Source organism: Ktedonobacterales bacterium (assembly GCA_036557285.1).
Lineage (GTDB): Bacteria > Chloroflexota > Ktedonobacteria > Ktedonobacterales > DATBGS01 > DATBHW01.
In genome coordinates this window covers 57,076-113,076 of record DATBHW010000021.1, presented here as the reverse complement: position 1 = coordinate 113,076, position 56,001 = coordinate 57,076, and the positions used below count along the sequence as shown (strand labels likewise).

The 56,001-nt window shown below is 57.2% G+C and carries 49 protein-coding genes (1 of these 49 only partly in view); 17 read left to right on the top strand and 32 right to left on the bottom strand.

Annotated elements, in window-relative coordinates; all coding sequences use genetic code 11:
* Positions 1-338: 338 nt before the first annotated feature.
* A complete protein-coding gene (locus tag VH599_07495; protein HEY7348151.1) occupies positions 339-1,433 on the bottom strand; it encodes a beta-eliminating lyase-related protein in 1,095 nt (364 codons plus the stop codon).
* A 414-nt stretch (positions 1,434-1,847) separates the two neighbouring features.
* Here VH599_07495 and VH599_07490 point away from each other — a divergent pair, with 414 nt between their 5' ends.
* Positions 1,848-3,308 (top strand): acyltransferase, encoded by a 1,461-nt coding sequence (locus VH599_07490; protein ID HEY7348150.1) that lies wholly within the window; start codon positions 1,848-1,850, stop codon positions 3,306-3,308.
* A 1-nt stretch (position 3,309) separates the two neighbouring features.
* On the opposite strand, the gene VH599_07485 is transcribed toward VH599_07490, so the two are convergent.
* Positions 3,310-4,107, bottom strand: coding sequence for an enoyl-CoA hydratase/isomerase family protein (locus VH599_07485; protein ID HEY7348149.1), 798 nt, complete (start codon positions 4,105-4,107; stop codon positions 3,310-3,312).
* Between the two features lie 37 nt (positions 4,108-4,144).
* Positions 4,145-5,479: a phenylacetate--CoA ligase gene (locus tag VH599_07480; protein HEY7348148.1), complete on the bottom strand. Its 1,335-nt coding sequence runs from the start codon at positions 5,477-5,479 to the stop codon at positions 4,145-4,147.
* A gap of 226 nt (positions 5,480-5,705) precedes the next feature.
* Here VH599_07480 and VH599_07475 point away from each other — a divergent pair, with 226 nt between their 5' ends.
* Together VH599_07475 and VH599_07470 are read left to right on the top strand one after the other, a co-directional pair.
* On the top strand, positions 5,706-8,789 hold the full coding sequence (locus tag VH599_07475; protein ID HEY7348147.1) for an aminotransferase class III-fold pyridoxal phosphate-dependent enzyme: 3,084 nt from the start codon (positions 5,706-5,708) through the stop codon (positions 8,787-8,789).
* 229 nt (positions 8,790-9,018) lie between these two features.
* On the top strand, positions 9,019-10,062 hold the full coding sequence (locus VH599_07470; GenBank protein ID HEY7348146.1) for a proline racemase family protein: 1,044 nt from the start codon (positions 9,019-9,021) through the stop codon (positions 10,060-10,062).
* Between the two features lie 27 nt (positions 10,063-10,089).
* Here VH599_07470 and VH599_07465 read toward each other — a convergent pair whose 3' ends face one another.
* From VH599_07465 to VH599_07435, 7 genes are all read right to left on the bottom strand, one after another.
* Positions 10,090-10,548, bottom strand: coding sequence for a peroxiredoxin (locus VH599_07465; GenBank protein ID HEY7348145.1), 459 nt, complete (start codon positions 10,546-10,548; stop codon positions 10,090-10,092).
* Positions 10,549-10,588: 40 nt separating this feature from the next.
* Positions 10,589-12,733, bottom strand: a complete 2,145-nt coding sequence (locus VH599_07460; GenBank protein HEY7348144.1) for an acetate--CoA ligase family protein — start codon at positions 12,731-12,733, stop codon at positions 10,589-10,591.
* A 10-nt stretch (positions 12,734-12,743) separates the two neighbouring features.
* Positions 12,744-14,555 carry a M3 family oligoendopeptidase gene (locus VH599_07455; protein ID HEY7348143.1) on the bottom strand — a complete coding sequence of 604 codons (1,812 nt, stop codon included), beginning with the start codon at positions 14,553-14,555 and terminating at the stop codon, positions 12,744-12,746.
* A 61-nt stretch (positions 14,556-14,616) separates the two neighbouring features.
* A complete protein-coding gene (locus VH599_07450) occupies positions 14,617-17,334 on the bottom strand; it encodes a pyridoxal-phosphate dependent enzyme (GenBank protein ID HEY7348142.1) in 2,718 nt (905 codons plus the stop codon).
* Between the two features lie 74 nt (positions 17,335-17,408).
* On the bottom strand, positions 17,409-17,615 hold the full coding sequence (locus VH599_07445; protein HEY7348141.1) for a hypothetical protein: 207 nt from the start codon (positions 17,613-17,615) through the stop codon (positions 17,409-17,411).
* A complete protein-coding gene (locus tag VH599_07440; protein ID HEY7348140.1) occupies positions 17,599-19,092 on the bottom strand; it encodes a hypothetical protein in 1,494 nt (497 codons plus the stop codon). The genes VH599_07445 and VH599_07440 overlap by 17 nt, the downstream gene beginning before the upstream one ends.
* Before the next feature lie 296 nt (positions 19,093-19,388).
* The gene (locus tag VH599_07435; GenBank protein ID HEY7348139.1) at positions 19,389-20,180 is read right to left on the bottom strand and encodes a hypothetical protein; all 792 of its coding nucleotides are present in this window, start codon (positions 20,178-20,180) and stop codon (positions 19,389-19,391) included.
* A 300-nt stretch (positions 20,181-20,480) separates the two neighbouring features.
* Between VH599_07435 and VH599_07430 the strand changes: the two genes are divergently transcribed.
* The 5 genes from VH599_07430 (at position 20,481) to VH599_07410 (ending at position 23,488) form a co-directional block, all read left to right on the top strand.
* Positions 20,481-21,137, top strand: a complete 657-nt coding sequence (locus VH599_07430; protein ID HEY7348138.1) for a hypothetical protein — start codon at positions 20,481-20,483, stop codon at positions 21,135-21,137.
* A 413-nt stretch (positions 21,138-21,550) separates the two neighbouring features.
* On the top strand, positions 21,551-21,793 hold the full coding sequence (locus VH599_07425; protein ID HEY7348137.1) for a hypothetical protein: 243 nt from the start codon (positions 21,551-21,553) through the stop codon (positions 21,791-21,793).
* Between the two features lie 45 nt (positions 21,794-21,838).
* Positions 21,839-22,198, top strand: a complete 360-nt coding sequence (locus VH599_07420) for a hypothetical protein (GenBank protein HEY7348136.1) — start codon at positions 21,839-21,841, stop codon at positions 22,196-22,198.
* A gap of 234 nt (positions 22,199-22,432) precedes the next feature.
* Positions 22,433-23,248 carry an ArdC family protein gene (locus tag VH599_07415; GenBank protein ID HEY7348135.1) on the top strand — a complete coding sequence of 272 codons (816 nt, stop codon included), beginning with the start codon at positions 22,433-22,435 and terminating at the stop codon, positions 23,246-23,248.
* A 15-nt stretch (positions 23,249-23,263) separates the two neighbouring features.
* Positions 23,264-23,488 (top strand): hypothetical protein, encoded by a 225-nt coding sequence (locus VH599_07410; GenBank protein ID HEY7348134.1) that lies wholly within the window; start codon positions 23,264-23,266, stop codon positions 23,486-23,488.
* Here VH599_07410 and VH599_07405 read toward each other — a convergent pair.
* Genes VH599_07405 through VH599_07390 form a run of 4 tightly spaced genes read right to left on the bottom strand, consistent with a single transcriptional unit; the run spans position 23,483 to position 24,639 of the window.
* Positions 23,483-23,689 (bottom strand): hypothetical protein, encoded by a 207-nt coding sequence (locus tag VH599_07405; GenBank protein ID HEY7348133.1) that lies wholly within the window; start codon positions 23,687-23,689, stop codon positions 23,483-23,485. The two genes, VH599_07410 and VH599_07405, sit on opposite strands and share 6 nt — an antisense overlap.
* Positions 23,690-23,693: 4 nt before the next feature.
* Positions 23,694-23,942 carry a hypothetical protein gene (locus VH599_07400; protein ID HEY7348132.1) on the bottom strand — a complete coding sequence of 83 codons (249 nt, stop codon included), beginning with the start codon at positions 23,940-23,942 and terminating at the stop codon, positions 23,694-23,696.
* A complete protein-coding gene (locus VH599_07395) occupies positions 23,942-24,172 on the bottom strand; it encodes a hypothetical protein (protein HEY7348131.1) in 231 nt (76 codons plus the stop codon). Before VH599_07395 ends, VH599_07400 begins: the two co-directional genes overlap by 1 nt.
* Positions 24,169-24,639: a hypothetical protein gene (locus VH599_07390; protein HEY7348130.1), complete on the bottom strand. Its 471-nt coding sequence runs from the start codon at positions 24,637-24,639 to the stop codon at positions 24,169-24,171. Before VH599_07390 ends, VH599_07395 begins: the two co-directional genes overlap by 4 nt.
* A 364-nt stretch (positions 24,640-25,003) precedes the next feature.
* Between VH599_07390 and VH599_07385 the strand changes: the two genes are divergently transcribed.
* Entirely contained in the window at positions 25,004-25,900 is an 897-nt protein-coding gene (locus VH599_07385; protein ID HEY7348129.1) for a hypothetical protein, read from the top strand.
* A 25-nt stretch (positions 25,901-25,925) separates the two neighbouring features.
* Here the strand turns inward: VH599_07385 and VH599_07380 are convergent, their stop codons facing one another.
* Entirely contained in the window at positions 25,926-26,516 is a 591-nt protein-coding gene (locus VH599_07380) for a recombinase family protein (GenBank protein ID HEY7348128.1), read from the bottom strand.
* 393 nt (positions 26,517-26,909) lie between these two features.
* The gene (locus VH599_07375; protein ID HEY7348127.1) at positions 26,910-27,530 is read right to left on the bottom strand and encodes a hypothetical protein; all 621 of its coding nucleotides are present in this window, start codon (positions 27,528-27,530) and stop codon (positions 26,910-26,912) included.
* A gap of 256 nt (positions 27,531-27,786) precedes the next feature.
* Here VH599_07375 and VH599_07370 point away from each other — a divergent pair, with 256 nt between their 5' ends.
* The gene (locus VH599_07370) at positions 27,787-29,391 is read left to right on the top strand and encodes a caspase family protein (GenBank protein ID HEY7348126.1); all 1,605 of its coding nucleotides are present in this window, start codon (positions 27,787-27,789) and stop codon (positions 29,389-29,391) included.
* Between the two features lie 36 nt (positions 29,392-29,427).
* Here VH599_07370 and VH599_07365 read toward each other — a convergent pair whose 3' ends face one another.
* The 4 genes from VH599_07365 to VH599_07350 are packed head-to-tail and all read right to left on the bottom strand — an operon-like array spanning position 29,428 to position 35,699.
* Positions 29,428-29,859 carry a M48 family metallopeptidase gene (locus VH599_07365; GenBank protein ID HEY7348125.1) on the bottom strand — a complete coding sequence of 144 codons (432 nt, stop codon included), beginning with the start codon at positions 29,857-29,859 and terminating at the stop codon, positions 29,428-29,430.
* Complete coding sequence (locus VH599_07360; protein ID HEY7348124.1) at positions 29,856-32,720, bottom strand: type I restriction endonuclease subunit R; 2,865 nt, start codon at positions 32,718-32,720, stop codon at positions 29,856-29,858. The genes VH599_07365 and VH599_07360 overlap by 4 nt, the downstream gene beginning before the upstream one ends.
* Positions 32,713-34,092: a restriction endonuclease subunit S gene (locus VH599_07355; protein ID HEY7348123.1), complete on the bottom strand. Its 1,380-nt coding sequence runs from the start codon at positions 34,090-34,092 to the stop codon at positions 32,713-32,715. Before VH599_07355 ends, VH599_07360 begins: the two co-directional genes overlap by 8 nt.
* A gap of 11 nt (positions 34,093-34,103) precedes the next feature.
* On the bottom strand, positions 34,104-35,699 hold the full coding sequence (locus VH599_07350; protein ID HEY7348122.1) for an N-6 DNA methylase: 1,596 nt from the start codon (positions 35,697-35,699) through the stop codon (positions 34,104-34,106).
* Positions 35,700-36,029: 330 nt separating this feature from the next.
* Here VH599_07350 and VH599_07345 point away from each other — a divergent pair, with 330 nt between their 5' ends.
* On the top strand, positions 36,030-36,287 hold the full coding sequence (locus tag VH599_07345) for a DUF2730 family protein (protein ID HEY7348121.1): 258 nt from the start codon (positions 36,030-36,032) through the stop codon (positions 36,285-36,287).
* Positions 36,288-36,431: 144 nt separating this feature from the next.
* Entirely contained in the window at positions 36,432-36,563 is a 132-nt protein-coding gene (locus VH599_07340; GenBank protein HEY7348120.1) for a hypothetical protein, read from the top strand.
* A 247-nt stretch (positions 36,564-36,810) separates the two neighbouring features.
* Here the strand turns inward: VH599_07340 and VH599_07335 are convergent, their stop codons facing one another.
* The 4 genes from VH599_07335 to VH599_07320 form a co-directional block, all read right to left on the bottom strand.
* Positions 36,811-37,038, bottom strand: a complete 228-nt coding sequence (locus tag VH599_07335) for a hypothetical protein (protein ID HEY7348119.1) — start codon at positions 37,036-37,038, stop codon at positions 36,811-36,813.
* 249 nt (positions 37,039-37,287) lie between these two features.
* The gene (locus tag VH599_07330; GenBank protein HEY7348118.1) at positions 37,288-37,527 is read right to left on the bottom strand and encodes a hypothetical protein; all 240 of its coding nucleotides are present in this window, start codon (positions 37,525-37,527) and stop codon (positions 37,288-37,290) included.
* A gap of 139 nt (positions 37,528-37,666) precedes the next feature.
* Positions 37,667-37,825 (bottom strand): hypothetical protein, encoded by a 159-nt coding sequence (locus VH599_07325; protein ID HEY7348117.1) that lies wholly within the window; start codon positions 37,823-37,825, stop codon positions 37,667-37,669.
* Positions 37,826-38,023: 198 nt separating this feature from the next.
* Positions 38,024-38,584 carry a hypothetical protein gene (locus VH599_07320; GenBank protein HEY7348116.1) on the bottom strand — a complete coding sequence of 187 codons (561 nt, stop codon included), beginning with the start codon at positions 38,582-38,584 and terminating at the stop codon, positions 38,024-38,026.
* 325 nt (positions 38,585-38,909) lie between these two features.
* On the opposite strand from VH599_07320, the gene VH599_07315 reads away from it, so the two are divergent.
* Complete coding sequence (locus VH599_07315) at positions 38,910-39,263, top strand: hypothetical protein (GenBank protein ID HEY7348115.1); 354 nt, start codon at positions 38,910-38,912, stop codon at positions 39,261-39,263.
* A 442-nt stretch (positions 39,264-39,705) separates the two neighbouring features.
* Here the strand turns inward: VH599_07315 and VH599_07310 are convergent, their stop codons facing one another.
* From VH599_07310 to VH599_07300, 3 genes are read right to left on the bottom strand one after another with little or no spacing between them, the layout of a single operon-like run.
* Positions 39,706-41,883 (bottom strand): hypothetical protein, encoded by a 2,178-nt coding sequence (locus VH599_07310; protein HEY7348114.1) that lies wholly within the window; start codon positions 41,881-41,883, stop codon positions 39,706-39,708.
* Entirely contained in the window at positions 41,880-42,458 is a 579-nt protein-coding gene (locus VH599_07305; protein HEY7348113.1) for a tetratricopeptide repeat protein, read from the bottom strand. The genes VH599_07310 and VH599_07305 overlap by 4 nt, the downstream gene beginning before the upstream one ends.
* Positions 42,459-42,509: 51 nt before the next feature.
* Entirely contained in the window at positions 42,510-43,745 is a 1,236-nt protein-coding gene (locus VH599_07300) for a cellulase family glycosylhydrolase (GenBank protein HEY7348112.1), read from the bottom strand.
* A 98-nt stretch (positions 43,746-43,843) separates the two neighbouring features.
* On the opposite strand from VH599_07300, the gene VH599_07295 reads away from it, so the two are divergent.
* The 4 genes from VH599_07295 to VH599_07280 all read left to right on the top strand — a co-directional run bounded on the left by VH599_07295 (position 43,844) and on the right by VH599_07280 (position 47,010).
* Positions 43,844-44,476, top strand: coding sequence for a hypothetical protein (locus tag VH599_07295; protein HEY7348111.1), 633 nt, complete (start codon positions 43,844-43,846; stop codon positions 44,474-44,476).
* Between the two features lie 97 nt (positions 44,477-44,573).
* Positions 44,574-45,566 (top strand): polyprenyl synthetase family protein, encoded by a 993-nt coding sequence (locus VH599_07290; protein ID HEY7348110.1) that lies wholly within the window; start codon positions 44,574-44,576, stop codon positions 45,564-45,566.
* A 63-nt stretch (positions 45,567-45,629) separates the two neighbouring features.
* On the top strand, positions 45,630-45,998 hold the full coding sequence (locus VH599_07285; protein HEY7348109.1) for a hypothetical protein: 369 nt from the start codon (positions 45,630-45,632) through the stop codon (positions 45,996-45,998).
* Between the two features lie 520 nt (positions 45,999-46,518).
* Positions 46,519-47,010 carry a hypothetical protein gene (locus VH599_07280; GenBank protein HEY7348108.1) on the top strand — a complete coding sequence of 164 codons (492 nt, stop codon included), beginning with the start codon at positions 46,519-46,521 and terminating at the stop codon, positions 47,008-47,010.
* A 62-nt stretch (positions 47,011-47,072) separates the two neighbouring features.
* Here VH599_07280 and VH599_07275 read toward each other — a convergent pair whose 3' ends face one another.
* The 5 genes from VH599_07275 to VH599_07255 form a co-directional block, all read right to left on the bottom strand.
* Positions 47,073-51,191, bottom strand: coding sequence for a hypothetical protein (locus VH599_07275; GenBank protein ID HEY7348107.1), 4,119 nt, complete (start codon positions 51,189-51,191; stop codon positions 47,073-47,075).
* A gap of 1,353 nt (positions 51,192-52,544) precedes the next feature.
* On the bottom strand, positions 52,545-53,981 hold the full coding sequence (locus VH599_07270; protein HEY7348106.1) for a type IV secretory system conjugative DNA transfer family protein: 1,437 nt from the start codon (positions 53,979-53,981) through the stop codon (positions 52,545-52,547).
* Entirely contained in the window at positions 53,975-54,379 is a 405-nt protein-coding gene (locus tag VH599_07265) for a hypothetical protein (GenBank protein HEY7348105.1), read from the bottom strand. Before VH599_07265 ends, VH599_07270 begins: the two co-directional genes overlap by 7 nt.
* Before the next feature lie 98 nt (positions 54,380-54,477).
* On the bottom strand, positions 54,478-55,077 hold the full coding sequence (locus VH599_07260; GenBank protein ID HEY7348104.1) for a hypothetical protein: 600 nt from the start codon (positions 55,075-55,077) through the stop codon (positions 54,478-54,480).
* A 914-nt stretch (positions 55,078-55,991) separates the two neighbouring features.
* Positions 55,992-56,001, bottom strand: partial view of a hypothetical protein gene (locus tag VH599_07255; protein ID HEY7348103.1) — the end only. It continues 353 nt past the right edge of the window; 10 of the gene's 363 nt are visible here — the last part of the coding sequence; the start codon falls outside the window, past its right edge; it ends in the stop codon at positions 55,992-55,994.

Here is a 56,001-nt window from a genome sequence, read left to right as displayed (position 1 = left end):
AACCAACATCGCCATCCCTTCTACTGGGGGCGTCGAAGGCGGCATCGACCCCACCGGCAACCGGGCGTAGCCTTGGTCCCGGTAATCTCATAGACTTGCCGGATGGACCACTTAGCCAGTGAGGGAATTGGTGGGCAAGGGATAGAGAAGCCTTCAGAGCGTAGCCTGGTGGGTGGGGAACTCTAGCCAGCCCTTACGTCAGCCTGCTGGCGCGCGGTGATTTGGAAAGCAAAGATCAGGATCAATTGCAGCCAAACTGAGCATACAGCAAGCAGAAGAAGAGACAAAGGAAGAGCGGTGGAGCGGGCAAAGTTTTGTCTCTTACTTCCTGCTAGCAGCTATGATCTGCTCGCGTGCGTGAAGAGGGCTTGAAAGAGTCCTCTCATTTCTTCACTACTCACATCCAAACTGGCATCCCCTACCGTGAATTCCAGTCTTTGATAAGAAGGGAACACTGTCGGCGCCAGGCCAGAAAACAGCCAGATACCGGTTTTCTCAGCCGTCTCTAGGGCCGCCGCAAGGAGCTTTTCCCGCTCGCCCCGTAAGAAGAGGTGCATCATGTTGGTGTGCGGGGGAGCTGGGACGATTTCAATCTGTGGCAAGGCTTCCAGGGTGTTCGCAATTTCCTGGGCTTTTGCGCAGTAGACAGCTATCCGTCCCAGTCGCTCACGGAGTCCTTGACGAGCCGAGAGGACATAGGGATACAAGCGAATCAGATTCCCGCCATGCCGCCGTTGCCAGATGCGCGCCTCAGCCATGATGTTCGCTGGTCCGGCCAGGACACATCCTGCCAGAGCGCCCAGATCCTTATAGAAGGAGACATATACGCTGTCGAACAGGGCAGCGATTTCGGCGTAGTCGCGCTGATAGAAGGGCCGGCATTGCCAGAGCCGAGCGCCATCCAGGTGCGTCGGTATGCCGCGCTCACGTGCCCAGGCAATCATAGCGGTCAACTCGTCCCAGGAGGGTAACTGGCCCCCAATTTCGCGCTGGGGGAGTTCCAGCAAGAGCGCCCCCAAGGGTTCGGCAACTCCTTGAAGATCATCCAGAGTCATGAGGCGGCTGGGGTTGCCCACCAAGACCTGCTGCAAGTGATGCAGGTTTTGGTAGGCTTGATGCTCATGCAGTTCGAGATGGCATGTTGGGTGAAAGGCTATCCGAGGGATACGGCGTTGGTCTGCCCAGAGGCGCAAGACAATCTGCTGGCACATCGTCCCACTGGGCATGAAGACCGCCGCTTCTTTCCCTAACAGGTGGGCGACTTCCTGTTCAAACTGGGTAACAATCTCCCCTTCGCCATAATGGTCCGCCTCTACATCAGGATCGATCATCTCGGCCAGCTCTTTGAGTACCTGATAGGGGCGCTTGGGGTAGTGGCCGACGAGGAAACGGGTGCATCTGCGCCTGATCCGCTCTCGGTCTGTCTGATCCATTGGATTACCTCCTTAGTGGGAACACCAGTCCTTCGTCTTATTAGCCCCGGACCTCCTGGGGTACCTGGTTGAAAGGGCCTCATCCATCAGTATACGCGATTGGACATCCCTGCTCCGATACGAATGCCACCAGCCTGGTCGGTTCAACGAAGCGCCATCGCGTCAAGGCATACAGAAGTGGCGGCGCTGGTGGGCAGCAGCGCCGCATCTATCTTCCTTCCAGTTCCCAAGTATATCAGGGGTATCTTTCCTGCGATATACCGATGTATCTTACGTCATTTTGACACGGTGAGAAATACCGTGAGCAAAGAGCGAATGTTGGCCTCCTAAGTGCAAGCTAGACTGATGAGTAAGAGGAAAGGAAAGATGTGCTGCCGCCACCGGCGTGAACCATGAAAGGAGCTTGCTCGTACTATGGACCATCTTGCGGCGTCCAACCTGACAGAAGCAGGAGCCAGCCGCGCCCCGATTGTTGAGACCCCTCATCTTAGCAGGACAGACAGTACCAGCAAGTCCACGACAAGCCTCAACCAGCGCAACGCACATGGGATAGGTTCCTGGCTGGCGGGGCAACTTGAAGAGAACAAGCCAAAAGGCGCTATTGCCTCACTCGATGGGGTGCGCGCTCTGGCCTGCCTGACGGTCATCGGCTATCATATCAGCTTGATGACCCACGACATGCGCCTCTGGTCAACTAACAACCCCCTGATCAATTCAGTCCTTCTCGCGGGGGGCGCTGGAGTCACGCTCTTCTTTGTGTTATCCGGCTTTCTGCTCTTTTTGCCCTATGCGAAGGCACTTGCTTCTGATCAGTCCTGGCCGAGTACGCGCCTGTTTTATATGCGCCGGGCGCTGCGCATTATCCCAGGTTATTATTTTTCTTTGTTCTTGCTGGTGCTGCTGGCAAAGCCTGAATATCTTGAGCCGCAACGCTGGAAGGAATTAATACTCTTTCCCTTGTTCTTGATGGATTCCACCAAGGCAACCTTTCAGCAACTTAATGGCCCATACTGGACGCTGGCTATTGAATGGCAGTTCTATCTCCTTTTGCCGCTGATTGTTCTAGGGATTCGCTTTGTGGCGCGGCGGATACGGTCTGAAAGACGTTGGTGGGTGGTTGTGGGGTGTTTGCTGGGGATGATCGGCTGGGGATTGCTCACGCGCGCTTTGGGCAGCTATTTTATGGCGCATCCGGCGGCAACCTTCCTGGTCCCGCGCAGCGTCCTCAACGTCGTGTTGTTCTTCACCTATGGCTTCAGCGGGAAGTATCTGGAGGATTTTGCCGTTGGCATGTTGGCTGGCCTCGCCTATACCTTTTTGTATACCCCTACGGTCAGGGTGAAATTGTGCCTGCACGCGCGTCGGGTTAGTCCCTGGTTCTGGGGTGCTGGTCTACTGCTGCTCTTGTTTATGGCGATGCAGCATTATAGCCTGGACTTCCACTATACCTGGCCGATTCTGCCCGCCCTTTTCCAGCTTCCTGGCTGGTTACATGAACTCGGTTTCTCGCTGGGGTTCGGTTTTTGCATCCTGACCATTCTATTTGGTCCGACCTGGCTTAGAAAGCCTTTCGAGTGGGGGCCGCTTCGCTGGATAGGGCTGATTTCCTATAGTCTGTATATCTGGCACCTACCGCTGCTCTTCACCTTCCTGCACCACGTCGGCCCCAGCTTGAGCAATCTGCCCCATCCACTAGCCTACAGCCTCTACTGGGTATGGGCAGCAGTAGTGGTAATCCCCTGCTCGTTTGCGCTTTACACGCTGATCGAGAAGCCGGGTATGCGGCTGGGCAGTAGACTCCGAGGCCAGTTCGCAGCCCAGCAAGGACAGGCGCGCATCACAAAGCGACTCGCCCCAACTGGGGAAAGGTTGTAAGCTAGTCTGAGGCTTGCTGCTGTTTTCTTTGGCTGCGCTGAAGCTGCGCCTCACGATAGGCTGCCATGACGGCGGCATGCTCAGGCGAGCGCAGGCAATCTTCCTGCGCGGCCAGAAACTCGCTCATGAGCGCCTCGGTGTCCTGAGTGAAGGCCCGGTCAATCTGGCGCCTGGTGTGTATCAGCGCGGTAAAGGGGATGGCAAGCAGTTCTTCGGCAAGAGTCAGCGACCGCTCCTCCAGAGCGGCAGGCGCTACCACTTCGGTGATCAGGCCGAGCGCCTGTCCCTCCTCAGCGTTGAAGCGCCTGCCTAAGAGACAAAGCTGCTTGGCCGGTCCGGCCCCAATGAGCCTGGCAAGACGCATCGGTCCCAACGCCGCAATGACCCCCTCTTTGACGGCGGGGATGCTCAGCACTGCATCTGTGCTGGCGATACGCAAGTCGCAGGCGAGCGCAACTTGCAGGCCGCCGCCCAGGCAGTAACCCTGAATGGCGGCGATGGTGATCGCGTTGAGATCGGCCAGCGCGACCACTCCGCGCTCCCAGGTAGCGAACCATTCTAGTGATAGATGGCCTTGCGCCAGTTCCTTGACATCCAGGCCGCTGCAAAACGCCCGGCCTTCGCCGCTGACAATGACGACATGCGCCTCCGGGCTGTGCGCCAGATAGTCGGTGGCCGTGACCAGATCGTTCACCCACGCCCAGTTAGCTGCGTTGAGCGCCTCTGGACGGTTGAGGCGCAGCCGCGCCAGGGGGCCATCCACCTCGCAGCGCATGGTTTCAAGCTCTAAAGTAGCCATCAGTTGTCTTCTCCTATTGATACTTGAGGGTTGGCGCTTATAGCTTTCTGAGATCGACGATCCGCCGGAGCTTCCCGCCCTCGCTTCTGGCGACGGAGCCGGGGGCCATCAAGGTGATCTTCATGTTCAAGCCGATGCTGCCCTTGATTTTTTGCTGAATGCCGCCGCGCAGGCTTTGCAAACGATGGTCGGCTTCTATAATGGCTTCGGATAAGGTTTCCTGGGCAATCTCGCGGAAGAGAGCTTCACTTACCTCCACCTTGACCTCAACGTCATCGAGCGTTCCCTCGCGCTGCACGACCACCTGATAGTGGGGCGCAATGCCGGGGATGTTCTGGAGAACTGCTTCCACCTGAGTAGGATAGAGGTTCACGCCGCGAATGATGAGCATATCATCGGAGCGGCCTCGAACTGGCGCCATCCTGACATGGGTTCTGCCACAGATGCAAGGGTCGTGCGTTAGATAGGTGATGTCGCCGGTCCAGTAGCGCAGAAGGGGCATCGCCTCTTTGGTCAGATTGGTGAAAACGAGTACGCCTTCCTTGCCATCTGGTAATGGCTCACCTGTGGCGGGGTCTACCACCTCTGGGTAAAAGTGGTCTTCCCAGATGTGGCTGCCTTCGCGCGCTTCGATACATTCCTGAGAGACGCCCGGCCCGATAATTTCGCTGAGGCCGTAGAGGTTGGTCGATCTGATGCCCAGGCTGGCGTCAACATCGGCGCGAATGGTTTCGGTCCAGGGTTCCGCGCCCATAACCGCGTATTGCAGGCTAATGTCCTCTGGCGCGATGCCCAGGCGCTTAAACTCTTCGCCCAGCGTCTGCGCATAGGAGGGCGTGCAGCAGAGGACTTCGGGTTTCAGATCAAGGATGAGGGTAATTTGCCGCTGGGTCATGCCTCCAGAGACGGGAACAACGGTCATGCCCAGCTTTTCGCCGCCGTAGTGAATGCCTAGCCCTCCGGTGAAAAGCCCGTAGCCATAAGCATTGTGAAGAATCATTCCAGGACGGACGCCAGCCGCGACAAAAGACCGGGCCATCACCTCAGCGAACAGGTCTATATCATTCCTGGTATAGCTGACAATCGTGGGCTTGCCTGTAGTGCCGCTGCTGGCATGCACCCGTATGACCTGCGCTCGCGGGGCCGCCAGGAGGCCGAAGGGGTACTGGTCTTTCAAGTCCTGCTTTTGGGTGAAGGGGAGTTTGGGGAGGTCTTCTACTGAGCGAATGTCGGCGGGTCTCAGGCCAGCGCGGTTGATCTGCTCCTGATAAAATGGGACGCGCTCATAGACATAACTGGTGATCTGGCGCAGGCGCTCGTCTTGCAGCTTCCTAAGCTGGTCGCGGGGGAGCGCCTCGACCTGGCTATACATGCTGACCTCCCTACTCCAGCCTCGGCACTGAGGCTGGTCTATAGAACAGAACAGAACAGAACGGGTGCAGCGAACCTATTTCATTGTAGTCTGTCACTGCTCAGGCATCAAGTGACCCATCAAGCCAGCGTTCGGCGCATGTATGTGTCAAGATATTTGCCGAAGCGTTGCAGAAAAATCTCTGAAAGCAGTATACTTGAGGGCAATTCTGGTCAGGAGTACACGCATGTTGAATATAACAAACCAGCCGCCGGTTTTTAGCATACAAGATGCCTGCCGTATTGCTGCTGAAGTGTACAGCCTCCAGGCTGTCGCCCAGCCACTCCCTGGCGAGCGCGATGCTAATTTCTATCTGAAGAATGAGGCAGGGCAGGAGTTTGTCTTGAAGATTGCCCCTGCGGAAGAACAACGGACGCTGCTGGACATGCAGAACGCAGCATTAAAGCATCTTGCCGCTTGTGATCCTTCGCTGGTATTGCCGCAGGTGTGTCTCACATCGGCGGGGGAGTCAACAGCCACAGTCACAAGCTCTGTCGGCGAACAGCATTTCGCGCGCCTGCTCACTTATGTCCCAGGGCAGCTTTTTGCTGAAGTCAAGCCGCATACACCGCCACTGCTTCACAGCCTGGGGGTTCTCCTGGGCAAACTGGATCGCGCGCTGCAAGATTTTTCTTACCCGGCTGCGCAGCGGATATTGAAATGGGACTTGCAGCGCGCCGCATGGATTCGTGATTACCTCCAGCACATTGATGGGCCTGAACGGCGGGCAATAATCGAACACTTTCTTTCGCGGTTCGAGGAGCAGGCGCTGCCGGTATTGCCGACTCTGCGAACGAGCGTCATTCACAATGACGCCAACGATTACAATGTCCTGGTCGGCGCTGCTGACGGCATGCAGCGGCATGTGGTGAGCCTGTTAGATTTTGGCGATATGGCCCAGACGTATACCGTCTGCGAGGTTGCTATTGCGGCGGCCTATGCGATGCTGCACAAAGCTGATCCGCTTGCAGCAGCGGCAGAGGTGGTGGCGGGCTATCATGAGGTATTTCCGCTGAACGAAGCGGAACTGGAAGCCCTTTATCCCTTGATCTGCATCAGGCTCTGCGTGAGCGTGGTCAATTCGGCCTATCAGCAGAAGATCGCGCCGGACAACGACTATCTGACCATCAGCGAGCGGCCTGCATGGGCGCTGCTTGAGCACCTGATGAACGTTGCTCCGGCATTGGCACACTATACGTTTCGCCATGCTTGCAAACTGCCCCCTTGCCCAAAGACTGGCGCGCTTGTTCGCTGGCTGGAAAGTAACCAGGATAAGTTGGGCCGCGTGGTTGAACCTGATCTCCGAGTTGCTGATAAGGTGGTCTTCGATCTGAGCATTGGCAGCGCCGAAATGGCGAACCTGGCGGAAGCGGCTGATGTGGAAACATTCACTCGCCGCCTTTTTGACCGAATGCGGGCGGCGAATGTCGCGGTAGGGATCGGCCAGTACAATGAAGCGCGCCTGATCTACACCAGCGATATGTTCAAGATGCAGGGTAACGATGGCCCCGAATGGCGCACGCTGCATGTCGGCCTGGATGTGTTCATGGAGGCTGGATCGCCAGTGTTAGCGCCTCTGGATGGCGTCGTTCACAGCTTTCGCAACAATACCGCTCCGCTTGATTATGGGCCAACGATCATTTTGCAGCATACGATTGCTGAGCAGCAGCTTACGTTCTACACGCTGTACGGCCACTTGAGCGAAGATTCGCTCGATGGCCTCTACGAAGGCAAGCCGATAGCCCAGGGAACGCGCATTGCCAGGATAGGGAATTATCCTATCAATGGCAATTGGCCGCCGCACCTGCATTTCCAGATCATCACTGATCTGCTTGGCAGAGTGGGCGAGTTTCCTGGCGTGGCGCGGCCCAGCCAGCGCGACATCTGGTTGAGCCTGAGTCCCGATCCGAATCTCATGGTTGGCATTCCGGCTGAGTGTTTCCCTGGCGATGGTCTGAGTATCGAGCAGATCAGGAGCCTGCGGGCGCAGCGGATCGGACTTTCGTTAAGCGTCTCATACCAGAATCCGCTCAAGATCGTGCGCGGTTCGATGCAGTATCTCTACGATCAGGATGGGCGCGCGTATCTTGATGGCGTCAACAATGTCGCGCACGTTGGTCACAGCCATCCGAGAGTTGTCAAAGCCGGGCAGGAGCAGATGGCGGTCCTCAACACCAACACGCGCTACCTGCACGATCATCTGGTGCGCTACGCCGAGCGGCTGTGCGCCACGCTGCCAGAACCTTTGAGCGTGTGTTTCTTTGTTTGCTCTGGCAGCGAGGCGAACGAGTTGGCGCTGCGTTTAGCGCGAACCTATACCGGAAGACAAGATATTGTTGTGATAGATGCCGCCTATCATGGGAATACGACGGCTCTGGTTGAGATCAGCCCGTACAAATTCGATGGACCAGGTGGGGCAGGCGCGCCATCTCATGTCCACAGGGTTCCGATGCCGGATGTCTATCGCGGAGCGTACAAGAGATTCGACGCGGAAGCAGGCGTGAAATACGCGCGACATGTCGAGGAAACTATCCATCAGATTCAGCAGCGCGGGCGTAATGTGGCTGCCTTTATTGGGGAGTCGCTGCTGGGCTGTGGTGGACAAATTGCGCTGCCTGACCACTATCTTGAGAAGGTCTATCGCTATGTGCGCAGCGCGGGCGGCGTCTGCATTGCTGACGAGGTGCAGGTAGGTTTTGGGCGCGTCGGCACGCATTTCTGGGGATTCGAGACGCAGGGGGTCGTACCCGATATTGTCACGATGGGCAAGCCAATTGGCAACGGCCATCCGCTGGCTGCGGTAATCACGACTCCCGAAATTGCCGCTTCGTTCAATAATGGCATGGAATATTTCAATACGTTTGGCGGCAATCCAGTTTCGTGCGCAATCGGGCTGGCAGTGCTGGATGTGATTGCTGATGAACAGTTGCAAGCGCACGCGCTCAAGGTGGGCGAACATTTGCAGCATGGCTTGCGGGAGTTGATGCAGAAACACCCCATCATTGGCGATGTACGCGGGCTGGGCCTCTTCATTGGCGTCGAACTGGTTCTGGACCGGGAAACAGTAGCTCCGGCGGCTGCGCAAGCCTCTTACATTGTGAACCGTATGCGGGAACGGGGCATCTTGTTGAGTACCGATGGCCCGCTGCATAACGTCCTGAAGATCAAGCCGCCGCTCGTCTTCTCGGAGGCGAATGCAGATTTTCTGGCTGCGACCTTAGATGAGATTCTGGCTGAAGACTTCGTAAGGTCTAATATCAAATCCGCATGAAGCGGAGCGTTTTACCTGTAGCGCCGCCTGGAAGGTGGCTCAACGCTGGCCTGCCGCTACGTTGGCCTGGGGGCGAACGCTCGCCCCGGCGGATCGTTGGCCGCCAAGAAGGGACGCGCGAGCGACCAACGGGAGCGAGCATGCCGAGGCCCAGCCGAGGCAAGCGGCCCTTCCCGAAGGGAGGCGGCGCTACAAGTCGAAGCCGCAAGCATGCAACAGGAGGGGTGACATGGGGCTGACCTGGAAGTATCACTTTATTGATAAAGATGTTGTGCGTGTCACGACTCTGGACGCGCACGCGGCGGGTGAGCCATTGCGCATCATTACGGGCGGATTGCCTGAACTGAAAGGCGCGACGATGTTGGAGCGGCGGCGCTTCATGCAGCAGCGTTATGACCATATCCGGCGCGCGTTGATGTGGGAGCCGCGCGGGCATTTCAATATGTATGGATGCGCACTCACGCCTCCGATTACGCCTGAAGCGGATGTCGGCGTTATTTTCATGCACAATGAGGGCTATAGTACGATGTGCGGGCATGGGGTGATTGCCCTGGTGACGGCGCTCGTTGAAACAGGAACGCTGCCAGCGAAAGGGCCAGAAACGCTAGTCAACCTGGATACGCCTGCCGGACTGGTGCGCGCGACGGCACATTTTGCTAGCGATGGGCATGTTAAGCGGGTCTCTTTTCTGAACGTACCCTCGTTTTTGTACGCGCGCGATCTCGAAATTGATGTGCCGGTATGGGGCAAGCTGCGCGTTGATGTCGCCTTTGGCGGGGCGTTTTATGCGTTCCTTGCCGCAGAGGCGATTGGCCTGAAGATCATCCCCGAAGAGGCCGCTCGATTAGTGGCAGCGGGGGAAGCGATCAAGAAGGCGGTCAAGGCTGTTCTGCCTATCAAGCACCCGCTTGAAGAGGATTTGGGCTTTCTCTATGGCACGATCTTGATTGGCCCGCCCGAAAACCCTGACCATCACAGCCGCAACATATGTGTGTTTGCCAACGCTGAAGTAGACCGGTCCCCAACAGGGACAGGCGTTGCGGCTCGCCTGGCGATTCACCATGCCAGAGGCGACATCTCTGAAGGCCAGCAGATGGTGATCGAAAGCATCCTGGGGGCCGAGAGCGCGTTTGCCGGGCGCATCGTCGGGCGAGCAAAGGTCGGCGCATACGAGGCGATCATCCCTGAAGTCAGCGGCGCGGCTTTCATTACCGGACTCCAGGAATACGTGCTTGATCCACGAGATGCGTTAGGGCGCGGCTTCCTCATCTGACGCCAACCCTGGCTGCCACTATTTCCTTTAACCCTGGATGGTCAGGGCATCCAGCGCGCGCTGCAAGCTTTCGGTGGCTTTGACGGGTACCTGGACATCTACCAATCGGCCTGTCTCATCAATGATGAATTGGCTGCGGGTGACATACCCGTCCCCTTCGTGCCAGGCGCCATAAGCCTGGGCGACGGCGTGGTCGCCATCAACAAGCAACTGAAAGGGTAACTGGTATTTTGTCTTGAATGCCTGGTGTGAGGGACTATCATCCGGGCTGATGCCGAGGACTACAGCATGCTGTTCTTCAATCTGAGGGGCAGCGTCACGAAAATTGCACGCTTGTAAGGTGCATCCGGGGGTATCGTCTTTAGGATAGAAATAGACGACGACCCGTTGGCCGCGCAGGCTGGCGAGACTGATGAGGTCGCCTGCCTCGTTAGGCAGGGCAAACTCAGGCGCGAGGTCTCCTCGCTTGAGTGGGGTGTCGGACATGATCTCCTCTTTCTCTGTAAAGCATGGGATGGGCCAGATTTCAGTCTTTCCACGTCACCAGCGCGTCCAGCGCCTCGATCATGGTATTGGAAACAAGCAGCGGGTTGATCTCCAGCGCAGCGAGATGATCCTGAAGCCCCAGGGCAAGCTGGCTCACCTGGAAGATTACATCTGCGAGCGCCTCTTTGTCTACTGGTGGCTGTCCGCGCGTGCCTTGCAGCACAGCCGCGCCCCGCAATTCTTCGATCATGGTAATGATCTCGTCTCGGTTCACGGGCAGGATGCGCACGCTGGTGTCCTTGAATACCTCTGTCCAGATACCGCCAAGCCCGACTGCCAGAACGAGTCCCCACAACTGATCACGCAGGATGCCCACCAGCAGTTCGGTTCCCGGCGGGCGCATAGGGCTGACCAGCACTCCGTCAATAGTTGCAGCGGGGAAGCGCGCCTGCGCTGTTTCCATGAGTGTCTGGAACCCTTGCCTGATCTCATCCGTCGATCTCAGATCGAGCAGGACTCCGCCCACATCGGTTTTGTGGACAATGGCGCTGGATTGAATCTTTAAGACAGCCGGGAACCCCAACGCCTGCGCTGCTGAAACGGCTGCGTCTGCATCTGCTGCCAGTACGCCTGGCACGACTGGAATGTCGTGCCGCTGCAAGAGGTTGCGCGCCTGGGACTCCGACCAGGCTCCAACGGTGGCCCCATCGCGGCTGGCTTTGAGCGAAGGCGCTGCGAGGGAGGATGCCGGATATTTGCCAGACTTCTGCGCGGCGCGGCAGCGTTCAGACCACCACAGCGCGTTACCCAGCGCGGTCATGCCGTGTTCCATGCCGCCGACAAAGTGAATCCCGGTGCGGCTGGCAATGGAACGGCCAAAGGCGGTGAGATCAACGCAGGTATTGGCGAGGACGATCACCGGAAGACTGGCCTCGCTCACCGTCTTGCCGAGGAGATCGAATCGTTCGAGCAATGGCTCAAGCTGCGCAGGCTCAACGCGCGGAGGCTCAACCAGGCATACTATAAAGTCGAAGTTTGGGTCTTTTATCACGATGTCCAGGGCGCGCTGCATCAACAGCCGATCAATCACAACGTATCCAGTCACATCTATGGGGTTATGAACGGTGGAAAATGGGGGGAGCAGTGCCTGGAGTTGCTCGACAGTTGCAGGCGCGAACTCTGGTAAGGTGATGCGCTCTTCCTGGGCGCGGTCCGAGAGGATGTCGCAGGCGCCGCCGGAGGGGGTCACGACTCCCATGCGGCGTCCGCGAAGTGGGCCGGTGTAGCCCATCAAGCCCGCAGTGACGAGCAAATCTTCCAGGGAATTGACGCGAATGATGCCAAGCTGCCGAAAAGCGGCATCATTGACTATGTTGTCGCCTACCAGGCCACCGGTATGGGCGAGCGCCGTTTGCGCGCTGATGGGGCTGCGCCCTATCTTGAGAGCGATGATCGGTTTCTGGCGCTCCAGTGCTTTCTCTGCCACGCGGCGCAGTTCGTCTGGACGCCGGATTGACTCAAGGAAGAGGGCAATCACTCTGGTCTGTTCATCTTCGATCAGGTAGTCAATAATGTCGGTTGTCGAGATCATCGTCTCGTTGCCCATCGAGACGAGCAGGCTGACGCCTATGGCATGGGCCTGCGCGAACGTCAAGACGGCGCTTGCCAGCGCACCGCTCTGGAGGACCACGCCAACCGGCCCCCCAACCAAGGGAGGAGTAACGGGCAAGCCATAGGGGACAGCCTGAGCGACGGCGTTGATAAAGCCGTTACCGTTCGGCCCCAGCAGCAGTACGTCCCGATCCTGTGCCAGGGCCAGGAGTCGCTGCTCCAGCCTCGCGCCTTCGGCTCCCGTCTCGCTGAATCCGGCGGTGAGGATAACCAGATTACGGATGCCCGCCAGAGCCGCCCCTTCAACGATTGGATAGACCTGAGCGGTTGGAGCCATGATATAGGCCAGGTCCACCGGCGCTGGGAGGTCTTGCAGAGACTTGATGGCAGGTTCGCCATGAATGGTCTCGTATTTCGGGTTGACGCAGTACAGCGGCCCCCTGCTGAACGCTTTCAGGTTATTGAACACATTCAGCGACCAGCCGGAGCGGTCTGTTGCCCCGATGAGGGCGATACTTTGGGGGTGAAAGAAGGCGCGCAACCGTTCGGGGGGAATGCGCTGCGCCTCAGACATGCGAGCTATCCTACCTTTCAGTAGCGGTGTCCTGGTCTACCAACGCTCCAAAGCGGTTAATGTCTTGCCGTATTATATCCAGGCTGCTGCGCCAGAAGTCTGCTGCGCGGAGGTCAATACCAAAGCGTGCCGCAAGGGTTCCCGCATCGGCCAGGCCGGTGGAGGAGAGCAGATCGTCATAGCTGCGCTTGAAGGCTTCGGAGTCAGCCTGGTAGTGCGCATACAGTCCTAGCCCAAAAAGCAGCCCAAACATATAGGGGAAATTATAGAAGGAGAGATCGCCACTGTAATAGTGACCTTTCGCAGCCCACATATAGGGATGCAGCTCCCGCTCCTCCAGGCTATCACCATAGGTTGCGCGCTGCGCTTCCAGCATGATCTCGCAGAACTCCTCGACAGAGAGAGAGCGCGCTTGCCGCCGCTCAAAAGCCTGCTGCTCAAATAGGAAGCGGCTGGTAATATCTACCACGACCTGGCACTGATCCTGTAACGACGCTTCTAGAATCTCCATGCGCGCGGCTGGTCCGGCGTCTTTCAGCGCCGCCTGCTTTACCAGCGTTTCGCAGAAGATACTGGCCGTCTCGGCCAGCGTCATAGGCGTATTCTTCTGGAGGGCGGTGCGCGCCGCGAGCCGCACGTTATGATAGCCATGCCCCAGTTCGTGGGCCAGGGTACTCATACCTCCGTAATTGGTCTCGTAATTTGCCAGGATGCGCGACTCATCGCGCCGCAGGGGCATGCAGAACGCGCCGCCCTGTTTCCCGGCGCGCGGCTCTGCGTCAATCCAGTGTTCGCGGAAGGCTCGCGCTGCGTACTGCTGTAGAGGCGCTCCATACGCGCCAAAATGCGTCAAGATGTAATCTCTGGCTTCGTCGAAGCTCCAGCTTCGATTACCAGTGTTCAGCGGCGCGAAAAGGTCATACCAGGCCAGCCTGGGGAGCTTCAACGCCCGCGCCTTGGCGCGCAGGTAGCGCCGAAAATCAGGGAAGGAGGCTCTGGCCTCGTTCATCATTGCATCCAAAATCTCACGGTCCATGCTGGCGTCGAAGAGCGTCTGGTCCAGAGGCGAATCCCAGCCGCGACGGCGCGCCAGGGCATTCACCTCGCCTTTGATGCTGTTCAGAGCGGCGGCAATTGGAACCGCGTGGCGCTGCCAGGCGGCAAGCTCGGCTTGATAGGCGCGCTGGCGCACCGAGCGGTCTGGATGAGAAGCCAGGTTGCGCACCACGCTCATCGGCGCTTCTGCTGGTTGCCCTTCAATGTCCAGCGGGACGGCAATCTGCGCAGTGAATGTATCGTTCAGCGTGGACCACGCGCTGCTTCCGGTTAAGCGCAACTCGGCGGCCAGCGCTTCTTCGATGGGCGACATGAGATGCGCGGAACGCTCTTTGGCTTGACGCAGCGCAAAGCTATGCCCGGCAGCCAGAGGGGAACGCTCGATCAACGCTTCGACATCGAGCGAGCCGATCCAGGCAGTGAAGCGTGTCATCAGTTGGGAGAGCAGGCTTTCCTGCTGTTGCAATTCGCTCAGGCGAGCCAGAGCCGTGTCATTACGGCTGTCTGTGCTGACAAAGGCAAAGATATACGCTTCAATCGTTCCTACCTCTTCAAGCACAGCGTTGATGCGCTCAAGCACGCGCTCGACATTGGCGCGCGTCTGCTCATCGAACGGCGCGGGCTGTTGTGGAACGACAACTTCGTCGAAGAGCGCCTGGAGGGCAGCGATGTTGGCTTGCATGGCACGAAAGCTATCGGCAAACTCGGAGGATTCAAGCCCTGGATAGACAACCGTCATATCCCAATGGGGCAAGGTTGCGGTCATAAAAATATAGTCCTTCTCTTGAAGTGGAATGGAGATATTATGCCACATTGTCAGGCGCTCATCAGGCTTGCTTCGTGGAGCGAGATGCAGCCAGCGCGCGCTCCAGATGGGCGAGCGAGGTGTTTCCACCTGAGCAGACCAGCCCCACCTTCTTGCCCTGTAGTCGTTCGCGCAGCCGATAGGCGGCTGCCAGCGGAGAAGCGCCAGCGCCTTCTGCCAGGGTGTGGGCATATTCAATCATCCAGACCATCGCCTGCAAAATCTCTTCTTCTTCCACCAGCACAAAGTCGCGCAGCCCTTCCTGGAGGATGCTCTGGGTCATAGTGAATCCAACCCCGGTGGCTAAGCCTTCAGCAAAGGTCTGGTTTGCTGCTTCTACGAGGCGTCGTGCGCGCCAGGACTCGTAAGCTGCGGCTGATGCTGCTGCCTGCACGCCGATGACTTCGATGGCCGGGTTGATGGCCTGGGCGACAATGCAGGCGCCAGCCGCGCCGCTGCCGCCACCGATTGGCACGATCAGCGCGTCAAGGTCGGGTTCATCCTCTAGCATCTCCAGCGGCCCCGTCGCTACCCCGGCGATCAGCAGTGGCTCGTTGGCGGAATGGATGTAACGATAGCCTTCGCTTTGTGCAAGCGCCTCGCAGTGCAGCCGCGCCTCGTCGAACGTGCTGCCATGCACGATAATCTTCGCGCCCATGCCCTCGATGGCGGCCACCTTGCCAGGATTGGAGCGTTCCGGCACAACGATGCGCGCCGGGACGCCAAAGAGCCGGGCGGCATAGGCGATGGATTGGCCGTGATTCCCGGTAGAGGCAGTAATCACGCCGCGCATCCGCGCCTCGGCGGGAAGTTGAGAAAGATAATTGATTCCGCCGCGAACCTTGAAAGCCCCCACAGGCTGATAGTTTTCATGTAACGATGATTGAACACCTGCGAACATTGGGGAGTACGAAATCTCCACCCGCGAAGTGACATCATCTCGCCCCTGCCGTGGCCGGATCGTGAGCGTGGCGAGAAAGCGGTTGAATTCGTCCCGATGGACGAAGGTGCAGCGCCGGGATTCCTCACGTTTAGACGTGGCGAATTCACCCTTACCCGCCCGATGCCAGATAATCTTCTCGCTGACGCCTGAAAGCTGGGCCGCTTCGGTGAGCGACAGCCACTCTTTCTCCGTCTCTACAAACGCGACTTGTGGCTTCGCTACCGGCGTGGGGCGGACATCGACATGCACGCCCAGCACCTCCAGCGCGTTGCGCTTCTCCTGAAAGGTGGCTTCGGCATACCGGCCTTGCATCACGTTCAGGAAGTTCAAGAAGTTCAGGATGCTGCTGCGGTAATGACCGACGAGGCTCTCCATATCGCGTGAGGCCGAGTACTCCTCTACGTACCGCTTCAGCCGCTCCTCTTTCATTCTGACGTCCTGCCCGATGAGGTTATAGTAGTAGCTTCCCTCCGGGTACTTGGCGCGTTCAGTGCGGACAAAAGCCAGTTCCTGCTCCAATTGCGTGACGAGCTGCTCCCCGCGCGTGTCTTCCAACATCGTTTGCAGCGACTGTTTAATGCTGCCCTCAATCGTCTCGCGGATGAGGTCCAGGCGCTCGAATACCCGGCAGCACTCTGCCCAGACGACTGCATCCAGCTTACTTGCCGTGATCTCGGTGAGTTCAGGGCAGGCATAGTATTTGTTACTGGCCTTACAGCAGCGGTAGTACGCCTGCCGGTCGTACTCATGTACCTTGTAGCCGCCACTCATCCGATAGCCGCAGACTTTGCAGAAGATGTGTCCCTTGAGCAGGAAGTCTTCTGGTACGCGGTGGCGGTGGCTTTTATCTGCGCGATTACTTCTCAGCTTCAACTGTGCGCGCTCGTAGAGTTCAATGGGTACGAGCGGAGGGATAGCCCCCGGCAGCAGCTTCATGTTGCCGTTCGGCTTTCTCGTCTCCGTACCCCGGGCGGTCAGAGCCTTCGTGCTCTTGCAGATTCGCAGCACTCCGATATTCTCCGTATCCCGCAGCAGCTTATGCACGGTCGAGGGCTGCCAGGCGACTGTTCTGGTTTTCCAGCCGCGCGCTGCGGCAGGCGGCAGGACGCCATCTTCGGTCAGTTTGTGGGCGATGCCGCGCAGGCTCATATCCAGTTCCACAAACAAATGGAACAGGGAGCGGCGTAGCGTGGCTTCCTCTCTGTTCACGGCGTAGGCGGTTTTCTCCTTATCTGCCCACTCCCAGCCATAGGGTGCCCGCCCGGTCGCCAGCGGCAAGTCATGTGCCAGCCGGGTCTGCCAGTGCCGGTTGGCGTACTCGACGATCTTCTCTCGCTCGCTCTCGGCGCTCCATGCCAGGATGGAACGGATGAGCTTGCCGGTCAGGCTGTTATCTATGTTCTCGCTGACCGAGACGATCTCGCCACCGTTCGATTCGATTTCCTCAAAGATCATCGCGGAGTGGACGAAGTTCCGGGCGAAGCGGCGCAGGTCAAAGACGATAATCACGTCGGCGAGGTGATCGCGGATCATCTGACGGGCAACGGTCAGTTTTTCTCGCAAGCTGTAGTGGATGAACCCGCTCTTGGACTCATGGAGCACGAGGATGACGTCTATGTCATGCAGCCCGGCATATTGACGGCACTTCTCTTCTTGGTAGTCCAAGCTCTCGCCGTCCCTCTCCTGTTTATCGGTGCTGACTCGGCAATAAATGACCGCCCGCTTGCGGGCATGGACGGAGGAGGTATCATCTTGGGCGTCAGCGGATACTCGGGCAGACCTGTCAACAATGTGCATCTGTCACCTCACCAGTTTTGATCATCTGAATAAACATCGCACCAGTTCTGCTGATTTCTGGTGCAGTGTCTCCTTTATTTGAGCTTCCACTGCCACGCCTGAATGCCCTTAGAACCGTACACCGCCTTAATAGCGGCTTCGTAGCTGGCGGCCAACTGTAGCGTCCTGACCTTGATACCTTCCGCTTTGGCCTGGGCCAGTAACTCGCTGGCTACATGGGCCTCCCCGTCGCTAAGGGCTGCTCTCAGCCATACTCGCGCTATATCAAGCTTGCGTGCCATTGGTGTCGGTCTCCTCTTCTGCTATAACCTGCTTGACAAACTCCGTATATGCGCCCGCCCTGCCCAATTGCCGGGCAATGACATATGGCTTGAAGCCTTGTTCGTGCAATTCCAGGATGCGGGCGCGTTCACTGGCTTTCTCTCTTTTTTCTCTCTCCAGAGGCGAGAGGAATACCCCAGAGGCAGGCTCCGTCGGTGCATCTGGGGCGAGAGAATCGGGAGAAACTTTCATCGGTAGCGGCGGCAAGGGTGGCACACCTTGGCTCATCGGTAGTAATCTATACAGCGCCTCGTTACTGGCGTATGGTACGCGCACCAGGGAAGGTACGGGCATGGCTTCCTCACTTCTGAGCAGCACTAATCCCTTGCCTAATGGCGCATCCGGCAGCTTTATTTGTTGGTCAAGCAGGGCGCGAGCCGTAGCCAAGCCGCCACCAGCAAAGTAGGCGGTGCGGAGGTTGGCTCGCATCTCACCGCCTGAGCCAATTGTCTCGACCAGGAAGTCCTGGCTGCTGGTTATCAGATGCACGTCCACTTTGCGGCCTTGGCGCAAGAGTTTGCCGGTGGCCGCAACTACTTCGGCTGTATCTTGCTTGTCTAGCTCCGACAAGATAGCGGGCCACTCGTCAATCGCCAGATAGCACGGAGCGCCCCAGGGCTGGCCTTGCGCCCGGAGTTCGTAGCGGTGGTGCATTTCGCTGAGCAGCCAGACGAGCATGTCTTTAATCTGGCGGGGCTGAGTGTAGGGCGGCTTGGCAAGCCGCACGGCAATCATCCTCCAGTCTTCGCCGCTTCTGGAGTCTAAGGCCGTGTAGTGCGGGTCGGCTAACCATACGGTCGCCTGACAAGCCAGGATTTGCGCGAGCAGCAGACGCATAATCGCGCTTTTACCCCCGCCAGTCGGGGCCGCCAGCGCCACATGAGATAGCCCCTCCAAGGCGCAGGTAACAAGCCCCTGCGCCGTCATGCCAAGCAGGATACGTCCAGCAGAGGGCGTAAAGGTCGTCAGTACCTGCGCTAAATCCAGCGGCCCTGGTGGTCGCGGCTCAGGCAGTGCCTCGACTACCGGCTCCAGCGGCTGCACCAATGGTTTCAGCGCCGGTGACACTTCTTGCTTGTACGTCCAGACGTTATAAAAGCTGGATTGGTTGGGGTGGTCGATCATCGCGCCGATATAGTTAGCTGGTATCAGGCGGATGCGCTGCCAGGCGGCGGCGGCTTCGGCGCGTTTCTTGTCTGCGTCGGCCAGAGCGGCTTGTGCGGCGGCTTCGGCCTTCACTGCTTCGGCTTCATCGAGCCGGTCCTGCCGCATACCCCTGCGCCAGCCGAGCCACAGCCGGAAGGCGATACTGATGACGATTGCGGCGGCGATGCCAATGGCAAGCCAAGTAAGCACTTGCCAGAGTACGATAACTACCATCAGCGCTACCATCGCTATACAGCCAAAAAAGAGCCAGCGGGCGAAGTTATGTTCCACGGCTTCATCCCTTTAGTCGAGGGAGATACGAAAGATACGGTTCGTATCTACGTCTATACCTTGCGTACCTTCCTGACAACTACTCAGCCACCGGCTGGGGTACCGGCCACGCGGCAGGCGGTATCCATACCCATTGATTGCCCTGGCGCTTGCTCTTGACGTGCAGCCGCTGCCGTGCAGCTTGCAGCGTGGTGTGCGTAATGCCCTTAGCTATTCCTTCGGCCTCTACGACGGCGGCCGGGCGCGGGCCGTCAGCCAGTGCAGCCTGTAGGAAAGATTTGGCACCGTCGAGCTTGCTAGCTGCGAAAGGGGTCTGCGTCATCCGCGCTGCCCTCGCTTTCGTCACGGCCGATATAGATCGGCGCAAGCTGCTGTTTGGGGAGTGGTACGAGATGATGGTTATCGCTAGCGGCCACGACCCTCGGCTGCGGCTGCTCCGGTTCAGCGAACGCCGCCAGCATGCGCGACGCCATCATGATTTGCTGCTCTGGCGTGGCGTCTGGTGCCATCATGGCGACGAAGTGGGAAACGGCCACGATGTTCTTGGCGGCCTTGGGCCGTTCCGGGGTGAGCTTCAAGAGGAACTGAACGCCAAAAACGGTGACCGCTAGCGCCCAGGCCCAGGTCTTCGGGTCAATGCCGAGCAAGTTGTCGAGGGGCGCCCAGACGACTGACGCGGCGTTCGCCATCATGAAGACGCTCACGCCGTACGCTATGAGCGCCTTCACCAGATTCAGCAGGAACATTGCAGGCTGGTGGAGCGTCAGGCTGTCCTGCATATCTTGGCCGAAAACCAGGGTACTCCACTCGATGGAAAGCGCTAGTGCCGCCGCTGCCGGTATGACGATATACAGCGGCGCGGAGCTGCCGTAGTAGCGGCCCAGAAAGAAGAGCAGCGAGCCGCCAGCAGCGGCCAGCATGAGGATAAACGCCAGGTATTCATGTCCGGAGGCCTGGATAATATGCCGCAGGTTCTGGCGTTCAATGGTGCGCTTCTGGGCGGCCTGGTCGCCTTTCCAGGCGCGGTAGAGGCGCTGTAGACGGCCTACAGGTTGCGATGTAGAGGTTGGCTGGTTGGAAGCGTCCATAGCCACCGCCTTTCTTTGAGCTTCAACGGCGCGGCCAGACAAAACGGCTAGAGCGCTGCACGCTGGCGACCTCTAGCCGTTAAGAACATTAGGGCTAGTGCCTGACCTGATCAGGTGTTACGCTCCAGCGGCGTTCGGGATCACCTATATCCCAACGCCGCGCTTTTATACTCTTCGGTAGTAACTATAACATCATTAGGTGCAAAAATCAATCGATTTGGATTTAATTTGCATCTATCCAACAAAACTCAGCGAGATGTGTATATACTGAGGCCAAAATGTATGCAATAGAGGTGAAGCATGGCCGAAGAAGAGCGATATATCTTGCTCGAGGCGGCGCAAAAACTCGGCATATCCAAGGGGACGCTCGTCAACTGGATTGCCCGTGCCGGGTGGAGTGAACTGGTCGCTACACAAAGGATGGAGTACGACCAACGGGCGCACTACCTCACCGGGGCGCAACTGGAACAGTTGGCGAAGGCTCACCGCCGGACGATTAGAGGCAGTAGCAAACCAGGAAGCAGCGTACTTCCCATAGATCAAGCCGGACCGCCTGGTCCGTTCACCGCTACCAACGTATCGGGCATTTGGCACTGCCGCTACTGGTTCCCAAGTAACATCCGCCCTGGAGAAGAAGAGACCAGTGAGTACCTCGTCCGTATTGAACGTGAAGACGACGGTTTTGTGTTGCATAGTCTGCCGAACAAAGAGCAATCGTCTATGGTGGCACGCTTTACCATCGAAGGCAATATAGCAACTGGCAAATGGTGGGAACAAACGTCACCTTACGGCGAATTCAAAGGAATGATGTACAGAGGCTCTTTTGAGTTAGTTGTTAGTAAAGACTACCGGCAGCTTACTGGTGGATGGGTTGGCCCTGGCCGTGATGGCGACGCACAGAAGATTTACGATGGCCGCTGGGAGCTTACCTATATGAGCGAAACAGTTACTACCTGACACCATTCTTGGAATGACTTGAGAGGCTACGAACGAGCTTGCATATCACAACCTGCCATACGGCAGGTATATTTGGCGGCAGATCAATTTTTGCGGGCCGAAATATTGATCTGCAAGCAGCAGGAGAAGCGTAGTAGCCAAGGCTGATCGTTACTCACCATGTAGGACACGTTGTGTGACAACCAACAGGACGGTATTGCATTTAGAACAGATTCTCTGTTATATGTTGCTCAGGTGGATGTGACGAAGGTACCTAGTCTCATTCATGTACGTTAAGTCGTTCACGTAGCTTCTCTGAGATTGTAGGGAATCTCAGTATCCCCGCCTTGTAGCGCGTGCTCGTAGCCTCGGGATTTGCAGTTGTTGGCAAAAGCAAGCGTTAGCTTTTGTCGCTCCTTCAGAGAGGTGAGCAAGTGAGCTTCGACAAATATCAGGCTTTCGGCGGTGGCCCTCGTATGAATGGCCCGTTCCCTACCGGCCAACAAGAGACGTTTATAGGTGTTCCTGGCGCTCCTCAGCATGGGCATGTGGTTTGGCACGAGGGGCTGGGTGGCCCGGTATATGACTTCGTGCGCGATGCTCAAGGCAACGTCTACGCTAACACCCCTTCAGGGTTGTTTCGCTTCCTGGGAGATATTGCCATTAACGGGCGCTAGCCGCTGCGGGCGCAAACAGGAGCCGTCCTGCATGGGCGGCTCCTGTTGTATCTGGCATATACTGGTAATGTGCAGATACCATCACATCGATACTCTACTGATGCTATCGAGGTCGGGCTTGTCCTGAACAACGCTCTTCCCCTTATTGAAAAAAAGCGTGCGCTGCGGTTGTTTCTCGACCGTCAGGTGTCCAGGTGGCAAAAATACCCTGGTGAAGCTGATTTCCTGGCTTATGATATTGCAGGTCTCCTTGCTACTAATTTTGTGCGCCAGTTGCCAAAAGATGACCCTTACTTGGCAGTGCTGTTTTTGGCAGGTGATCTTGAGCTACCAGAAGACCATCGATTGGTGGGTTCTAGCTGGCCCGCGCTTGTGCAGCTAATCGCGGCGCTTCCTAATGAGTGATGGACACTTATTTGTGCCCATTGATTTCTGCGCATTTCTAGAGCTATAGCCCGTGCAGGTTCAACCCTGGATATACCGATACAGCGTACTTTTTCCAATATGGAGCGTGCCGCATATTTCCTGCACTGGCATCTTCTGGTAGGTATACAGATCCCTATCGAGTTCACAGCGCCAGCTGTTCAGTTACTTTTTTTACTGTATACCTCTCGTCAGTTTGCTACGCTAACGGCCAATATGTCCGAGCGCACCCTGCCGCCCAGTGCTGTTGATTGGTCAAAACTGATCGAACAGGCTATCACGACCGAGGGCGACCTGGGCAGCACCTACAACCGTTTCCACGACTATTCATTCCTCAATATGATGCTCCTGATGATGCAGGGTGTCCGTGAGCCGGTAGCCAGTTACAACCGCTGGAAGTCCCTCGGCCGTCAGGTGATGCGCGGCGAAAGGGCCAAAGAGATTATCGTACCGATAATCGTCAATATGGACGGCAAAGAGCCGGGCGAGAAAGTCGAGAAACTGATTGGCTTCAAGCAAATCCCTGGCGTCTTTGGATTGTCTCAGACTGTTGGCAAGGAACTACCACCTGCCCCGATACCAGGGTGGGACTTTACCCAAGCGCTCGGCAAGCTCGCTATCACCGACGTGCCGTTTGAGGAGACGAATGGTAACATGCAGGGCTACTCGCGCGGCCGGGAGATGGCGATCAATCCGGTGGCTGTCAACCCTGATAAAACGCGCTTTCACGAGATAGGGCATATTGTCCTGGAGCACACTGACCGCGTAAACTTGCACGAGTACGCGCAGCACCGGGGCATTAAAGAGTTCCAGGCCGAAGCGACGGCCTACATCTGCATGAACGAGCTGGGACGGCTCGATGAAGACACTGCCACCAGAAGCCGGGGCTACATCCAGCACTGGCTGGATAACGAGAAACCGCCGGACAATGCCATACGACAGGTATTTTCAGCGACAGAGCGGATCCTGAGAGCCGGACGAATTGCGCAGTATGCCGGCCACATCGCCCTTACCCAACCGGAAGAAGCCTAAGCCTGTCTCTCAGCTATGGAAGGCGACCTCTGGGATGACCGTGATGATGAGTTGGCAGATACCGTCGCTTGGTCGGGCGAGGAGGGCTGGCTCAACGAAATCGAAGTGGACAAGCTGATTGAGGTGTCGTTACGCTGTCCTGAAGTGCAAGAGCACCGGCGTATGCAGCGGCAGCTGGAGTTTGTACGCTGGTTGGTGGAGCACCACTGGCTCAATGAGTGGTTTGATAGGTGGCTATAATGGTTCCTGCGCTTCCAGATCACTTCGTCTGACCACCAGGTCGTATGACGGTATTTCGTAGTATTGCGCCGCGTTATCGAGGGCCAAGACCATCGTCTCGGCCAAGATAATACCGATGAATCGCGCCAGTTCGTCAGTATCCGCCGGTTCGTGGTAGACGTTCCAGGTGTAGAGTCCCGGCTCGCCTTCCATGCGTTCCATAGAGTTATTCGGCTCCTTCTGGATTGCCCCTGGCAGGATCTACCGTGCCCGCTTCGATCATTCCGCGCATGATGTAGTTCGCCATGCGCCGGGTGGCCCGCCATAACCGTTCGTGGGTAATGGGAGGCTCAATATCTGAGACGGCGATATAGTCGTTGATCTGCTCGTCGGCCGGTACAGACACGGCCAAAACAAGGCGGATAGTGCCTGGGGGGCGCTGTGGGGGTGGAGGCAGATCAGGGATGTTTTCCATTACGAATGTATCTCCCCCTCCGGCGAGCAGCCGACAAAGACGGTACGCCGCGTTTCCTGCAAGGCCGGGCCGCCGACCCAACCGCACACCCAGCCTTTCGGCAAATCAAAGGCTGGCAGGTAGTGATCGGGGTTGTACTCGACGTGGTAGCGCAGGCAGAGAGCGCCTAATGCCCTCTCCTGGGTTTCGGTCAATCGGTCTTCCGGCAAGCGTAGGTAGTCGCCGCTCACCGCTCAGTCTCGCTCGGTTTATCAGCGCTTCTCTTGTTCCGCTTCCACCGCTCAAAGGCCGCGTTATGCAGCGCGGCCAGTTGATCTTTCAGGTTGACATACTCCAGCACTTCCTCGTCGGTGAGGAACGGCGTCAGTTCTGTACCTAAGACAGCGCCAGGCATGAACTCTCGGATGGCCTGTACCTTTTCGGCGTCTTTGCCCTGCGGGATTGGCTTGTCGCCGCCGCCCAGGAAGTGCCTGGCGACCTCAAGCGTGTCTTCGCGGCCGTCGTTGTAGCCGCGCATGCGTTCGGCTTCGTCGTCATAGGCGGCGCGGGCCATATCAGCCTTGGTGTACGGCGTTGGGGCGTGTTGCTCAATGGCAGCAAGGGCGTCCAGAGAGTAGTCGCGGATGATGGTTTCCAGGTTTACCGGGGCTGGCCGGTGTTCGCTGGGGGTTTGTCCTTGGGGAATGGTCTCACTCATGAGCCTCCTTCGCTCATTTTTTAGGTGGTCGCCTGGCTATTGCAGAGAATCAGCGGCGGGGTCATCGCCGCTGATGTTTAGGGGATACGGTGTAATCGGGAATTACCAGCAGTATACAGGCGGCCCGTTCTGTGCCTATGAATAAATTCCTTGACAGGCGAGCGGGAACGAGTATGCCGGATTGACAAGACATGGATATTTTAAGGGCAGGTTGCCTATTAATAAGCAAGGGTAGCCATCCTGGCAGTCAAGGTTATGGTACACTCTCTCTAAAACATAGTCTGGTTAGCCGTTGTGCGGCATGATGTTCAATTCAGGTTGCTTCAAGGCAAGAGACCTGGATGGCTTCTCTCGGAGATTGCTAATGACCGAAATAAACGTTTATTGGGAGGTGCAGGTATCCCCTCAGCAAATGACAGAATTTACTGAGTTACTCCAGGCATATGCTACTCATATTGCTCCGGGAGAAAGCCTGAAAGAAATTCGCATCATTGCAGATGATGCTCTTGCCGAGCGCATCCAACTATTAACAGGAAAACCCTATCAAGCAGGATCGCATTACCCAGAAGGCGTCGCCGTCCCCATCGAGCAAACGGGCGATCTCTCATGCGTGATCTTGATTCGGAAGGCAGTATTTCGGCCAGGGCAAGAAGCGCTCCATGTGAGGATACTAACCCTCTTGGAAGAACTCTATCATTGCCGCCTCTATCACCAGACCTGGCAGCGTCGAGGGTATCTCCATCCACATGGAGAAGACCCTTATGCCAGCGACCTCTTTATTACTTGTAATATGCTGCATGACGAATACGCTGTCGCGCGTTTGAAGAACACCTTTTTAGGTCAGTTTCCGATGGTACGTGATGCCCAGGGGCAGCCTACGCCCTGGTATAGCGAGTATGGAGCATCACTGTCAGATTCTCTGGCACAAGCGTCACACCAGGTGCACGACCCTGCCCTATCGCGGATGCCTGCTTCTATGAGGAAATCTGCGATGCTCCCTATCGCTTATCGCTTCATTTTTGAACCGCTCGCTCGGCATGCTGGTTTCCTAACTCCTATTCCCCCAGATTATCAGTTGCACGCTCCTGATAATAGGCCGGAGCAAAGTGCCTTTTACCGGGATGTCATTGCCTCATATTGGCTACCGATAAAACAGGCCCTTGAAGCATCCTTTGCCAGTGAATTTAGCAAAACTGAGGAAATGCTTGAGACGATCAGTGAAAAAATGGATGCTTGCCTTGAGGAGTTGCTTAAGGGCTAGGCAACTGTGTCATAGATTGAGTGGTTTACTCCCTGCTCTTTCCCGGTACGCCTTGCGCTGCTTCGCGTAACGACGAGTACAGCGTCTCCCGGCTCACCCCAAACTCGCGGGCTAGTTGTGCTTTGGTGACACCGCCTGCCACGAGGCGCTGGCGGATGTCCACGACTGCTGCCGCAGACAGTGATTTCTTCCGGCCTTTGTAGGCTCCCCGTTGCTTTGCCAGGGCGATACCTTCCAGTTGGCGCTCCCGAATCAAAGCCCGCTCAAACTCGGCGAAGGCACCCATGACTGACAAGAGCAAGGTAGCCATCGGGGTGTCCTCGCCCGTGAACGTGAGGTGCTCGTGGACAAACTCGACGGCCACGCCTTTCTTGGTGAGCAGCCGGACCATGCGCCGCAGATCGTCGAGATTGCGCGCCAGTCTGTCCATGCTATGTACCACCACGGTGTCGCCTTCGCGCACAAACTCCAGCATCTCCTGAAGTTTGGGGCGGTTGGTGTCCTTGCCAGAGACTTTATCGGTGAACGTCCGGTCAACCTGCACGCCCTCCAGTTGCCTGCCGGTGTTCTGGTCTATCGAACTGACGCGAACGTAGCCAATGCGTTGTCCAGTCATGCAAATCCCCCTTTCTGTCTAATTGAAGTCTATGACATTAGCGAACATACGTCAAGAAAAGCCAAAAAGTACCCTAAACTGACATATAATAGCGTCCTTACCTGACGTCAGTTTGGGGTAAACCTCAACTTGACAGAAGAATGCAGGGATGGGGGTAACGCTGCATGCGCGATTTTGATATCTTGATGAGTAAGGCGGGTATCAAAAGCCAGTGGCGCGGGTAGCAATAGAGACATAGTTTCCGGTATGGGTTATGGTACCAGCACTCAATCTGATGCTGCTCGCGGCCTTTACGTACCTGGAAGCCGCTTCATATAGGTTCGTTTTTGGCACGGCGGGTAAAAGAAAGGAGCCGGTTATTTCCCGGCTCTTTTTGATATAGATAACCAGCGGCTACTTAGCTTGCGGAACTGGCGGCTGATCCAGCACCGAAGGAGTAACTGGATAGCCTATATCTGACTGAATGCCCTGGAACTCTCTAATCACAGCAGCCCGGGCTTCCATCTCATTCAGCACATTGCCGCGCTCAGTCTCTAGCATAATCTCTTGGGCGTCCTGAGCAGCCTCAGGGGTAATGTTTGGGGTAGAAGCAATACGTACCGCTCTAGCGAAAACACGATCACCGCGCATTGCCTCGATTTGATGAGGATTTTGCTGGCGGTCTTCAGGACGCATGGGTTTCATTCGCCCTTGCCAATAGGCAGCTTCTTCACCAGTGGCGTGAATATCCTCGGCCAAAATCGAACCAAGAACCGTGTTGTCGCCACGCTCAGCGGCAGCACGGGCGGACTCAACGAGAGCAATATCTCTACGGCATCGCCCTATATCGGTGAGACCGTCACTCTTGACTGTTTCGTTTATCGTACCGCCTGCAAGATAGTCGGTTGTATGTTGTAGCTCTCGCAGTCGTGTGTTTAGGGTGTCTAGCCTGCCTTGCACATACCGAGAAGCTCTTTCAGGTAGGGAACGCTCGTCATGTTGATTGTGCCTTGCCGAGTGGCTGGTTTCTGCCATAAGCAAGACTTTAGCATAACACTGCTTGCTTGTCAATGTGAGCCTACTAGTCAGCAAGACGGCTGCGGATGTAGAGGCCGTTATCTATTCATTCCTTGACTGTAGGAGCAGGCATTCGGAGCAGTTGGATTAGCTTGGGCATTGCTGACACTGCACCAACGGTACTTCTAGCCAAGTGCAAGCAAGACAGCTTCAGAGGTGTATATAATGCTATGGCGTCGTTCTTCAGGACTCTTAGAAAGCAGGAAGTGTAACGGTGGATGAGGTACCGCAGCCGCCCCTGGCGAACAGAAACGCTACGACCAACAGCGCGAAGCGCTATGCTGTTGTCGTCGGTATCGATAATTACTCAGGGGCAAATATTGATAGTCTGTCATTTTGTGCAGCGGATGCTGAGGCGTTCTATGATGCGCTGTTAACCTATTGCGAGTATGACCCGGCCCATGTCACCCTCTTCTCAGATGGCTCGCACGCGGCCGCCAAAGCCACTCGCCGCGAAGACATACTCGCCGCAATTGCCACCATGAGCAGCCTTGCTACTGAAGAAGACTCGATCCTTTTCTTTTTTGCCGGTCATGGGACGCGGGACGATAAAGATAGCTATCTGCTCACAAACGAATTCAGGCGCGCGGTTATCCCGGCCACGAGCATACCGCTGAATATGGTCAATGAGGCATTTAGTCAATCAAAGGCACGACTCAGGCTGCGGTTCTTCGATGCCTGCCATTCCGGAAAGATGGGCGCGCGGGCGGTACCAGTGGGTCCAGATATCCGCCGGCATTTCCTTATTGAAGCGGAGGGATGGGCGACGCTTTCAGCCTGCAAGGAGGACGAGTATGCCAACGAAGATCATGCCCTGAAGCATGGCATTTTCTCGTATTGCCTTATCAAAGGCCTCAGCGGCGAAGCCAAAGTACCCGACACCGACATTATCACACTCAACTCCTTGGTCACTTACACCGTCCTCAATACGATTGAGATCACGAAAGAGCGCGGGCTGCAACAGACGCCGGTCCGAGACGGCAATCACGCGGGCGATCAGGTACTTGCTACGGTACGGTCTATACCTGCCGCCCAGGTACCGCCCGAATTAGCGAAGGTACAGGAGACGCCCGTCGAGCAGCTCAAGCCCAGACCGGAGAAGGTTCCGCAGTTCGTTACGGACATCCGCGCCCTGCTGCAAGACGATCCTACCGAGAGAAACTTCGTGGCACCATCACAACAGGAAAAGCTGGCGCTCGGCGATAAGTTGGTGCAAATAATCTACGGATGGTGTCAGGGCCAGGAGCGTCAGTACCATGAGCAGTTAGAGGAAGTAGTGACCATTTCCGTAAAGCGTCAGTCAATCCGGGCATGCCCGCTTAATCTCAAGCTTGCGGAGTATATTGAGAACTCAAAGATCAAGCAGGCGGTAGATCTGAACCGAGTATATAGGACTGAAACCATATCGTCCGGCAGCATCATGGCAGTGCTCTACCCCCAAACTCAACGGATATTGGATGGGGTTAGCGAAATGGAGAGACACTACAACTCCGCCGTCTTGCTGACCATCAGCACGCAGGTACCGCTCCGACCAATATGTGCCATGGTCGTCGCCGTGATACCTTCCACGTTCGGTCTCTATCTGTTGCTGTATTCGTGTTCAACCCGGCTCATGGCAGGTCAGAGGGAGTCTTGGGACGCAGTTACTTTCTCAATGCGAACGCTCCGCACCGTTGACTTTTCGGATAAAGAAGGCGAACAAACCTTACACGAATTGCAGGATCTCTTTCCGCAGCTCATCTCTTTCTTCGCAGAGAGCTGTACGGCGCGTCAGGTCTACCTGCGGCAAGTGGGGATATTAGGGCAATCGCTAATCTAGATGCTGCGTTTGTTTTCACCTATAGCTCTGCAAGTGCTAGCCGCTGCATTTTCTCTGGCTGCCCCGGTCTGCTGGTCGTGAGCGTGCCTGTTGCCCACTCTGGTGATCGCGCTTGCGCTGCCCTATGACTGCTTGCAAACACCGCTCGCGCTCCTCCCAATCAGGCAGATAGGCATACAGAAAACTCTTGAAGACGCGCCCATGATTGGGCGCCAGCAGATGCGCCAGTTCATGCACAATGACAAACTCGCCTAACGGCTTGGGCAGCGCCAGCAGATCCGTATTCAGCTTCAGCCGCCCGTTGGTGGAGATAGAAGCCCATTTGGTGGTCATCGGGCGCAGATGCACTTGGGGCATCTTCACGCCGATACGCACCGCCCAGTGGCGCGCAGCCCAGCGCAGTTCCTCCGCGTCCTGCCACTGTGGCTGTTCCTGCGTCACTGGGTCGAGAGTTTGGTGAGGCATCATACCCGTTGTAACCTCAAAAGAGCATTGGTGGCGTCAATAAACGTAGCTCCCGCGAGCGGACGCAGGCGCTTGTAGAGGTCGCTGCGCAGCCGTTTGGCTTCCTCCTCGCTCCACCGGTGATCAGGATAGCGCAGGAAGAGCGCATTGAGTTCGGTGGCCTGCACCGCCGTCACCTCTCCTGCGAACGGTTTCAGCGCCGTGTAGATGGCAAAGCTGTTCGCCTCCAGCCCCAGCCGGGTGCGCTCCGCTTCGGCCTCAAGACAGTCCTGGGCAATCTTTTCCAGTTCGGCCAGCGCCTGCTGGGTCGTGAGCTGCCGATCCTCATAGGCCTGGGCCAGCGCCTCGGCCCGGTCTCCAATGGTAAGCAGGAACGGCTGCGCTGGTCCATCCTGTGCCACCTTCGCGGCGAGAATCTTCTGCAAGTTCAGCACCTTGACCACATCATTGAGACTGCTGGCTTTGAGCGCGGCCAGTTCCTGCGGGCCAAGTTCGCGCACGATCCCTGGTGGCTCCAGGTTGGGCGTCTGGCTGTGCTGTCGCAGGAGCGCGCGCGTCTTGGCCGTCAGTTCGGGGTCCACATACGGATGTGGCTGGGCATTACGAATAAGTTGATAGAGTTCTTGCAAGGCCAGATACCCCTCCAGAAAGGGACGCAAGAACGCATCTGGAGACAGGATTTCGTAGAGGCTCTGCAAGTTGCGCATGAACTTAAAGAACGCCTCCCGCTTCATCGGCTCGGCAAACGCTACTAGCGCCCGCTCTTTGGCCTTGTCATCCCAGCCGCGCGCGTAGGGCAGGTACTGCTGCGCCTCCCCCTGCATCCAGGTAGCAAAGAGTTGTTTCAGCGCGTCGATATTCTGGATGACAGCAGTGACCACGTCCGAATCAAAGGCCAGCGCCGCCTCCAGCCGCTCAAAGATGCCTACAAAGTCATAGACCAGCCCAAAGGGTTTGCTCTGCCCTTGGTCCTCCTCATAGGGGCGGTTCACCCGCGCAATGGCTTGCAGCAGCACATGGTCGCGCATGGGCTTATCCAGGTACATGCAGTAAAGAATCGGCGCGTCAAAGCCGGTGAGTAACTTATCGGTGACAATCAGGATTTTGGGCAGAGTATCCTTCCGAATGAAGCGCCGGCGCACATCTTTTTCCTGGTCCTCGGTCAGATAATACTGCTTAAGTAGCGCCTCATCGTTGTGGGCAGGCGAATAGACGACGGTGCTCCAGGCAGGCGACAGATGCTTATCCAGTTCCTGCTTGTAGAGCGCGCAGGCTTCGCGGTCTACCGCTACCAGCAGCGCCTTGAAGCCCAGCGGGTCAATGTGGTCGCGGAAGTGTTCAGCCACGGTGGCAGCGACTTTACTGACGCGCTCCGGCGCTTTCATCAGTTCGGTCAGCACGACGGCCCGGTCCAGCAGTGAGTTGAGTTCATCCAGATCGCTGAGGCCCTCAGCCTGCGCCAGGTGCAGAAACTCGCGCTCCAGCGTGCCCCGATCCACACGCAACGTCGAAGGGGCCAGGGCATAATGCAAGCGCACGGTGGTCCCATCGGCAATGGATTCGGCGATGGAATACTTGTCCAGATACCCCTGCGGGTCGTCTCTGCCAAAGACCTTGAAGGTGCCCTGCCCTTTGGCAAGCGTGTCGATGGGAGTGCCCGTGAAGCCAATGTAGGTGGCGTTCGGCAACGCGCCCATCAGGAAGTTGCCGAGATCGCCGCCAGTCGTGCGGTGAGCCTCATCGACCAGCACGATGATATTACTCCGTTGGGTCAGGACCGCCGGCATATCGTCAAACTTCTGCACCAGCGCCACGATCAGCCCTCGGTAATCCGAGCGCAGCAGGTCTTGCAACTCGCGCTTGCTCTGCACCACCTTGACGGTACTGATGCCATAGGCCATCACGTTGCGAAAAAGCTGGCTCTCCAGTTCGTTGCGGTCCACTAGCATCAGGATGGTGGGCTTCTCCCCGCCTGGCATGGCGAGCAGTTTGCCAGCAATGGTCAGCATGGTCAGGGTTTTGCCGCTGCCCTGGGTGTGCCAGATGAGTCCGCGCCGTCTGGTGCCCTCCTGCACGCGGGCCAGCACCTTCTCGACGGCGCGCATCTGGTGCTGGCGCAGAATCACCTTGGAGAGCACGTCGTCGCGGGTGAGAAAGACGATGTAGTCGCGCACGAGGCGCAGGAAGGTGCCGTGATCGAAGAAGGCTTTGACCTTCTGCTCATACGACCCCTGCTGAACGACGTCTTTCCAGTTGAAGAGGTTCTTGCGGCTGGCGCTCCAGGTGGCCCCGTAATAGAAGTCGAGCAGTTGGGTGACTTCAAAGACCTGGCTGGTCAGAAAGAGTTCGGGTGTCTCGCGGTGATAGCGCCGGATCTGCACCACCCCTTCGGCCACGCCGTCGGCTCTGGTGGCGCTCTTGGTCTCCGCCGTGGCAACCGGAATGCCGTTGATGAGGAAGACCACATCGGCACGGTTGCGAAAGACCACCCCCCGATAGCTCCACTCGTCGGTGATCTGGTAAATGTTGCGCTCCGGGTGTTCAAAGTCAATCAGGATGACGTTGCGCTCGCGCCGTTCGCTGGGCACAAAGACGGACTGCTCGCCTCGCAGCCAGGAGAGCGCGTCGCGGTTGCCCTCGATGGTCGGATGCAGCAGGCGCAGCCGCCGCAGGATGTCCTCGGCGCGCGCGGCATCGACCACGCCCGGATTGAGCGCCAGGAGCTGGTCGCGCAGCACGCTGGTGAAGAAGAGGCCTGACTCGCCCCCGCGCAGGCGCAGCGCTTCAGTCTGGGGGACGCGCTGCCAGCCGATCTCGGCGGCATAGCGCAGCATCGGCTCCTGCACCGCAGATCGCTCACTCATGGGCCACCTCCACCGCTATCAGTGAGGCAATAGAGAGCCGCCCAGTCATCAGTTCTTCTAGAAGCGCACGGAAAAGTTCACCAATCAGCATAGCCTCTTGCTCCAACGCGGCGATTTTGGTGTCGCAGGCATTCAGAGCATCAACGATTTCTTGCTGTTCTGAGATTGTGGGAAGAGGTACTATGACACCTTTGATAGTCTGTGTGTTGATGTTGAATTTGCCATCAGCCGCGTTGGATGCCTTTCCACTTAGAAAACTTCGCCCTTCATGCGTTTCGCTATATAAGCGGACGAAGCCTGGCAGGGCAGTCGTCGGCTTCAATCGTGCCCTAATGAGGTAAGAAGCGAACAACGCCTCTTTGAGTTCGCCGTTGAAGACAGCACAACGGCCCGTATATTCCCGGCGGCCATTGGTTCTCACAAATAACACATCACCGGTTTCCAGCTTTAAGCCCTGAACAGTGTTGGCTGGAAGCTTGGCATATTTCAGATCACTCAAATCGACCCGACCATCAATGACATTAGGTATCCGAAGCACTGGAATACCGCTAGCATCTGCATCACAACGCTCGGAAGTGCCATATTGCAGGAACGAGCAGATTTCTCCCAGCGAACTGATCTGCCAACTCTCCGGCATCTCGCCAATCTCGGTCTGCTTTCTTGGCTCGCCGCGGGTGCCGCAGGTGAAGAGGTGCTGCATCAGGGCAGCCTTGCACTCGCGTTCCAAATCTGCCTCGCGCCGCCGGGCTTGGATGGCCTCCTGCACAGTGCGCAAGATGTGCGCGATGGCTCGCTGCTCCTGGAGCGGAGGGAGAGGAATGGTTATCCCCTTCAGCCGCTCTAAACTCACGCTCGCCTGATTTACATGGCGTCTGCAAAGGGCTTGAAACACCCTTCGTCGCCAAAGATATTGAAATTCATTGGCAAACCAAAGGGCGTCAAGGGTTTGGCTATCGAGGATGCGGATAAGGGTCATATGGTTTGAAAGGACAAATCTTCCGCTGTGAGCAAAATACGCTGTTTTACCCACCAACTCCTCGCTGTTTGTGTTATTAAAGATAACGTCGCCTGGATGCACCCAATAAGAGCTGTCCTCTCGTGGTGGCTCGACAGACTTTATCTGAGATAAATCTATGCGACCATCTTCCGTGACGTTAAAAGGTCTCAGGTGAGGCACCCCTTGTCCTGATTCGTTGTATCCACCTTGAGCGAAGCCGTTGGTGAGTGAAATTCTCTCGTTTTCCAGAAGATCACCCAGCCGAACTCTCTGCCAATTATGAGGTAGATTTGTGTTGACTGGCTGTACCTGTGTACCTTCACCAGCATCTTGCTCGAACAACATTTCTTCCACCAGCACATCCTGCTCATCCATGTTTACACCTCTCAATTCAGCCCCAACTTTGCCAATACCACCGCCAGTTCAGCATCAGCCCGTTCTCGCTCTGCCCGCGCAGCCGCCAAGTCTGCCAGAATTTCGCTGATGGGTCGGTGCTGCGCCCTGTCGTTCACCTCCACAAACTGGGAAGGGCTGAGGTTATAATCAGCAGCGCGTATCTCCTCCAGCGTCACGACCCGGCTCAGTCTCTCCCGCGTCTCCCAGGCTATATACACCTCGGCCACGGCCTTGATGCCCGCATCGGTCAGCACATTCTTGGGTTTCTCTTTGCTGAAATACTGCGAAGCGTTCACCAGCAGGAACTGCCCGGCCCGCTCGGTGGGCTTGGCACGGTTGAGCAGCAGGATGATGCCTGGCGCAGAGGTGTTGTAGAAGAGGTTTTCCGGCAGTAAGATCACGCCCTCGATCACATCACCCTCGACCAGCGCCCTGCGGATGTCGCGCTCGCGGTTGCTGGATTTGCTGCCAGAGCCGCGTGAAACGGCCCCGGTATCCAGCACGACGGCAGCACGCCCCTGGGCATTGAGCGAGGCCAGCATGTGCTGCACCCAGCCCCAATCAGCCGAGGATCTGGGCGGCGTGCCCGCCCCAAACCGCTGGTACTCATCCTGGTCGTAAAATGCCTCGTCGTACTGGTCCTGGTTCCACATGGGATTGGCAACGACGTAGTCAAATACCCGCAGCCCTGTTCCTTTCGCGGCAAAACCCGGATGCCGCAGCGTGTCCCCAATAGCAAAGGCGGAATCGGTATAGTCATGCAGGAACATGTTCATCTTTGCCATGGCGAAGGTCGTCGGGTTGATCTCCTGCCCTGCGAGTCGGGGCGCCTGGCCTGGATTGTCGGAATGCCGGTCCTGATAGAGCAGCCGCACCTTGATGAGCAGGCCACCTGACCCGCAGGCCGGGTCATACACCGTGGTTTTGGGAGCCGGGTTGATCACCTCCGCAATCAGCCAGCCGACCTCTTTGGGGGTATAGAACTCCCCTGCGCTCTGGCCCTGGCCTTCGGCGAACTTGCGCAGCAGATATTCGTAGGCCCGGCCCAGAATGTCTGGCTCCGTGTTCTTCAAGCCCAGCCGGTGCCGGGTAATCACCTCAATCAGATTGGCGAGCCGGTCGTCATCCAGCGTGCGCTGCCCACTCTGCCGCTCGTTGTAGTCCTTCACATCCAGCACACCCTGGAGATCGGGATTCAAGCGCGCTACCTCGCGCATGGCCTCGGTGACAAATTCGCCGAGCGTGCCATCTGCCGCGTGGTTGCGCACCTCCCACCAGGTATAGCGGCTGGGCACATAGAAGCGCACAATCGGCCGACGCCCGGTTTTCAAGGCATCGGCATGGTCAGCCTCCAGCACCTCGCGGGCAGCAGTTTCGTCGCCATACTCCTCGACCTGTGCCGCGAACTCATCGTCAAAGACATCCGAGAGGCGTTTATAGAACACCAGCGGCAGGATAAAATCCTTGAACTTGGGGGCATCCGTCGCGCCGCGAATGGCGCAGGCGGCGTCCCAGAGCCAGGTTTCGAGGGCTGACACGTCGAGGTGTTCCTCGTCGGCAGGCATAAAGGGTAAGGTTGAGCGCATACTCCCCCTCCAAACTACGCATCAAACAATCTGCCGCGCGGCAGCGGCAGGTCTCGCCTTGAGACGTTTGATCGTCAGGCAGTATCTCTGGCGGTGTCCGGGGCCGTGGCACCTGGGTACCAAGCAGGTACTGGGTTGAGAAACACAGCGGCCTCCTTACTCAGGCACACTATACTATATCTTTCAGGGTTTCTCGGACTAGGAAAGCGAATTTTAGAACACGTTCTCACGCTGTTTGGGTTTCACATAGATTCCAGCGAGTATATGCAGCTTGCTTGGCTACATTGTTCGTCCCCAGGGTAATGCGCGGTTTGCTGTTAAACTGACTATATGGAACAAGACCACTTGGAAGTATTGCTCGAGCAAATAGTCAGCCAGAATAAGGCGGTACTGGAAGCGGTGGGTGATATTCGGACAAAAGTTGATAACCTGCCGACGCGGGATGAGTTCAACGAACTAAAGCGGGACGTGCAAACTATCAAGGCGGCGGTGACTGATCTGAGCCACGAATTAGCAGAGCATATAAGCCAGCCTGGTCACAGTGGCAGTGTCGCACGGGCGATGCGTCGCCCACACTGGCCGAGTTAGATACCCCTATTACATCAATGGAGCGTTTTCGCTCTTTTCTCGCGTGACGTGACAGTAGGTGCATGCTTCCTGCTGGGCACTGAGCTTGACCCACACATGGAGGCATTGCTCGTTGCCTCTGAGGTTGCGGCCAAAGAAGCCACCATGACCGTACCCCTCAAGCGCCGCGCCGCACTCTTGACAGCTCACTCCGTAGTTGTCGCCTACTCGTTTGAGGTGCTGGCACGTACCCATAGATATGGCTGGCTGGCGGTGGCGCATCTGGCCTCATTGTAGCACGTTTCGGTGGGCTACAGGCTGGTTTTAGAGGAGCGGCAGTTGCTTGCTGTCTTTCAGGGTTTCCCGTATCAGGGAGGTGATCGCCTGATCGCGTTCTTTTGCCGCCTGGGCCTCGCGGGGGTGCCAGCGCGACCATGCCGCGTGTTTGCGCTGGCGCTGCGCTCCTGGGCAGGTAATAGGCGCAGCCGCTGTAGTCTGCCGCGCCTTCTCAGGCCGGCGGCAGGAGAGTTCGTGATGGCCCGCGTCAGAGCAGTGGCATCTGCTTGCCGTTCAGTGCCTCCTGCACCATCCGCGCGATCTGCTCGGCCCTTTCTTTCCGCTGCTGGAACTGCATCGGGTGATGTTTCGCAAAGGCGGCACGCCGGGCAAGTTCGCTGCGCTGCTCTGGTGTCTGGTTCGCCGCGCGACTCAAACCGCCCTTGCTGCCGAGTACCTGGGCATTGGGGTCTTTCGGGCCTGGTCCTGGTTGCATATCCTGCTCTCCTTCGCTTGGTTGCTATCCACCAATATATGCCAACCGCTTAGCAGGGTCAAGCGCCTGCCAGCCGCTTAGCCGCGCCGCCGCGGCTGTTAAGCAGTCGGCAGCGGGCCTGTGTGCTAAGCGGTTAGCATAATGATGGGTGACAGAGGTGGCGGGGCTGCTCAGCGGGCTGGGCATGGCGGGCGGGCGCGGTGGTCGTTTCGGCTATCAAGCGGGAAATAAGGCAGGCGAATAGAGGCGCTACTCAAGCTCGCTAGGGTCTGGGGCGGCGGGGTCGTAGTCGTCTTCCTGTGGCGATTCAAACAGCCCGTCAAGCTCGCTGCGCGGGCCAATCTGTACTATGTTGTCGCCAGGGTGCCAGGCCAGCCCTGGTATACGGCACTCTTGGTATTCGCGTGGTGCCTCGTCAACGATCTGGGCTTGCTTCACGGCGCGCAGCAGGGCGTAGGCTGCGGTCTGCCTCCGTACCTCAACCGACACCCCTTCTAGGTGCTAGTCGGTGCTTGTGATTTCATAGGGCATTGTTACCATTCTCCTTTCTCGATGTGCATCATCCGATGGCGCGGCCAGCCGAGCGCTTGAAAAATCTTGCCACACACAGGACATACATGGAGCGCCATTAGGCTGTCTCCTTTTCTAAATCTCTATCGCCGTGAATGTTTTGCAGTACAACCGCCAGGGCGCGCAGTACCTCAAACTCTGCAATTTCGCCGTCGCTGTAGAGTACCTGGACCGTTCCATAGTCTTCACCGATATGGGGTACAGATATAAGAGCCATTGTCGTATCTCCTGCTCAAAATTGGTGACCGTCCTGCGTTGCCAGCCGGTGTCGGTGATTGCCTCGCTTGACATACAGGGGCCGCCATATTATTATTCTGCTTGGTTGGGTGATCGTATACCGGCCTTAGCGCATTAAACTAAATTGTTTTACGTTGATGATTTAGCGGGGGGTTCGCGCCCCCCGTCGCGCTAACTTCTACCAGCTTGAACTGTAGTAGTCGCCCGGTTTTTGCAGCGCTTTCTCTAGGATTTCCTTGGTAAGCTGCAAATCTTCAATGTAGAACTGATCGTAGTTGGTGCTTCCGAAAAAGAAACCGTCCGATGTTGGCAAGAGTTCCTTTGCTACCGTCGGGCCTTTTATGAGCTTTCCGGGCTGCCTGATAGGTGTCCCATTCCCATCTTTGAAGCTGTGGCCGTTTACAATCTCACCTTCGACAAGCTCAGAAGCGCCCAGCACTTTGTTTACGATGTCTAGTAGCGCCTGTATCTGCTCCTCGCTAACGCAGTATTGCTTGCAGTCGTCGTTATCGCGTTGCACGTTCACGACAAACCAGCGGTGAATAGCGTTAGCCTTGCGCCAGTATCCGGCGTCTTCAATGAGGTAGGTGATTTTCTCCGAGTCAATGTCTGTTTCCGGCACTGGCTTGCCGCCTCGTGTAACCGTGATCGTGTGTCGGTCTTTCGGCGGCGTGTGTTCCCAATTTTCTACGATGATGGCGAGTTCAGAGGTATAGCGCTGCGGGGGTGTCGCCCTCATGGTTTGCCTTTAGGGCACACGAGCCGTCTCGTATTTGCTGCTGCCCGTCTCGCGTCATCGCGGGGGGTCGGCCACCCTCAAATGCCCATAACGGTGGCCTGATACCCCCGCCTCACTGTACTAAAACTCACCAATGTCTACAAGTTTTGGGACGTAGCTTTTGGCACGGATTTTGGGGCTGATGCTGCCCCTCTGCCGCCCGGCCAGCCGGTGTTATATAATACTGCTCGGTTGCCAATTGTATTATACTCCGATGGTCTTCAGAGCCTAGCGGTTTAAGCTGACATATAGGGGCCGCTCATAGACGGCAAGTAGGGGTTTGCCTATGGTTGGAGCAAAAAGTTGGAATGCTATACTTACGGGTATGACTCAGCCGCCTGAAGCTATCGCCGCTATTCTCCATGAAGCGAACGAGCAAACCAATATTTACGCGGGGGCGGCCTACCACCTAGAGTCCCGTCACCTGCCCTTTACCCTTGCAAGCCCCGGCGATTGGCTGGCCTGGCTCTTGCATGATGCCAGCTTGCAGGAACAGATGGCGCAGGCCGAAACCAACGATTTTGATAGGGATGCTGCTCTGGAAGACGCTACACTGATGCGGCACTATGCAGCCGCCCTCGTGTTGCAAGGCGTAGTGCCTACGCCTCTTGATTGGGATGCTGGTGATGGCAGCAGGTAACTCCAACATCTTTTGTCCCTGTAGGAAATTAGGCAATGCGTTCAAGCTCAGCAGTTCGCAGAGTCGCATTCAAGCCAACCTGCTACAATGAAGTAGGTATGAAGTCAGATCAACCAGTACACCAGGGGCAAGCAGGGTTCAGTATTGTAGTGGTTTTGCTGGGTGTAGTTGTCATCGTAAGTCTTCTCAGCATCGGTGGTTTCCTCGTCTTTAGGCATTGGCAACGAACTCACCCTACGAATGATTGCCCCGTTCCGGGCTTTACAGCCGACACATGCAGCAAAGATCACCAGATTCATTGCCCGCCTGGCGAAAGCGGGCCGGTTCTGACGTGTCAACGTGTCTGCTACAGCTTTTGCAATTGAGGTACAATCACTGCCATGTATAACCAGGGGAGCTTTGGCGCGGGCAAGTATGCGACAAGTGAATAGCTGCTCTCCCTCTACAGTACCGGCGGCAAGGCGGTGATCGCATCGTATCTGTCGCTCGGTGGCCCGCTGTTGCGCGGCAGCCACAATTCCGGCGTGTAGTTGAAGACTTCGGCGGCGTGGTTGGAGTCTACTGAGTCGGTGCTTGTCGCCTGGCCTAGCGACCCAGTAGTGCGCATAAACTGTACCTGCTCAGCCACAAACGCCCCATTCACCACCAGCTTTGTGTTACAAGCGCTGTAGTAGCCTGCCGAGGTCGGGTCAGCGGGCGCGCGTAGACCGGTGGCGCACGTGTAGATGACCCCGCCGCCAGTGCTATCCGGCTCAGCGATATACAGCCCATCCAACTGTGTGACGCTGCTCCCGATATAGATATTGCCGCCGACGACCACCAGCTTAAAATACGGGATAGCGCTGACGCTTGTCCATCCGTTAGTGCTGGCATAGGCAATGTCGCCGCTGATAAAAACATCGGCATCTTTGATGAAGCGAATATCCTGAGTACCGGCGGCAACGGTCGTGGCGCCAATGGTCGTATCAACCGTCTGCGGCGTGACTGTCAGATCGCTCGTGAAGTCGCAGTCCTCATCGCTGGCGCCGAAATAGCCGCCGAACAGTCCTTGCGCCGGATTGAGTTTCGTCCCATCGGGCGGTGTGTAGTCGTTGGCGAAGGACAAGCCGGTAGGCGGCGTATTTGACGAACCTTGCGCAGAGGCGAAGTCTTCAATCTGCGCTAAGGCTTCGACGGCGTATTGCGCTCCGGCGCCGGAAAAATCAGTGCTGTGATTGTTCCAACTGAAGATGCCCGCGTTCGGGTTGGTCGCGCAGCTACTCGCAGTGCCGCTATAGGTCGGGCTGGCGCCCACAGCCACATCACCGCCGTAGACACTGAGGTACGGCAAATAGGCAACTGTAAACGAACCCTGGCAGGTCTTACTGGCCGCGCCCGCGAGCAATGTCCAACTCGCCCCGAAGACGCCTGCGCTGTTCGTGGGACCAAGGCCGCTAAACGTCGCGCTCGATACGCCAGCGGCGCCGACGGCGGACTGCGTACCAGTAAAACGGTAGGCCGCACCGGCTGGCGGGGTGATCGTGAGGGTGATGGTGGCGCCTGGCGGGGCCGCACCGACATTATTTGTCACACTCACTATCACAGCGAAGCTCATATACGGGTCAACCTGGCTTGGCGTCACTGCCAGGTTGCCGCAGCTAAGTGCCACGCAGGGCACGCTCGTCTGAGCGGTGAACACCGAGTACGCCCCGGTGCCGACTGGCCCTGTGTCCTTGACACGTAGCTGCACCGTCCGGGCAGCATAGGGGTCCGTTGCGGATTGCGGGATGGTCACTTGTGCCGGGCCGGGTGAACTCACTGCTGCGCCCGGCCAGCCGTTGCCCAAGACCGTCACGAAACCAGTGGTCGGAGCATCCGGGTCACTCAGCGTCACCGTTGCCACCTGCTGCTGCGTTGCATTACAGGTGACGCTGATACTGCCAGTCGGGGGATTGTCCGTAGGAATTTTCTTGAGGGATAATTCGACATTGCCGCAGCCGCGCCCGATGTCGAAACTGCCACCTGCCCAATGGAATACGATCACCGGCGTGCCGAAGGTAAAGCCATACGGGCAAATCGTCGTATGGAACGCATCATCACCGATATTGGTAAAGTAGGCGCTGTTTACCGTCGGGGGGTAGCCGTTCAGGCCGCAAAACTCGTCATACGATGGCGTCCATTTCCAATTGACCCCATACGATGCCCCGCCTGGCGCGCTGGCGTAGTGGTTGACAAGCTGCACCCAGGTGGCGAAGTTACTCCGGGCATAGGCCAACCCCGCGTTGCCGCCGCCACGCCCACCCCAGCCAGTCTGGTCAAGCATGGTATCAATGATGAAAGCAGCGCCAATTCGGGTCTGGAAATCACCTGAGTACAAATCCCCCTTGATGATGCTGGCAAAATTGGCAGCATTCGTCACCTTGTTGAGCGCCGGAGGCGGCAGGACATTATCAAGCAGATTAACGTTCGTCGTTGTGCCGTTGCCGCCATAAAAGTAGCCGTGACACGGCGCAACGCCGAACTCCGCCGGCGCATTGCAGGGAAACGCCGCCGCCGCGACGTGTTGCCCGGCCAGCGCCAGCCAGACGCCGCCTGCGAGCAGGCCGAGAACCGCGCCGAACAGTACCTTACTGCCGCTCATAGGCCCCCGCCTGCCTCCAGCACGGCAATGGCCTTCTGGTACTGCTGTGCTTGGCTCTGCATGTTCGGGTCCGGCGATTGTTGCAGCAGTTGCACCAGTTGTTGCATCGTGCTGATCGCCTGGGATGTCTGTCCATTGGCATAGTAGGCGCTGCTGAGTTGCGCCAGCACGGCAACCTTTGATGCACTATCAGTAGCAATGGCGTCCTGGTACGCTGCTATCGCTTGGTCCGGCTGCTGATTATTGAGGTACGCTACCCCAAGATCGGCGTAGGCGATGGCTTTGTCGTGTTGCGTGGTGGCCTTCCTCAGTTCCGCCTGGGCGTCTTTCACCCCCTGCTCAGGGTGTATAAGGGCGCTGTTCGGGTCTTGCGCGGCGCGCGCTTGATGATGCGGCGCGCTCGGCTGCGGCGGGCGTATAACCCGCAGGGTGACGACTCCCCCAGCAATAAGGACGATCAGCACGCCAACGGCCAGCCCGGCGCGGCGCCAGTACCTTGTACTCCAGTGGCGCCCCTGTACTGCATCGCTGGTCACGATGCTATCTGACGCCTGCGCCCTGCCGTACCCTCTCATGTCTTCCCTACTATAGCAAAACCACAAGCGCGCGGTGAATAGCCGATAATTTTAGAGAGGTTTCGAGTAGGTGTTGAAGTAATTTACCAGGAGTTGCCCGGCCCCTTGGGCGTTGGCGTCCATATTGGGGAACGCGACACTTGGGCAGGTGTAGGGAGGTTGGTCAAAGCCGGTGGGGTCCGTAAAGTTCCAGCCGCGAATTAAGGTGCCTGGGTAGAGGGCGTAGCCGATAAGGCCGATATGCTTTTGCTGGAGATAGGTCAGGAAGGTCGGGACGGTAGCCGCTGCGCCTGGGTAGCATTCCGCGTCGGTGGCGGTTTGATACTCACTCCATTCATCAGCCACGACCGGGAAATTTCCTGATGCGGCGGCCTTGCCGAACCAGTTATCCCACTGCGCAACTGTCCCATGCTGGGCGCTACTGATGTAGGGGTGAATGGCGTAGACAATGTTGCTCCCTTTTAGCAGGTGCTTCGGCAAGAGAGCAATATCTTCGCCAGCCGCCAGGCCGTCGGCAAAGATGAGGTTTGACGGGGCGTTGCTCCTGATCGTATCCACCAACTGCTGCATGCCAACATAGGTTGTCCCCTTGACTGTGCCGCCATTCTGCCAGAAGTTCCAGACCTGATCGGAGTCCGTGTCGCTGAACAGCAAAGAGGCTGTCGGCTCATTGAACAGATCGAACATCACTTGCGGACGGTTGGCATAGCGCTTGGAGATGAAATCCCAAAACTTGACACTATCAGCCGTAGGCGCTCGCTGCTGGCTCGTCGCCTCGTACTGCAAGACCAGGATGATGTTCATATTTTGCTGCGTCGCCCAAGTAACGATTTGGTCTACGCGGGCCATATACGCGCTGTCATAAGGAGCTTGGTCAAAGACGTTCACCGAGGCGAGTTGCAACGAGACCGTATTGGAGTGCCAGGTATTCTTTGCAGCGGCAACCATATCAGAGGTGATGTACGAGCTTTTATTCGTACTCCAGTTCGTCACGGCCATAGTGATGCCGCCAAGCTGCATCCCGTAGGGTGTAAACGCGGTTTTCCCGTTCAAGAGAATCTGTTTTCCTGAGACGGTATACCCGGTAACGGGCGGCGGCGATACCAGGGCAAAGGCGTTGAAGAGGACACGGTAGCCAATAAATCCAACAAGCAGGGCAACCACCAGGCCGCCCAGGATACGGAACGGACCGTAACCGAGTTGAGAAGAAAGCCGTTTCGGCAGGATTTGAAAACGTGATCTTTTAGAGGAAGACGTTGCACGTGACCGTCGTAGTCGTTTTGCCATAACATCCTTGCATAAATATATTATTGCTATACTTATTCATACTATAACTATACTTTTAGGTATGCAACATAAGCAGCGTTTGAATCGAGCCTGCTCCTATGGTACCTAGCACGGAACACAACGCTCACCGCATGCTGCTATTCCTGGGGCCGTCGTGGCTGAGCGGGCTGGTAAGCGCCGTCGTGCCGGTGTTGTGGACAGGCGGGGCCATCGTTCTAGACAGTCGGGGGTCAGCCTTATATCAGGGGCTTACCGGCATCAGCCAGGTGAAGATAAACACTCCCCTTGGGTACCTGGCGCTCAGCAGGTGGGCAGCGCATAGCGTCTTTCTCAACAGCATGCCACTGTTCATCTTTTGGGCGGTGGTCGGCTGCGCGGTCTACCTCTTTGCAGTGGAACTGCTCAAGGTGTTTACGGGTGCTGTAGACCTTGAACACCGGCTACACTACGTCCATGCCGACGCGCGGCATATGCTGCTTGACGCGCTGGTGCGCCTCGTGATACGGCTCTTGGACGCAGCAAGTATCTGTGCGCTGGTCTTGTATGTCCTGCGCTCCCTGCTGCCATTCAGCCTGGCCGACGCACGAAGCGTTGCCAGCCACCCCGCGCCTGGAACTGCCAGTATGGCAGCGATTGACACCGCGCTGCTGGCCGCAAGCCTGATGCTCCTAACTGCGCTGCTCCGGCTCTTTGCGTTTCGGACCCGCTTGTTTGATACACCAGTGTACTAGAGCAGTTGCCGGTTCTTACAGCGGGGCATCAAAACATCGAGCTACATTCAAAATTCTGCGCACAAAGAGTTCCCGCAATAATTGCTATACTCAGACAATGAGCAATGGCCCAGGCTTTACCCTGCCCGGTAGGGGTTTACTACCGGAGTCCTTTCGGCAGAGCAAGGAATACAAGCGCTATACCAGTAGACACTTTCTGGGGAGCTTCAGGGCTTTTATTGACGAAGTTGCCTGTTTCGGGGGTGGGGTACTAGACCCGGCGCAAAAGAGCCACCTAAACGAAGTAGCTCAGTCCGTAGTAGACACACGAGGCAGGGGGATAGAAGCCTGGCTTACCCTTCAGGCATATCGGCAATGCCTCAAGCGGCCAGAAACCCCCGCGCACCTTACCGTTGTTACGGAACTCGCAGTAGCCTACTATGCTAAATTCGCCGCATATGAAACCCTGGATGATCTGCCCGCCTTCGATAACGACCCCACGCGGAGAAATGCCCTCTCGATCTGGAAAAAATACGGCGAGGAAACCGCAATCCTGTTTGCTCATGTGTTGTCTGCCTACGTCAATCGCACGATTCTTAACCTGGCGTTAGACCAACCAATAAAACTACAGCTATTAGGGGAGCTTTGCCTAGTTGATACGCAGACCCTCATAGGCGAGAGTATTCATCTGGGAGCAGAAGACGTAGCCCTGCCTGATGCTATCAACATAACCTTGCAGGCACACGCTCTAAAAGCATCCAGTTTCGGCGCACATATAATGGCGACGGCAGCGCTGGCTGCTCAGGCCCCAGAGGAAGTAGCGACCATGCGGAAGCTAGGCTACGCTATGGCAGCATGCGGGCAGATTGTGAACGATGCCGACTATGGCGCAGTCGAACACGACCGCGAGACAAACGCCCCTAACATGATAACGGCTGCGGGATGGAAAGGAGCCGAGGAGATATTTAGGAAATACAAATCTCTAGCCGAGGAGATTCTTGACAGGTATGAGCAGCCGAATAAACATCTCCGTAAACGCCTAACTGAATATGAGCAGTTGCTTACCGAGCGGGCCGCCAAGCAAGGCCACAGTGCGATCACCGTTCTCTGAAGCTTGACAGCAGGCCGGCGGTGTTGTATGATGTGCCCCGTCTAGTAAGCTTCGGGAGAAGTCATGGAAGGCCCACAACACACTGCGCTACCGGTATGGGCAAGCGTTGAAGATCAACGGTACCCAGTGCGAGAAGTATTTAATTTCTTCAATGAAGGGCGCGAACTCAGCGTGCCGGTTTATATCGGTCAGGCAGCCCTTGCGGCCAGCCGCCCAGATACGGACCCAACGGGCGTCGCGCATGTAACCATCGCTCAATCCCCTCTGCAACCAGGATGGCATCCTTATGATTACGATGCTGGCAGCGTCCTGACAGATGCGCATGAGATGGTTGATGGGCATTTCAAACCTGATGAGTTTGTAGTACAAGCTCTCAGAGTAAAGAGACAGGTTGAAAAGGGCGAAGATCGAAGACAGCGCGCCGCGCAATAGGCGGGCAACGAGTACCTGAAGCGCATGAGAGTACGGCTGGCGCTGCTACTCAATTAGGCTATTTTTGGGCAACGCACCGAAAAGGTAAAATAAGCACTTAGCCCATCTGCTTGTCCAAACACCGCGCTAATTACCCAATAATAGAAGCTGTCAGCTTCACTCGCCGTACTCACTTGGTTGCCATACGTGACGGTGAAGCTCCCGGCAGCGCTGCTGCGTCCGTTAATGTTTCGGGTCCGCCTGTTTGGCACCTGAGAACTAGCGCGGGTGCTAGGTATTGACAAGCAGGCGGTGATATGCTATCATCGGGTTTATGAATCACACGCATAATACCTACTCTCCCCCGTTTGCAGAGCGACCTAAGCCCCCAAAGACGCACGAGCGGGCGATCAAATGGCTTGGTGATCTAGCCCGCCGTGCTACTACCAATCGGGCAGACCGAACCATAGAGAAAAATGCCATGGCCCCCTGGACAGCCGCGCTAGCCAACGAACTTGACGGAGCCATATGGAGCGCTAGGTTGCGCCTCGACACAGCAAACACCTACTGGCAACGTCGCCGCGATGGCCTCTCGGACGGCTTTGACGAGCGCTCCTTGAAGCCCTGGGAATCGCAGCCCTCACCAGCAGACCTCGATACCACCGCGCTGCAAAGCGAATTGTGGCTGGCCCAAAAAGCCAGGCAGGCGGTAAAGCAAGGAAAAGGCGACAACAATAAATGGGTAGGCCGATGGACTGCTCACCAGATTGAAGCGACAGACCGCGACTTACGGGCGATAGGTAACGTTCTTGACAACCCGCATGAGCTTCGGGCGGCAGCTGAGGCGCATGGCATCAACCCCATGTTCACAGATTACAAAGATCAAGTTATGGCATACGAAGCAGACCTGCACATGCAAGCGTTAGAACTGTTTGATAGAGTCGTTAGCCTTGAGCGTCGGCAGGAGTCGTTCAACAACCCGGTGACTCCATCGGGGATGATGGGTTCTCCAGAGAGCCAGCGCAACGTTTAGGCGCACGCGGCGTAATCGAGATACATCCCCGCAGCTACGCGCGCAGCACGGTGCTTACGCTGTTATTCGACCACCCAGTAGTAAAAGCTATCCGCTTCGCTAGGCGTGCTCACGGCGTTACCGTACTTGACCGTGAAGCTGCCCGCAGCGCTCGCCGAGACATAGATTTGCCGGGCGGCGGCGCTCGCAGAACTTTGTGGCGATACGACGATTGATTTCGGCGCTGCCCCATACGCCTTGTTAAACGTTATCACGGTGTCACAAGTGGTACCTGTCGGGTTGCCATTGGTGATAGTAAACGAGCCAGCGCTATCCGTTGATCCGGCGGCCATTGATGAAGACGGGCTGGTCCCGCAGTTGCTTGGCGTACCGATGGTCGGCGCCGTCGTTTGCGTTGACTTGAAGTGCGCATTGCTCAGCGTCAGTGTGGCAAAGCTGCTGCCGCTGCCCGCGACCGTCACCACCAAGCCTGACGTGTCAACGGTGAGGAGGCTGGTGCCAGCAGCAGTTTGGACTTGGAACTGGGTGGTTGAAGTTCCTTGGGTATATACTGTCCCGCTGCTGGTCACTTGCAGCCCACCATACAGTATATAGTAGTGCGCGCCGGAGATGGTGTAACTGACGTTGGGCGACACGGTGATATGGGTCGCATCGGTAAAACTGGAGACTGTGCCTTTGTAGGTCGCGGTTGTCGTAGAGTTGCTGGCGATAAAGATTTCACTGCCGACCAGGGCTGCGGTGAACGTGGTGCCGCTGCCCGTAACACTGCCGGAACTGGCGGTGGTCGAGACGGTGCCGGTATTGTACTGCGTTGGCTCGACGCTGAAGAAGTTCGTTGGGTTCGGCGTGCCGATGCCGACACTGGCTTGATCGGCCCCCTGCCCGCCCAGGATGACGCAGCTAGAACAGGTCGCCTGCGCATACCTGCCGAGCAACGTTGCAGAGGAGATGGTGCTGAGCGTTTGGAAGTCCGTTTGACTGCCGTTGGTGCCAGCCAGGCCGCCGAGGCCGGTGACGCCTAACCCTGTAGTGATGTCGTCGAGCGCCTCGTACCCGATGGCCGTATTGCCCCCCCCAGTGGTATTGGCATCTAGCGCGAAGGCCCCCAGCGAGGTGTTATTATTGCCGTTGGTGTTCACCTTTAGCCCCTGGAGACCTATCGCCGTGTTGAGGTTGCCGGTCGTATTATCCAGCAGCGCCAGCGCACCGATCCCGGTGTTGCTGATACCCGACGTATTTGCCGACAGCGCTTGCAGGCCGAACGCGGTATTTTTAGTGCCAACATTCGCTTGCAGGCTTTGGTAGCCGATGCCCAGGCTGCCATTGGCGGTCGTCCCGACCCGAAACTCTGCGGCTACCGTGCCGGTTGAGTCGTTCAAGACAAGCGGTGCCGTCTGGTTGCTCATCTGCTTCACTGAAACGCTGCTGACCGTCCCATCGAAGCTGTTGGTCGGCGTGAAAATCAGGTTGCCGGTGCCGGTCGTGGTGATGTAGTCGGTTTCAGTGGTATTGCTTGAGACGGCGCTGCCTGAGACGCCGCCGATGCTAGCTGTCACTGAGCCGCCCGTCATGCCGCTGACGGTGTAGGTGACTTTATATACGGCGCCTGCCGTGATCGTCATGGCCGGGCTGGCAGATAGCTGCCCAGCGCCGCCGCCGTTCGTGTGGGTGGCTGTCGCACTGGACCCGGTACCAGCAATGCCCGTCCAGCCGCCAGCCGAGCTAAAGCTATATGCTGCCGTGAAGAGTTCAGACCCGGCAGCGGCCGTATCGTTGGCGTTGGTGACAATCACCTGGCGATCCGCGCTATCCACCGTCAGGATGGTGTCGCTGCTCGCATCCTGCACCTTGAAGGCACTCGTCGAGTTGTTGGTGAGGGTCTGCACGATCACACCCGCGCCTGCCTGGTTGACATCCAGCGCAATATTGCCGGTCCCAGCTTGGATGGTGGTCGCGCTGGCATTCGCCAGGCTGCCGAGCGTGACAACCGCCTTGCCGGTGCCGGCGCCGGTCCCGCTGCCGATGGCGATTGTCTGGGTATTCCCGGTCGCCGTATTCGCGGCCCCAATGCTGATGGTGTTGCTAGCGGTGGATTGGCCGAGGGTCGTCTGGCCGGTGGTGCCCGCTGCGCCAATGGTATAGGTCGTACCCGCTGCGCCCGTCAGGCTGAAGTTGCCGGTCCCGGCTTGCAGGGTGAGCGACGACGCCCCATTGGTATTACCGATGGTGATTTGGTCTTTGCCGGTCCCAGTTGCCGCATCGCCGATGTTGATATTCTGCGTTTTGCCATTGGCTACGGTCGCGTGCCCGATATTGATGGTCTGGCCTGCGGTGGAGTTACCGAACGTCAGGTTGCCGGTCATATTGTTGACGCCGACAGTCAATGTGCTGCCAGCGGTACCAGGCTGAATCGCAAGGGAACCGCTGGCCGTCAGGACTGTTGACGTACCGAGTGAGACGTTGCCGCTGCCACCCTGGATGGTCAAATCACCAGCCGTTGTACTCCAGGTGCTGGCGGCATTGCCGGTGATGGTCAGGGCGGTGCTGGCAGCGGATTGGAGTAGTGGTGTCTGGACGGCGGTACTGAAGTGACCGTAACCGTTCACGTCAAGCGTATATTGTGGGGTACTGTTGTTGATGCCAATATTGCCATCGCTTGCTATGTGCAGCTTGTCTTCAAGTAGATCAGATGACGAGCCACCAGCAGTGGCCGGGTTTATCGCTACACCAATCTGAGCCGACGGCGCACCGCACCCCATAGGCCCCCAACTCATCGTTACAGGTAGCGTCGTACCTTCTGCCTCCGACCCGGCAGACGGTTCGCCGCTGCCGTTCGACCAGTCTGTTGTTTGACCAGAGCCAGGCGAAGAAGGAATACAAGAGGTATGCGTCACACCGTCAATGACCAACTGCCTGGTACTGGAGGTAGAGACGCTGAGGGATATGCTCGTGGATGCAAAGTTACTGTTGTACGCCGTTACCGCAGTCCCAAGCGGCGTCGTCTGGTTTACATTGTAGTAGGTTACAGCAGCAACGGTCGTTTGCGAACTACCGGACAGATTGACTACCACCGTGTGCGATCCGGCGGTGGTGGTGCCTAACGGCAGGTACCACATTTCGGCGTTACAGTCGTTGTTGGTCCCTTCGTTGCAAGACTGTGCAGTAAGCTTCGTCAGGTTGGTTCCGTCATAGGTGGCCGAGTTGACGTGCGGACCACCAAAGTTCCATTTGATACCCACATACACGACCAGGAGCATGTTGGGATGGGCACCGATAGTGTCCGTCCATGAGAGTGATGAGCTGTTCGCATTCGTTGACGACTGAGCGTCAAACGTCACATTTGGCCCGGTACCGCTGGCCGTTCTGAAGATAATATCTCCTGAGCCACCAGAACCGGTGCCATTGCTGGCATCGAAGGTCAGGTTAGCGCCCGCTGCGTCGGTTCCGCTGGCCGCGCCGCCGCGCACGGTCAAGGCGCTTGGGGTGCCGTCGTTGCCCAGCACAAGAGCGGTGTTGCTGCTGTCTACCGTGAATAACCCGGCTCCGGCTGCGTTCTGCACCTGGAACGCAGTAGCGCTATCGTGGCCGCTGGTTGGCTTTACCAGGGCCGTGCCATTGATCGTCGTGAGAATGTTGCTGCCGGTGTTGCCCAGACTGATGCTGGTCGCGTTGGTGTTGCCGATGTTCAGCGCGCCGCTGCTGGCAGTATCAACGGTGCTGGCTTGGAGCGTGCCTGCTATGCCAGTCCCGCTGATATTAAAGTTTCCTGTCTGGGCGCTGCCTGGTGTACTGCCCTGAAGCTGGACGTAGCCACTACCGCCGCTGGCCGGGGCAAAGCCGCAGGCGGTCGCATTCTGCAAGCACACCGTACCCGAAGCGTCCGGCAGGACAATAGAGTCTGTGGCCGTTGGTGCCGTGAAGCTGAGCGTTGCTATATTGCTGCCGCTGGTAACGCCAAGCTGCCCGGCCTGGAACGCATACGGCGTTGCGGTCAGCAGCAGGCGCGGGTTCATCTCCCCATCCCAGCTAGGCGCACCGCCTGTGCCGCCAATATTCATAGTGAGCCATAGCTGCTGGTTCCAGTTGATGCTGCCGAATGAGGTGACGCTGCCGAGGTTGACGGTCAGGTAGCCGTTCGCAACGTGGACTTGATTACCCCCCGTTCTTGTTTCAGTCCACAAGCAGTCTGCATCACCCGTGCAGGAGCCTTGCGAGGAACCGCTAGAGCTACTGGCATCGTACAGCTTGAACTCAACATTATAGTCGCCATCAGCGGCGATAGCACCAGATGATGTCTCTAGCCTGGCCTGAAAATTGATCGTGCTGCTGGTTGCCGCTGTCGCGGACTGAGGGAATAGCAGGGAGGAGAGAAACAAACAGGCAAGAACAATAGATAGCCCCGGCACATACTTGGCGAGCGCGGGGCTTATGAGCATCTTGGTTTTAGCAGTGTTTGTATCCAAAGCTTTGTTTTATGTTTATGTCTTTGGCCCAGGAATGGGCCTGTGTCAATTTTCCCAGCGTTTCTGGGTCCGGACAAGAACAAATTCGGAGATAAAGTGCAGTCGCTATGTGAAGCTCACCAACAAAATATCCAGCTAAAAATCCGTTGCGTGCGATACAACGCCTGGAAGCGGCGCACGAGCAACATATCCGGCCAAAAATCCGTTGCGTGCGATACAACGTTTTACGCCACACAGGAAAAGGGTTGTATTTAGGACTACATCTCACTCTGCCGCCTGATTGGTATCATCAGTTATCCACAGCCGACCGACAATTCCTGACAAAATCAGGCCCATACTGCCGTCCCAAAACGGTCAAGCATCAATCATAAAGCGGTGCCCTGGTCTAGCGGTCGGGGCCAATGCAAGCACCTCCATTTATAGGGCAGACTATTGACGGCAAGCATACAGTATTAGCTGGCATGCTTAATAGATTTAAGCAGCACTTTGGCCGAGAACAGCTCGCCAGTATTCGTCAAGAAGCACCTGGCGCTGTGCAAACGGGGAACGCGCACCACAATATACCCCTAAGCTTTTAAAGCAACCTGGTGACACGACTGTTAGAGGCCAGGGCGCACCGACCTATATAACCTTAGGGTTGCCAGACACTGACCTTGCATCGGCCACGATGAGCAAGCGGTTAGCCATGCGTGCTTGGGAGACGGAAAACAACGGTACCGTATGACAGGCCAGTACCCGAGATGACTCTGAGCGGAGGGCCAGGTTGCCGCCAGACGGAGGCCCTTACTCGATTGGCCGACGGGACTCTCCTCTTTTCTCTGAGGAAGAACGCAACACACGCCGCGGCGTTGCACAGGCGAGCGTACCTGGATGGCTGCTACCGAACGGCAGCTTTACATTACCCAAGTATGCAGGCACGGAACCTCCGTTTGGGCACCAGAGGCAGCAGTGCTTGCCTAAACCCATGCCCTGTCAGAACAGCCATCGTATGCGCAAGCGTATCAGTCGGCGCTGCCTCCCCTAGAGCGCGCGTAGGTCCGTTCTTCCCCTTGATTGCAGCCCATCCGGCGTCTACCCGTCAGGGTCTATGTACACAGGTTGGTTCATTCCCCGCATCATAGGCAGATCGGCAATGTCCGCAAGAGTGGGTAGTTTCGGTGGAGGTACAGATAGCCGCTTCTGTAGTAAGGGGTATTGCCGCCAGTCCATGCGCTCTAGCTTGATCGGCGGCAACGCCCGGTGAAAGCCGATAACCTCATGGTCTTTGTACCGCAAGAACTCCTGGGCGCTCAGCAGTGGTACGGCCTGCTCTGATCGTCCCTCGCTGGCGTGGCCGCCCTGCTGTTCGGTGGTATGGCGGGCATACGCTGATCGTCTACCGCAACGTTCTTCTACATAGCGAGCAGTGGCTACATCGGTGGGCCGGTAGTAAAGCTGGCTCTCCATATTGTCTCTGAGCACCTGGGCGCGGGCCTTGCCGTATACCACCTCTAGCTGTGAGAGGGATTGCACCGCCAGCCATATGCTGATACCGCGGCCCACTACCGTCGTAGCGTGGTCGGCCAACGAGGGTATAGCCGTTCTTCCGCCTTCATCGATCAGCAACAGGACCGGCTGGCAGCCGCTTCCCGCTCGCTGGTCATAGGTCGTGATTAACTCATCTATAAGAGACCCCCATAAGAGCCGGACCAGTGGCGATAGGGCCAGCAGGTTTTGCTCTTTCCAGCGCAGATACACCGTAACCGGCTTCTTGTCGGTCATAATCTGTTCAGCAGTAACGTCTGTCCGTGCCAGCGACCGTACAACCGTCTCCGTAAGCAGCGGGCGCATCCTGGCCGTGAGGGTTCCCCAGGCCGACAGCAAAAAGCGGTCGGTAAGATGAGCCTGCTCCAGGCGCACATCAAGAAACAGGGTCGCCAGGTCTGGGGATACTGTCTGCAACCGCTCCGCACAAGCGGCCAGACCTGAGCGAAGCAGCGCCCTGGCATATGGCAGGGCGGCTACTCCTTCCTGCTTGGCCGCGGCAAAGATACACATCAGCATCGTCGTGGCTCGCTGCGTAAAGATCGGCTCCCGTTCCTCGGTCTGGTACAGCAAGTGCGCGGCGCTGGCGTAGAGGGCGTCTTCGGTGGTCTTCCCTTGTAAGGGGTCGTAGGCGTGCCCGGCTCCGGTGGGGTCAAGCACATAGACCGGCCCGAGCAGGTTGCGGAATCCAGCAGTCTGAGCAAAGAGGTCGCCCCTGATGTCATTGACGATCACGCTGTGATGCCAGGTGAGCAGTTGGCTGACCGCCAGGAGCCCCTTCCCGCCTCTGGTGGGGGCAACGATCAAAAGATTACCGATCTCCGGGCGCTGCTTTGATCTCCTGACCGTCACGGACGGCTTGCCAAAGAGAAACAGCCGCCTTGTTCCGAGCAGCACCCCATCAGGAATAAATGAGTCAGACAGCAAGTGCCAGAGTTCGCGGGTGTGGGCAAAACGTGCCCGATGGAGTACCTGCTCTACCATGACAACTCTTCCTGCACACGTTCCCGTTCCTTGCGGGCCAGCGCAAGCTGTTGGACCTGCTCCAGCGCTGCTTCTGTAGCCGCCTCGCGTAGACGGTCAAGGTCTTGCTTCTGTAGGCGCTCCGGCAGGATGGCAAGCGCGTGGACGTGCCGATGCCCGGCATGGTCGGCGTGTATTGCGCCTACCCATTGCAAGGGACGCTGGAAACGAGCTTCCAGGCTCTGGATGGTGCGCTCAGTGATATCTCTGAGCGAGAGTTCTCTGTCTCTATCCTCGCCACACGGGTCCGGGCTGATAACCAGGCGAAAGAAGTAGCAGCCCTGGTCGGCCTGGTCGATCATGGCGTATACTTCCTGCCGCTGCACTTTTCCATCCGCATTAAACAGGGTTCTCTGCATCTTGGCGCGCTCCCTGCCGGGACGGCTTTCAATATAGCGGACTGCATCCTTTGCAATCCCGCCCTGCCGGGTATAACTGGCCTTCACAACGGTCATTGTTACTCTTGAGTGGCTTCGGCGCTCCGCTCCAGCCAGCGCTCTACCTCGCGTATCAGGCTTTCTAATTGGGGCGTCACGCGGGTGATATTGCGGCGCGCGGTGTCGCTTGAACCGTCAAGGATTTGTTCCAGCACAGCCTGGGTAACGCCCTGCTGCCGGGCTAGGATGTTCGTAGCTATGGCGCGGGTCTGCTCGCTCTCAAACATGCTTCTGACGAGCAGTGTGGCTATCCGGCTGCTGTACGCTCGCATGTGGGTGGCGATAGCCCGCTCGATAATGGGCTGCAATAGGCCCGCGTGCTGCATGTGTAGGCGTTGTGCCAGCCACTCCTCAAGCGCGGCGGCTCCGGTGCGCGACAGGCTCAAGCCTTCGGCGTCGGCGATGCGCTGAAGCTCCCGCTTCACGCCCCGCTTGACCCAGAGCATGACGTACTCGGTCTGCCGTTTGGGGTGCGAACGCGCCGGTTTTTTATGTGTTACAGAGAACGTCTTGGGTGCGCGTTCGCGCTCATCTGCGTTCTTATCTTGCCTTCCGCTCCGCAGGATTATTTCTTCATCTGCTGGCACATGATGCCAGTTGTCGTTCGCATCGTTTTGCATGGTGGCCTATGGCTTTGTCGTCTCTAGCGCGTTGGGGTGATGCGCGGGAAGTATCAGAGCCGCTTTATGGCTCTTCCGGTCACGGTCGTAGGCTGTCATTATACAGCCCGCTCGCAAGGCATGCAGTGGTTTAGCTTGCCCGCGAATTACTTTACACCTCTGGCGAGGTGCCGCGTAAAAAACGCTGCCGACGGTGTGGCATGAATAGTAGGCTAGAAAGGAATATACAAGACTGATGGGAAGGCCAGAAAGAAGCGGTAATCAATGCCCTGCTGGTCTGCCTGGACGCTTCTGATCGTTCAGGGCGTGGTGTCCAAACCTCGGCCAGTGGCTCAGTGCCTCGCATAAGCCTGGCTGGTCAACCGTAGAGCTACTGATAGTATCAGCGGAAATGTGGCTGAGGTCGTAGCCAGCCGCCTTCAGTCGTTGGTCTGCATGTGTAGCGTTTGGTCCTGGGAGAGACGTGGGCGTAGCCTATCAGCATAGCTGTTCTCTCACCTAAAACAGCGCCAGTTGCCCGGTCTTCAGCCGTTTCCGCAAGTAATGAGTATTGAGGGCAGCCTTATACAGCACCCTGGTTACGTGGTACACCTCGTCAATTTGTTTTTCCTGGGGTACTCTGCCGTACTCGCTGTAGAGCGCCAAAGCTACTTTGGCTTTTAGGACTCTACGCCGCTGCTCTGCTCGTGTCATCGCTCCCTCGCGGGGGCCGGCCACCCAAATGCCCAGAAGGTAGCCTGCGCCCCTGCTTACTGTATCAATACCCCAGATACAAACAAGTGCGGTGGAATGGTTTTTACGTATAGCAGGTTTGTTACGATCAACGTAAGGTAAGCCTCCAGAGGTCATATAAGGAGGGCCAATCCTGCTTGTATCTCATAGGTGAGGAACCATAGTTCATGTCCAGAGCGGACCTATGGTGCC

Excerpts from the sequence above, each read along its gene's own strand:
- VH599_07475 (HEY7348147.1), top strand. The coding sequence starts at position 5,706 with ATGTTGAATATAACAAACCAGCCGCCGGTTTTTAGCATACAAGATGCC.
- VH599_07265 (HEY7348105.1), bottom strand. The coding sequence starts at position 54,379 with ATGCAGAGAACCCTGTTTAATGCGGATGGAAAAGTGCAGCGGCAGGAA.
- VH599_07480 (HEY7348148.1), bottom strand. The coding sequence starts at position 5,479 with ATGTATAGCCAGGTCGAGGCGCTCCCCCGCGACCAGCTTAGGAAGCTG.
- VH599_07405 (HEY7348133.1), bottom strand. The coding sequence starts at position 23,689 with ATGGAACGCATGGAAGGCGAGCCGGGACTCTACACCTGGAACGTCTAC.
- VH599_07400 (HEY7348132.1), bottom strand. The coding sequence starts at position 23,942 with ATGGAAAACATCCCTGATCTGCCTCCACCCCCACAGCGCCCCCCAGGC.
- VH599_07335 (HEY7348119.1), bottom strand. The coding sequence starts at position 37,038 with ATGCAACCAGGACCAGGCCCGAAAGACCCCAATGCCCAGGTACTCGGC.
- VH599_07415 (HEY7348135.1), top strand. The coding sequence starts at position 22,433 with ATGTCCGAGCGCACCCTGCCGCCCAGTGCTGTTGATTGGTCAAAACTG.
- VH599_07290 (HEY7348110.1), top strand. The coding sequence starts at position 44,574 with ATGAGCAATGGCCCAGGCTTTACCCTGCCCGGTAGGGGTTTACTACCG.
- VH599_07460 (HEY7348144.1), bottom strand. The coding sequence starts at position 12,733 with ATGTCTGAGGCGCAGCGCATTCCCCCCGAACGGTTGCGCGCCTTCTTT.
- VH599_07450 (HEY7348142.1), bottom strand. The coding sequence starts at position 17,334 with ATGCACATTGTTGACAGGTCTGCCCGAGTATCCGCTGACGCCCAAGAT.
- VH599_07285 (HEY7348109.1), top strand. The coding sequence starts at position 45,630 with ATGGAAGGCCCACAACACACTGCGCTACCGGTATGGGCAAGCGTTGAA.
- VH599_07305 (HEY7348113.1), bottom strand. The coding sequence starts at position 42,458 with ATGAGAGGGTACGGCAGGGCGCAGGCGTCAGATAGCATCGTGACCAGC.
- VH599_07360 (HEY7348124.1), bottom strand. The coding sequence starts at position 32,720 with ATGAGTGAGCGATCTGCGGTGCAGGAGCCGATGCTGCGCTATGCCGCC.
- VH599_07320 (HEY7348116.1), bottom strand. The coding sequence starts at position 38,584 with ATGAGGGCGACACCCCCGCAGCGCTATACCTCTGAACTCGCCATCATC.
- VH599_07355 (HEY7348123.1), bottom strand. The coding sequence starts at position 34,092 with ATGGATGAGCAGGATGTGCTGGTGGAAGAAATGTTGTTCGAGCAAGAT.
- VH599_07270 (HEY7348106.1), bottom strand. The coding sequence starts at position 53,981 with ATGGTAGAGCAGGTACTCCATCGGGCACGTTTTGCCCACACCCGCGAA.
- VH599_07350 (HEY7348122.1), bottom strand. The coding sequence starts at position 35,699 with ATGCGCTCAACCTTACCCTTTATGCCTGCCGACGAGGAACACCTCGAC.
- VH599_07430 (HEY7348138.1), top strand. The coding sequence starts at position 20,481 with ATGGCCGAAGAAGAGCGATATATCTTGCTCGAGGCGGCGCAAAAACTC.
- VH599_07385 (HEY7348129.1), top strand. The coding sequence starts at position 25,004 with ATGACCGAAATAAACGTTTATTGGGAGGTGCAGGTATCCCCTCAGCAA.
- VH599_07380 (HEY7348128.1), bottom strand. The coding sequence starts at position 26,516 with ATGACTGGACAACGCATTGGCTACGTTCGCGTCAGTTCGATAGACCAG.
- VH599_07295 (HEY7348111.1), top strand. The coding sequence starts at position 43,844 with ATGGTACCTAGCACGGAACACAACGCTCACCGCATGCTGCTATTCCTG.
- VH599_07470 (HEY7348146.1), top strand. The coding sequence starts at position 9,019 with ATGGGGCTGACCTGGAAGTATCACTTTATTGATAAAGATGTTGTGCGT.
- VH599_07445 (HEY7348141.1), bottom strand. The coding sequence starts at position 17,615 with ATGGCACGCAAGCTTGATATAGCGCGAGTATGGCTGAGAGCAGCCCTT.
- VH599_07310 (HEY7348114.1), bottom strand. The coding sequence starts at position 41,883 with ATGAGCGGCAGTAAGGTACTGTTCGGCGCGGTTCTCGGCCTGCTCGCA.
- VH599_07465 (HEY7348145.1), bottom strand. The coding sequence starts at position 10,548 with ATGTCCGACACCCCACTCAAGCGAGGAGACCTCGCGCCTGAGTTTGCC.
- VH599_07390 (HEY7348130.1), bottom strand. The coding sequence starts at position 24,639 with ATGAGTGAGACCATTCCCCAAGGACAAACCCCCAGCGAACACCGGCCA.
- VH599_07375 (HEY7348127.1), bottom strand. The coding sequence starts at position 27,530 with ATGGCAGAAACCAGCCACTCGGCAAGGCACAATCAACATGACGAGCGT.
- VH599_07300 (HEY7348112.1), bottom strand. The coding sequence starts at position 43,745 with ATGGCAAAACGACTACGACGGTCACGTGCAACGTCTTCCTCTAAAAGA.
- VH599_07325 (HEY7348117.1), bottom strand. The coding sequence starts at position 37,825 with ATGGCTCTTATATCTGTACCCCATATCGGTGAAGACTATGGAACGGTC.
- VH599_07495 (HEY7348151.1), bottom strand. The coding sequence starts at position 1,433 with ATGGATCAGACAGACCGAGAGCGGATCAGGCGCAGATGCACCCGTTTC.
- VH599_07345 (HEY7348121.1), top strand. The coding sequence starts at position 36,030 with ATGGAACAAGACCACTTGGAAGTATTGCTCGAGCAAATAGTCAGCCAG.
- VH599_07490 (HEY7348150.1), top strand. The coding sequence starts at position 1,848 with ATGGACCATCTTGCGGCGTCCAACCTGACAGAAGCAGGAGCCAGCCGC.
- VH599_07435 (HEY7348139.1), bottom strand. The coding sequence starts at position 20,180 with ATGGACGCTTCCAACCAGCCAACCTCTACATCGCAACCTGTAGGCCGT.
- VH599_07485 (HEY7348149.1), bottom strand. The coding sequence starts at position 4,107 with ATGGCTACTTTAGAGCTTGAAACCATGCGCTGCGAGGTGGATGGCCCC.
- VH599_07340 (HEY7348120.1), top strand. The coding sequence starts at position 36,432 with ATGACCGTACCCCTCAAGCGCCGCGCCGCACTCTTGACAGCTCACTCC.
- VH599_07365 (HEY7348125.1), bottom strand. The coding sequence starts at position 29,859 with ATGATGCCTCACCAAACTCTCGACCCAGTGACGCAGGAACAGCCACAG.
- VH599_07315 (HEY7348115.1), top strand. The coding sequence starts at position 38,910 with ATGGTTGGAGCAAAAAGTTGGAATGCTATACTTACGGGTATGACTCAG.
- VH599_07455 (HEY7348143.1), bottom strand. The coding sequence starts at position 14,555 with ATGACCGCAACCTTGCCCCATTGGGATATGACGGTTGTCTATCCAGGG.
- VH599_07260 (HEY7348104.1), bottom strand. The coding sequence starts at position 55,077 with ATGCAAAACGATGCGAACGACAACTGGCATCATGTGCCAGCAGATGAA.
- VH599_07410 (HEY7348134.1), top strand. The coding sequence starts at position 23,264 with ATGGAAGGCGACCTCTGGGATGACCGTGATGATGAGTTGGCAGATACC.